Annotated in this window: 48 protein-coding genes, 6 pseudogenes and 1 riboswitch; of the genes and pseudogenes, 22 read left to right on the top strand and 32 right to left on the bottom strand. The window is 71.0% G+C overall.

Annotation, left to right across the window (positions count from 1 at the left end; all coding sequences use genetic code 11):
* Positions 1-230: 230 nt before the first annotated feature.
* The 3 genes from ACIRPU_RS24160 to gabT form a co-directional block, all read right to left on the bottom strand.
* Entirely contained in the window at positions 231-1,676 is a 1,446-nt protein-coding gene (locus tag ACIRPU_RS24160; RefSeq protein ID WP_403870625.1) for an aldehyde dehydrogenase family protein, read from the bottom strand.
* 39 nt (positions 1,677-1,715) lie between these two features.
* The gene (locus tag ACIRPU_RS24155; RefSeq protein WP_403870622.1) at positions 1,716-2,492 is read right to left on the bottom strand and encodes a phosphatase PAP2 family protein; all 777 of its coding nucleotides are present in this window, start codon (positions 2,490-2,492) and stop codon (positions 1,716-1,718) included.
* Between the two features lie 450 nt (positions 2,493-2,942).
* Positions 2,943-4,277, bottom strand: a complete 1,335-nt coding sequence (gabT, locus tag ACIRPU_RS24150) for a 4-aminobutyrate--2-oxoglutarate transaminase (RefSeq protein WP_384112714.1) — start codon at positions 4,275-4,277, stop codon at positions 2,943-2,945.
* A gap of 236 nt (positions 4,278-4,513) precedes the next feature.
* On the opposite strand from gabT, the gene ACIRPU_RS24145 reads away from it, so the two are divergent.
* Entirely contained in the window at positions 4,514-6,895 is a 2,382-nt protein-coding gene (locus tag ACIRPU_RS24145; protein ID WP_403870619.1) for an ATP/GTP-binding protein, read from the top strand.
* 104 nt (positions 6,896-6,999) lie between these two features.
* Positions 7,000-8,628, top strand: a complete 1,629-nt coding sequence (locus ACIRPU_RS24140) for a PucR family transcriptional regulator (protein ID WP_403870616.1) — start codon at positions 7,000-7,002, stop codon at positions 8,626-8,628.
* A gap of 303 nt (positions 8,629-8,931) precedes the next feature.
* Here the strand turns inward: ACIRPU_RS24140 and ACIRPU_RS24135 are convergent, their stop codons facing one another.
* The 7 genes from ACIRPU_RS24135 to ACIRPU_RS24105 all read right to left on the bottom strand — a co-directional run bounded on the left by ACIRPU_RS24135 (position 8,932) and on the right by ACIRPU_RS24105 (position 16,663).
* The gene (locus ACIRPU_RS24135; RefSeq protein WP_403870613.1) at positions 8,932-9,384 is read right to left on the bottom strand and encodes a hypothetical protein; all 453 of its coding nucleotides are present in this window, start codon (positions 9,382-9,384) and stop codon (positions 8,932-8,934) included.
* 124 nt (positions 9,385-9,508) lie between these two features.
* Positions 9,509-10,927, bottom strand: coding sequence for an NAD(P)/FAD-dependent oxidoreductase (locus tag ACIRPU_RS24130; RefSeq protein WP_403870610.1), 1,419 nt, complete (start codon positions 10,925-10,927; stop codon positions 9,509-9,511).
* A 30-nt stretch (positions 10,928-10,957) separates the two neighbouring features.
* A complete protein-coding gene (locus tag ACIRPU_RS24125; RefSeq protein WP_403870607.1) occupies positions 10,958-11,758 on the bottom strand; it encodes an ABC transporter permease in 801 nt (266 codons plus the stop codon).
* On the bottom strand, positions 11,759-12,688 hold the full coding sequence (locus tag ACIRPU_RS24120) for an ABC transporter permease (RefSeq protein ID WP_355705127.1): 930 nt from the start codon (positions 12,686-12,688) through the stop codon (positions 11,759-11,761). It abuts the gene before it with no gap.
* Positions 12,688-13,839: an ABC transporter ATP-binding protein gene (locus ACIRPU_RS24115; protein WP_403870703.1), complete on the bottom strand. Its 1,152-nt coding sequence runs from the start codon at positions 13,837-13,839 to the stop codon at positions 12,688-12,690. The genes ACIRPU_RS24120 and ACIRPU_RS24115 overlap by 1 nt, the downstream gene beginning before the upstream one ends.
* A gap of 5 nt (positions 13,840-13,844) precedes the next feature.
* Positions 13,845-15,092 carry a spermidine/putrescine ABC transporter substrate-binding protein gene (locus ACIRPU_RS24110; RefSeq protein ID WP_403870603.1) on the bottom strand — a complete coding sequence of 416 codons (1,248 nt, stop codon included), beginning with the start codon at positions 15,090-15,092 and terminating at the stop codon, positions 13,845-13,847.
* A gap of 56 nt (positions 15,093-15,148) precedes the next feature.
* Positions 15,149-16,663: a gamma-aminobutyraldehyde dehydrogenase gene (locus tag ACIRPU_RS24105; RefSeq protein WP_403870600.1), complete on the bottom strand. Its 1,515-nt coding sequence runs from the start codon at positions 16,661-16,663 to the stop codon at positions 15,149-15,151.
* Positions 16,664-16,885: 222 nt separating this feature from the next.
* Here ACIRPU_RS24105 and ACIRPU_RS24100 point away from each other — a divergent pair, with 222 nt between their 5' ends.
* Positions 16,886-17,446: an NADAR family protein gene (locus ACIRPU_RS24100; RefSeq protein ID WP_403870597.1), complete on the top strand. Its 561-nt coding sequence runs from the start codon at positions 16,886-16,888 to the stop codon at positions 17,444-17,446.
* Positions 17,447-17,631: 185 nt separating this feature from the next.
* On the opposite strand, the gene ACIRPU_RS24095 is transcribed toward ACIRPU_RS24100, so the two are convergent.
* Positions 17,632-18,657, bottom strand: coding sequence for a DUF4190 domain-containing protein (locus ACIRPU_RS24095; RefSeq protein ID WP_403870594.1), 1,026 nt, complete (start codon positions 18,655-18,657; stop codon positions 17,632-17,634).
* A 319-nt stretch (positions 18,658-18,976) separates the two neighbouring features.
* On the opposite strand from ACIRPU_RS24095, the gene ACIRPU_RS24090 reads away from it, so the two are divergent.
* Together ACIRPU_RS24090 and ACIRPU_RS24085 are read left to right on the top strand one after the other, a co-directional pair.
* Positions 18,977-20,128, top strand: coding sequence for an adenosine deaminase (locus ACIRPU_RS24090; RefSeq protein WP_403870591.1), 1,152 nt, complete (start codon positions 18,977-18,979; stop codon positions 20,126-20,128).
* 26 nt (positions 20,129-20,154) lie between these two features.
* On the top strand, positions 20,155-20,841 hold the full coding sequence (locus ACIRPU_RS24085) for a glycerophosphodiester phosphodiesterase (protein WP_403870589.1): 687 nt from the start codon (positions 20,155-20,157) through the stop codon (positions 20,839-20,841).
* Between the two features lie 14 nt (positions 20,842-20,855).
* On the opposite strand, the pseudogene ACIRPU_RS24080 reads toward ACIRPU_RS24085, so the two are convergent.
* Both ACIRPU_RS24080 and ACIRPU_RS24075 read right to left on the bottom strand, forming a co-directional pair.
* Positions 20,856-21,191 (bottom strand): annotated as a pseudogene (locus ACIRPU_RS24080) (integrase core domain-containing protein); the annotation flags it as partial.
* Entirely contained in the window at positions 21,158-22,534 is a 1,377-nt protein-coding gene (locus ACIRPU_RS24075) for an MFS transporter (protein ID WP_403870586.1), read from the bottom strand. The gene ACIRPU_RS24075 and the pseudogene ACIRPU_RS24080, both read right to left, overlap by 34 nt.
* A 126-nt stretch (positions 22,535-22,660) precedes the next feature.
* On the opposite strand from ACIRPU_RS24075, the gene ACIRPU_RS24070 reads away from it, so the two are divergent.
* Entirely contained in the window at positions 22,661-23,296 is a 636-nt protein-coding gene (locus ACIRPU_RS24070; RefSeq protein WP_403870583.1) for a helix-turn-helix domain-containing protein, read from the top strand.
* 10 nt (positions 23,297-23,306) lie between these two features.
* Here ACIRPU_RS24070 and ACIRPU_RS24065 read toward each other — a convergent pair whose 3' ends face one another.
* The gene (locus ACIRPU_RS24065; protein WP_403870580.1) at positions 23,307-23,909 is read right to left on the bottom strand and encodes an NADPH-dependent F420 reductase; all 603 of its coding nucleotides are present in this window, start codon (positions 23,907-23,909) and stop codon (positions 23,307-23,309) included.
* Between the two features lie 138 nt (positions 23,910-24,047).
* Between ACIRPU_RS24065 and ACIRPU_RS24060 the strand changes: the two genes are divergently transcribed.
* The 3 genes and pseudogenes from ACIRPU_RS24060 to ACIRPU_RS24050 form a co-directional block, all read left to right on the top strand.
* On the top strand, positions 24,048-24,434 hold the full coding sequence (locus ACIRPU_RS24060) for a winged helix-turn-helix transcriptional regulator (RefSeq protein ID WP_403870577.1): 387 nt from the start codon (positions 24,048-24,050) through the stop codon (positions 24,432-24,434).
* A gap of 594 nt (positions 24,435-25,028) precedes the next feature.
* Positions 25,029-25,118 (top strand): annotated as a pseudogene (locus tag ACIRPU_RS24055) (hypothetical protein); the annotation flags it as partial.
* A 91-nt stretch (positions 25,119-25,209) separates the two neighbouring features.
* Positions 25,210-25,368 (top strand): annotated as a pseudogene (locus ACIRPU_RS24050) (RNA-guided endonuclease TnpB family protein); the annotation flags it as partial.
* A gap of 56 nt (positions 25,369-25,424) precedes the next feature.
* Here the strand turns inward: ACIRPU_RS24050 and ACIRPU_RS24045 are convergent.
* Positions 25,425-27,119, bottom strand: coding sequence for an RNA polymerase sigma factor (locus ACIRPU_RS24045; protein ID WP_403870574.1), 1,695 nt, complete (start codon positions 27,117-27,119; stop codon positions 25,425-25,427).
* Positions 27,120-27,395: 276 nt separating this feature from the next.
* On the opposite strand from ACIRPU_RS24045, the gene ACIRPU_RS24040 reads away from it, so the two are divergent.
* Positions 27,396-28,595 (top strand): serine hydrolase domain-containing protein, encoded by a 1,200-nt coding sequence (locus tag ACIRPU_RS24040; protein WP_403870571.1) that lies wholly within the window; start codon positions 27,396-27,398, stop codon positions 28,593-28,595.
* Positions 28,596-28,608: 13 nt separating this feature from the next.
* Here the strand turns inward: ACIRPU_RS24040 and ACIRPU_RS24035 are convergent, their stop codons facing one another.
* From ACIRPU_RS24035 to ACIRPU_RS24015, 5 genes are all read right to left on the bottom strand, one after another.
* Positions 28,609-29,142, bottom strand: coding sequence for a hypothetical protein (locus ACIRPU_RS24035; protein ID WP_403870568.1), 534 nt, complete (start codon positions 29,140-29,142; stop codon positions 28,609-28,611).
* Positions 29,126-29,626 (bottom strand): RNA polymerase sigma factor, encoded by a 501-nt coding sequence (locus ACIRPU_RS24030; protein WP_403870565.1) that lies wholly within the window; start codon positions 29,624-29,626, stop codon positions 29,126-29,128. Before ACIRPU_RS24030 ends, ACIRPU_RS24035 begins: the two co-directional genes overlap by 17 nt.
* Positions 29,623-30,261, bottom strand: coding sequence for a class F sortase (locus ACIRPU_RS24025; RefSeq protein WP_403870562.1), 639 nt, complete (start codon positions 30,259-30,261; stop codon positions 29,623-29,625). Before ACIRPU_RS24025 ends, ACIRPU_RS24030 begins: the two co-directional genes overlap by 4 nt.
* Positions 30,258-30,623: a sortase-dependent protein gene (locus ACIRPU_RS24020; RefSeq protein WP_403870700.1), complete on the bottom strand. Its 366-nt coding sequence runs from the start codon at positions 30,621-30,623 to the stop codon at positions 30,258-30,260. Before ACIRPU_RS24020 ends, ACIRPU_RS24025 begins: the two co-directional genes overlap by 4 nt.
* A 193-nt stretch (positions 30,624-30,816) precedes the next feature.
* Entirely contained in the window at positions 30,817-31,716 is a 900-nt protein-coding gene (locus ACIRPU_RS24015) for an alpha/beta fold hydrolase (protein WP_403870559.1), read from the bottom strand.
* Positions 31,717-31,773: 57 nt separating this feature from the next.
* Between ACIRPU_RS24015 and ACIRPU_RS24010 the strand changes: the two genes are divergently transcribed.
* On the top strand, positions 31,774-32,340 hold the full coding sequence (locus ACIRPU_RS24010) for a TetR/AcrR family transcriptional regulator (RefSeq protein ID WP_403870556.1): 567 nt from the start codon (positions 31,774-31,776) through the stop codon (positions 32,338-32,340).
* A gap of 529 nt (positions 32,341-32,869) precedes the next feature.
* Here the strand turns inward: ACIRPU_RS24010 and ACIRPU_RS24005 are convergent.
* Positions 32,870-33,844: an NmrA family NAD(P)-binding protein gene (locus ACIRPU_RS24005; protein WP_403870553.1), complete on the bottom strand. Its 975-nt coding sequence runs from the start codon at positions 33,842-33,844 to the stop codon at positions 32,870-32,872.
* Between the two features lie 160 nt (positions 33,845-34,004).
* Positions 34,005-34,820, bottom strand: coding sequence for an oxidoreductase (locus tag ACIRPU_RS24000; RefSeq protein ID WP_403870697.1), 816 nt, complete (start codon positions 34,818-34,820; stop codon positions 34,005-34,007).
* A gap of 93 nt (positions 34,821-34,913) precedes the next feature.
* On the opposite strand from ACIRPU_RS24000, the pseudogene ACIRPU_RS23995 reads away from it, so the two are divergent.
* A pseudogene (locus ACIRPU_RS23995) lies at positions 34,914-35,033 on the top strand (TetR family transcriptional regulator); the annotation flags it as partial.
* A 173-nt stretch (positions 35,034-35,206) separates the two neighbouring features.
* On the opposite strand, the gene ACIRPU_RS23990 reads toward ACIRPU_RS23995, so the two are convergent.
* Positions 35,207-35,776 carry a TetR/AcrR family transcriptional regulator gene (locus tag ACIRPU_RS23990; protein WP_403870550.1) on the bottom strand — a complete coding sequence of 190 codons (570 nt, stop codon included), beginning with the start codon at positions 35,774-35,776 and terminating at the stop codon, positions 35,207-35,209.
* 321 nt (positions 35,777-36,097) lie between these two features.
* Here ACIRPU_RS23990 and ACIRPU_RS23985 point away from each other — a divergent pair.
* Positions 36,098-36,670 (top strand): annotated as a pseudogene (locus ACIRPU_RS23985) (MMPL family transporter); the annotation flags it as partial.
* 1 nt (position 36,671) lies between these two features.
* Positions 36,672-37,253 (top strand): annotated as a pseudogene (locus ACIRPU_RS23980) (response regulator); the annotation flags it as partial.
* A gap of 188 nt (positions 37,254-37,441) precedes the next feature.
* Here the strand turns inward: ACIRPU_RS23980 and ACIRPU_RS23975 are convergent.
* Both ACIRPU_RS23975 and ACIRPU_RS23970 read right to left on the bottom strand, forming a co-directional pair.
* Complete coding sequence (locus ACIRPU_RS23975) at positions 37,442-38,635, bottom strand: PotD/PotF family extracellular solute-binding protein (RefSeq protein ID WP_403870547.1); 1,194 nt, start codon at positions 38,633-38,635, stop codon at positions 37,442-37,444.
* Between the two features lie 295 nt (positions 38,636-38,930).
* A complete protein-coding gene (locus ACIRPU_RS23970) occupies positions 38,931-40,379 on the bottom strand; it encodes a gamma-aminobutyraldehyde dehydrogenase (protein ID WP_355705140.1) in 1,449 nt (482 codons plus the stop codon).
* Positions 40,380-40,543: 164 nt separating this feature from the next.
* Between ACIRPU_RS23970 and ACIRPU_RS23965 the strand changes: the two genes are divergently transcribed.
* The 7 genes from ACIRPU_RS23965 (at position 40,544) to ACIRPU_RS23935 (ending at position 47,528) form a co-directional block, all read left to right on the top strand.
* Positions 40,544-41,062, top strand: coding sequence for an Lrp/AsnC family transcriptional regulator (locus tag ACIRPU_RS23965; protein WP_020128673.1), 519 nt, complete (start codon positions 40,544-40,546; stop codon positions 41,060-41,062).
* A 19-nt stretch (positions 41,063-41,081) separates the two neighbouring features.
* Positions 41,082-42,446: an aspartate aminotransferase family protein gene (locus ACIRPU_RS23960; RefSeq protein WP_384112771.1), complete on the top strand. Its 1,365-nt coding sequence runs from the start codon at positions 41,082-41,084 to the stop codon at positions 42,444-42,446.
* A gap of 216 nt (positions 42,447-42,662) precedes the next feature.
* Entirely contained in the window at positions 42,663-43,406 is a 744-nt protein-coding gene (locus ACIRPU_RS23955; RefSeq protein WP_403870542.1) for an ABC transporter ATP-binding protein, read from the top strand.
* Positions 43,388-44,866: a hypothetical protein gene (locus tag ACIRPU_RS23950; protein ID WP_403870539.1), complete on the top strand. Its 1,479-nt coding sequence runs from the start codon at positions 43,388-43,390 to the stop codon at positions 44,864-44,866. Before ACIRPU_RS23955 ends, ACIRPU_RS23950 begins: the two co-directional genes overlap by 19 nt.
* A 193-nt stretch (positions 44,867-45,059) precedes the next feature.
* Positions 45,060-45,479: a VOC family protein gene (locus tag ACIRPU_RS23945; RefSeq protein ID WP_355705144.1), complete on the top strand. Its 420-nt coding sequence runs from the start codon at positions 45,060-45,062 to the stop codon at positions 45,477-45,479.
* A 35-nt stretch (positions 45,480-45,514) separates the two neighbouring features.
* Entirely contained in the window at positions 45,515-46,642 is a 1,128-nt protein-coding gene (locus ACIRPU_RS23940; protein ID WP_403870536.1) for an LOG family protein, read from the top strand.
* A gap of 163 nt (positions 46,643-46,805) precedes the next feature.
* Positions 46,806-47,528 carry an LAETG motif-containing sortase-dependent surface protein gene (locus tag ACIRPU_RS23935; RefSeq protein WP_403870533.1) on the top strand — a complete coding sequence of 241 codons (723 nt, stop codon included), beginning with the start codon at positions 46,806-46,808 and terminating at the stop codon, positions 47,526-47,528.
* 109 nt (positions 47,529-47,637) lie between these two features.
* Here ACIRPU_RS23935 and ACIRPU_RS23930 read toward each other — a convergent pair whose 3' ends face one another.
* The 4 genes from ACIRPU_RS23930 to rlmN all read right to left on the bottom strand — a co-directional run bounded on the left by ACIRPU_RS23930 (position 47,638) and on the right by rlmN (position 52,737).
* Complete coding sequence (locus tag ACIRPU_RS23930; RefSeq protein ID WP_403870530.1) at positions 47,638-48,657, bottom strand: ABC transporter ATP-binding protein; 1,020 nt, start codon at positions 48,655-48,657, stop codon at positions 47,638-47,640.
* The gene (locus tag ACIRPU_RS23925; RefSeq protein ID WP_403870527.1) at positions 48,658-50,328 is read right to left on the bottom strand and encodes an ABC transporter permease; all 1,671 of its coding nucleotides are present in this window, start codon (positions 50,326-50,328) and stop codon (positions 48,658-48,660) included.
* On the bottom strand, positions 50,304-51,380 hold the full coding sequence (locus ACIRPU_RS23920) for a thiamine ABC transporter substrate binding subunit (RefSeq protein WP_403870523.1): 1,077 nt from the start codon (positions 51,378-51,380) through the stop codon (positions 50,304-50,306). The genes ACIRPU_RS23925 and ACIRPU_RS23920 overlap by 25 nt, the downstream gene beginning before the upstream one ends.
* 90 nt (positions 51,381-51,470) lie before the next feature.
* Positions 51,471-51,576: riboswitch (TPP riboswitch) on the bottom strand.
* Between the two features lie 54 nt (positions 51,577-51,630).
* A complete protein-coding gene (rlmN, locus tag ACIRPU_RS23915; RefSeq protein ID WP_355705150.1) occupies positions 51,631-52,737 on the bottom strand; it encodes a 23S rRNA (adenine(2503)-C(2))-methyltransferase RlmN in 1,107 nt (368 codons plus the stop codon).
* Positions 52,738-53,993: 1,256 nt separating this feature from the next.
* Here rlmN and ACIRPU_RS23910 point away from each other — a divergent pair.
* Complete coding sequence (locus tag ACIRPU_RS23910; protein ID WP_403870519.1) at positions 53,994-54,254, top strand: hypothetical protein; 261 nt, start codon at positions 53,994-53,996, stop codon at positions 54,252-54,254.
* A 95-nt stretch (positions 54,255-54,349) separates the two neighbouring features.
* Here ACIRPU_RS23910 and ACIRPU_RS23905 read toward each other — a convergent pair whose 3' ends face one another.
* Genes ACIRPU_RS23905 through ACIRPU_RS23895 form a run of 3 tightly spaced genes read right to left on the bottom strand, consistent with a single transcriptional unit; the run spans position 54,350 to position 56,439 of the window.
* Entirely contained in the window at positions 54,350-54,826 is a 477-nt protein-coding gene (locus tag ACIRPU_RS23905; RefSeq protein ID WP_403870516.1) for a DUF4265 domain-containing protein, read from the bottom strand.
* 57 nt (positions 54,827-54,883) lie between these two features.
* Entirely contained in the window at positions 54,884-55,345 is a 462-nt protein-coding gene (locus tag ACIRPU_RS23900; protein WP_403870513.1) for a hypothetical protein, read from the bottom strand.
* A complete protein-coding gene (locus tag ACIRPU_RS23895) occupies positions 55,270-56,439 on the bottom strand; it encodes a pyridoxal phosphate-dependent decarboxylase family protein (protein WP_403870510.1) in 1,170 nt (389 codons plus the stop codon). Before ACIRPU_RS23895 ends, ACIRPU_RS23900 begins: the two co-directional genes overlap by 76 nt.
* Positions 56,440-56,452: the final 13 nt, after the last annotated feature.

Here is a 56,452-nt window from a genome sequence, read left to right as displayed (position 1 = left end):
TAGACAGACCCACTGACATCCGGAGCAGCGCGCGTCTCCCTGGTGGGAAGGCACGCATCGGTTCGCCCAGCACTTCGGTCGGCTCCTCGCTCCTTTCCGTTCCTCCTACGGCACTCGCCCCGTCCGCCCCACCTCGCAGAGACCGAGAGGGCGACAACATCCGGGCACAGAAACGGCCGCAGCCCGCACAGCGGGCTGCGGCCGTTCTGTCAGGGCCTGTCGGTGTCAGGTCAGAGCGCGAGCCCCGTGAGGACCAGCACCCGCTCGTACGTGTAGTCCTCCATCGCGAACCGCACGCCCTCGCGCCCCACGCCCGACTGCTTGGCGCCGCCGTACGGCATCTGGTCGGCGCGGTAGGAGGGCACGTCGCCGACGATGACACCGCCGACCTCCAGCGCGCGGTGGGCGCGGAAGGCGACCTGGACGTCGTGCGTGAACACGCCCGCCTGGAGGCCGTACTTGGAGGAGTTGACGGCGGCGAAGGCCTCGGCCTCGCCGTCCACCTTCGTCACGGTGAGGACCGGTCCGAAGACCTCCTCGCAGGCGAGGGTGGTGTCCGCCGGCACGTCGGTGAGGACGGTCGGCGCGTAGGAGGCCCCGTCGCGCTTGCCGCCCGCGAGGAGGGAGGCGCCCGCCGCGACGGCCTCGTCCACCCAGGTCTCGACGCGCTTGGCCGCGTCCTCGCTGACCAGCGGGCCCACGTCGGTCTTGTCGTCCGAGGGGTCGCCGGTGACCTGCGCCTCGACGGCGGCGACGATGCGCGGCAGCAGCCGGTCGTACACGGAGGCGTCCGCGATGACCCGCTGCACGGAGATGCAGGACTGGCCGCCCTGGTAGTTGGAGAAGGTCGCGATGCGGGTGGCGGCCCAGTCGAGGTCGGCGTCGCTCGCGAAGTCGTCGAGGACGACGGCCGCGCCGTTGCCGCCCAGCTCCAGGGTGCAGTGCTTGCGCGGCACCGCGTCCATGATCGCGTAGCCGACCTTCTCGGAGCCGGTGAAGGAGATGACCGGCAGGCGCTCGTCCTGGACGAGGGCGGGCATGCGGTCGTTGGCGACCGGCAGGATGCTCCAGGAGCCGGCCGGCAGCTCGGTCTCGGCCAGCAGGTCACCGATGACCAGGCCGGACAGCGGGGTCGCCGGAGCCGGCTTGAGGATGATCGGCACACCGGCCGCGATCGCCGGGGCGATCTTGTGGGCGCACAGGTTCAGCGGGAAGTTGAACGGCGCGATGCCGAGCACGACGCCCTTCGGGAAGCGCCGGGTGAGCGCCAGCCGACCCTGGCCGCCGGCGTCGGTGTCGAGCCGCTGGGCCTCGCCGCCGTTGAACCGCCGGGCCTCCTCGGCCGCGAACCGGAACACGGAGACGGCCCGGCCGACCTCTCCCCGCGCCCACTTGATCGGCTTGCCGTTCTCGGCGGAGATCAGCTGAGCGATCTCCTCGGTGCGCTCGACGAGCCGCTTGCTGACGTGGTCGAGGGCCGCGGCGCGCACATGCGCCGGGGTGGCGGCGAACTCGTCCCGCACGGCGTACGCGGCGGCCACGGCCTCCTCGACCTGCGCGTCCGTCGGCACGCCGACCTTGCCGACGAGCCGGCCGTCCCACGGGGAGGTGACGTCGAAGCTGTCCTCGCCGGTGACCTGGCGGCCGGCCAGCCAGAAGGCGTGGGTGGCCCCCACATTCTTTTCCTGGGGCATTGCGAGTCCCGGCCCTTCCGCTTAGGGGGTGTCCTGTGGCTTTCGTGCTCCACGGTAGGGGCGGGAGGCCGAAGGGTCGCTTGTCCGAGTCGTACGGGTGGACGGCCGGGGTGCGCCGGTTTGGCACGGTCGCCCCGCCGCCGTCCGGAGCCGCTCCCGCGCCCGCCGCTCGCGCTCCAGGAAAAGCCACAGCGCGCCGAGCAGCACCGTGCACAGACACCAGCTCGCCACGACGTCCAGCGGCCAGTGATAGCCGCGCCGGACCAGCCCGAACGACACGGCCAGGACGAGGAGGGCACTCGTCGCGAGGGCCAGCCACCGGGCGAACGCGGTGCGCAGCCACGGCAGCAGGATCAGCGCCGCCGCACCGTAGGCGACGGCCGCCGTCGCCGTGTGCCCGGAGGGGTAGTAGCCGGTGGCCGGGGGAACGGCGGGCGTACCCGGCCGGTCGGTCCACACCTTCAGGGGGACGACGACCAGCGGCACCAGCACCATCACGGCCGGCGCGGCGAGGGACGGCGCCCACCACCGCGCCCCGCCCGCCGCTCTCCCCCGCCACGCCACGTACCCGGCGACCAGCACCAGGACGGGCACCGCGACCTGCACCTCACCCAGATCGGCCAGCAGCTCGGAGGCCCGGTCGGGATGGACGAGGGCGCGGCTGAGACGCTCGTCCGGGCGCAGCAGCGGGCCGTCGGCGGCGACCTGCCAGGTGATCAGCGCGAAGAGCAGGGCGGGCGGCAGGAGGCCGAGGACGGCGCGGGTGGCGCGGGCCGGGCGGGTGGGGCGGGACGGCATGGGCCCCAGCTTGTCAGGAGTGGCCGGACGGCGGAAAAGGCGCCCGGACCGAAAAAAGACCCCGGATCGAATCCGGGGTCCGCTTTTCGTGGTCCGCACCTGAGAAGGAGGTCGGCCACCCCGGAACAGGGGGGGTGGTTCCGGGGTGGCCGTCCGGACCGGAGTGCCGGCCGCCCCGGGGGGTTTGGGGCGGGCGGCCGTCCGATCGGTGTGGAGATCCGAAGCCGGAAGCTCCGGTTGTGTGCGCGAGGGCACGACCAGGTCGAAGCTGGGGAGGCCCCGGCCTGGATCCGCCCGCAGTCCCCTGCGGGCGGGGTGTATCTCTCATCTGCTGAGAACCTACGGCAGAGGCGGGCGGTACGACAGCCTGTATCCCGTCCCGCCATCCTCCTCGCACACCTTCTTCACACCCTCTGTGGCCGATGGGAATCAGCTGTGCGGCGCCCTGGCTCAGATGCGCGCGAAAGCCTGCTCGATGAGGTCGAGGCCCTCGTTCAGCAGGTCCTCGCCGATGACCAGCGGCGGCAGGAAGCGCAGCACGTTGCCGTAGGTGCCACAGGTGAGGACCAGCAGGCCCTCCTGGTGGCAGGCCTTGGCGAGCGCGGCGGTCGCCTCGGGGTTCGGCTCCTTCGTCGTACGGTCCTTGACCAGCTCGATCGCGATCATCGCGCCACGGCCGCGGACATCGCCGATGATCTCGAACTTCTCCGCCATGGCGGTGAGGCGGCCCTTCATGACGGCCTCGATGTGCTTCGCCCTGGCGTTGAGGTCGAGCTCCTTCATCGTCTCGATCGCGCCGAGCGCGCCCGCGCAGGCGACCGGGTTGCCGCCGTAGGTGCCGCCGAGGCCGCCCGCGTGCGCGGCGTCCATGATCTCGGCGCGGCCGGTCACCGCGGCGAGCGGCAGACCGCCCGCGATGCCCTTGGCCGTCGTGATCAGGTCCGGGACGATGCCTTCGTCCTCGCAGGCGAACCACTGGCCGGTGCGGCAGAAGCCGGACTGGATCTCGTCGGCGACGAAGACGATGCCGTTGTCGGAGGCGAACTCGCTGATGGCCGGCAGGAAGCCCTTGGCCGGCTCGATGAAGCCGCCCTCGCCGAGCAGCGGCTCGATGATGATCGCGGCGACGTTCTCCGCGCCGATCTGCTTGTTGATCATGTCGATGGCCTGGGCGGAGGCCTCGGCGCCGGCGTTCTCCGCGCCGGTGAGCCAGCGGTAGCCGTAGGCGACCGGGACGCGGTAGACCTCGGGCGCGAACGGGCCGAAGCCGTGCTTGTACGGCATGTTCTTCGCCGTCAGCGCCATGGTGAGGTTGGTGCGGCCGTGGTAGCCGTGGTCGAAGACGACGACCGCCTGCCGCTTGGTGTACGCGCGGGCGATCTTGACGGCGTTCTCGACGGCCTCGGCACCGCTGTTGAACAGCGCGGACTTCTTGGCGTGGTCACCCGGGGTGAGCTCGGCGAGGGCCTCGGCCACCGCCACATAGCCCTCGTAGGGGGTGACCATGAAACAGGTGTGGGTGAAGTCGGCGAGCTGGGCGGTGGCCCGGCGCACGACGGCCTCGGCGGAGGCGCCGACGGAGGTCACGGCGATGCCGGAGCCGAAGTCGATCAGGCGGTTGCCGTCGACGTCCTCGATGATGCCGCCGCCCGCGCGCTTGGTGAAGACGGGGAGCACCGAACCGACACCGGCCGCGACCGCGGCGGTACGGCGGGCCTGGAGTTCCTGCGACTTCGGGCCGGGGATGGCGGTGACGACGCGGCGCTCCTGCGGAAGGGCGGTCATGAGGGGCTCCTGGGGTTTTGCGGACACTTTCGTTCTTTTCTCGCAGGCTAGGACGGGGAGTGGGGGGTGGGCATGCTCCATGTGGGCGGTGTCGGCGGAGCGGCTTGTCCGTCATGGACAGTGCCGCCGGACGGTGATCGTCACAGGCCCGGCCGCGTAAGCGGTGAACTCCCCTTGCGGGCGCGTTAGATTGACTCGCTGATGGTGGACGGAACGGCTGGTCAGGGGGCAGGGCGATGGACAGCGACGGGACGCGGGACGCACGGGGTACGCACGCGAATCCTGTGCCGCGCCCGGCGGGGCCGCCGCGGCCGCCGTCGACGCCCCCGCGGCCGGACCGGGCGCCGGGCGTCCCACCTGCCTCCGAGCACTCCCCGCGGGCCGCGTCCGCCGTCGCCGACTGGCTCGACGAGGAGCGGCCCACGGCCGGTACGGGGATCTGGCGCTTCGGCTACCGGCCGCCCAAGGCGGCCCGGGCCACGGAGCGGCTCGCGCCGGTGACGGTGGTCGGGATGCTGGTCCCGCTGGTGGTCGCGCTGGTCCTGTGGTCGCTGTGGCGCCGGGGCGGCCTGCCGTACCAGTTCACCCTGCTGCGGCTGTTCACCCCGGACGACTGGTGGTGGGGCGGCACGATCGCGTCCCCGAAGTCCATGGAGGGCGCCGAGGCGCGCGTGGTCTACGACGGCGTGTTCTTCGCCGTCCTCGTCTACGCCATGGGCCGGCTGGGCAGCTGGGCCCACGCCGTACGGCACTTCGTGGGCCGCCGGCCACAGCCCGCGCGGGCTCTCGTCGCCCTGCTGGGCGCGCTCGCCACCCTCAGCTTCGTCTTCCCCGGCGCCTTCGGGGTCGGCTGGGACGCCCTGCCCGTCGTCGACCCGCTGTTCTCGCTGATCGTGCTGATCTCCGGCAGCTACGAGCTGTTCGCCTCCCCCCTCTTCACCAACGCGCTGTACACGGTCATCACGCTGCTCGTGGTGTGGCCGTTCGCGAAGGTCGGCGGCTGGTGGCCGTACGTGCAGGAACGACTCGCCGCCCGACGCTCCGGGCCCGGCCAGGCCGCGCCCGCGGTCGAGCGGCCGCGCGCCCAGTGGCCCGAGCTGCGGGACGCGGGACAGTACGAGGCGGCCGAGCTGCTGACCGCCGAGGTGGCCGCCGGCCGGATGAACGACGTGGACTGCGTGCGCGTACGGCGGGCCTGGACGGCGGGGCTCGCGGACTTCCGGGAGACCGTGCTGCGGCAGGGCGGGGCCTCCTGGACCCATCCCTCCGGCGCTCGCGACCTGCCCCGGCGCACCGCGCGCCACGATCTGCTCACCGGGCAGGTGCGCGTCGGCCGCTGGGTCGCCGCCGAACGCACCCCGGTCAGCTACCACGACGCGGGCGCCGCGCTCGGCCCGGAGGTGCTGGGCACCTCGCTGCTCGCGGTCGGACCGTCCGGGTCGGGCAAGACCCGGACCCTGGTCGAGCCGCTCACCGAGGCGCTCGCCCTCCAGGCGCTCACCGGGGCGTGCGCCGTCGTCGCGGTGTCGTCGCCCGGAGGCGACCGGCTCGGCTCCGACTCCGCGTTCGACGTGATCGTCGGGATCGGTGACCCCTCGTCCGTGCACGACCTGGACCCGTACGCGGAGTCCGACGACCCGGACGAGGCGGCCGCGATCCTCGCCGAGGCGCTGGTCGGCGACCTCGACATGGTGAGCGGGCAGAGCGCGACCACGGCGCTCGCCCAGGTGCTGGGCCCCTACCGGAGCGCGCACGGATGCTTCCCCACCCTGCCCGAGCTGCGCGAGCTCCTGGAGGGCGAACCGGCCGCGCTGTCCGCGCTGCGGGAGGCCGTGGCCGGCGACGAGGTGATGCGCCGTGAGCTGGAGGCGCGCGTCCGGCAGACCGGGACCCCGGGCGACGCGGGCCGGGCCCTCGCGGACCGGCTGGCGCTGCTGAACCGCCCGGTGTTCGCCGAGTTCTTCGGCGGCGGCGGCAACGCGCACCGGGCGTTCTCGCTGCGCGCCGTCGCCCACCACCCGCTGCGGGTCCGCGTCGACCTGCCCGAGCGGGGGCACGAGGAGGCTGCCCGGCTGATCACCCGGCTGGTCCTCGCCCAGTTCCACACCGTCGTACGGGAGCGGCGCGACCACTTCGCCTGTCTGGTCCTGGACGACGCGACGGGCACGGTCACCGAGGGCTCGGTGCGCAGGCTCCAGCGGCTGCGCTCGCAGAACGCGGGCGTGGTGCTCGCCCTGCGCTCGGTCGGCGACGTCCCGGAGGCGCTGCACGGGCCGCTGTACGGGGCCGTCGGCTGCCGGATGGCGTTCTCCGGGATCACCACCTGGGACGGCAGCAGGTTCGCGCAGACCTGGGGCACCGAGTGGGTGGAGACCACGGAGGTCGCCAAGCACACCGTCTTCGCCGACCAGCCGATGACCCGCGCCATCCACGCCCTGCGCAAGCTGGTGACCGGCAAGGCGGTGACCACGGACGCGGTGACCGTGCGCGAGGTCGAGCGGGAGCGGTGGTCGGCGTCCCGGCTGGCGCACGAGGTGCCGCCCGGCCACGCGGTGCTGTCCCTGACGAACGTGCGGGGGGAGCACGCGCCACCGCTGCTGGTGGATCTGCGGGGGTGAAGGCGCGTCCGCGGTCCGTACAGTGAGGCAGAATCGGGGAAGACCGTTCATACGCGGCGGCCAAAAGATCACGCCGCCGGACACTCCCCCGATCTGAAGGCCCCATGCCTCCCACGCTCGCCTCGCTCGTCCACCACTCCGCGCTGAAACTGACCGTGCGGGCGGGCGGGGACCGGCTGGACGTGCCGGTGCGCTGGGCGCACGTCAGCGAGCTCGCGGACCCCGTGCCGTACATGGAGGGCGGGGAGCTGCTGCTGATCACCGCGCTCAAGCTGGACGCGGAGGAGCCGGAGGCCATGCGGCGCTATGTGCGGCGGCTGGCCAAGGCCGGGGTGGTGGGGCTGGGCTTCGCCGTCGGCGTCAACTACGACGACATCCCGAAGGCCCTCGTGGACGCGGCCGAGGAGGAGGGCCTGCCCCTGCTGGAGGTCCCGCGCCGCACGCCCTTCATCGCCATCAGCAAGGCGGTGTCGGCGGCGATCGCGGCCGACCAGTACCGGGCGGTCACGGCCGGGTTCGCGGCCCAGCGCGAGCTGACGAAGCAGGCGCTGACCGACGGCCCGCAGGGGCTGCTCCGCGCGCTCGCGGCCCAGGTCGACGGGTGGGCGGCCCTGTACGACGCCTCGGGCGCCGTCGTGGGAGCCGCGCCGGAGTGGGCGGGCCGACGGGCGGCGCGGCTCACGGCGGAGGTGGAACGGCTGCGGGAACGGCCGGCCCCGGCCTCGGCGGTGGTGGGCGGCGGCGGGGGTCCGGAGCGCTCCGGATCCGACGACCGGCACGACGACCGGATCGAGCTGCACTCCCTGGGCACCGGCCGGCGCCCGCGCGCCGCGCTCGCGGTCGGCACCGCCTCGGCTCCCGGCACCGCCGAGCGGTACGCCGTCCATTCGGCCATCGCGCTGCTCACCCTGACCACGGAACGCTCCCGCTCGCTGCACGCGGCACAGCAGCGGATCGGTGCGGCGGTGCTGTGCATGCTGCTGGCCGGCGAGCCCGACCACGCGCGGGCCGTCGCCGGGGACCTGTACGGCGGCCTGCTCGACGCCCCGTTCCGGGTGATCGTCGCCGACACGGCGACGGCTTCGGCCACGGGCGACGCGGGCGGTGACCCCTTCGACGGTCTCACCGAGGCCGTCGAGTCGGCGGCCGCCCGGTCCGGGGAGGCCGTGCTGGTGGTGCCCGAGGGCGACCGGCTGGTGGCCCTGGTCGCGGACGGCGGCGCGGCCGCGGCGGCGTGTGCGCAGTACACGTCGGCGCTGGAGGAGACCCGGGCGGCCGGAGGCGCCGGGCCCGAGTTCGGCGACGAGGACGGACTCGTCGTGGGCCTGTCCGCGCCGGCCGGGCCGATCGCCGCGGCGGCCGCGTACAAGCAGGCCGAGCAGGCCCTGTCGGTGGCGCGGCGCCGGGGACGGGTCCTCGTGGAGCACGAGCAGCTCGCGGCGGGCTCCGTGCTGCCCCTTCTCGCGGACGACGCGGTGAAGGCGTTCGCGGACGGTCTGCTGCGCGCCCTGCACGAACACGACGCGACCGGCCGCGGCGACCTGGTCGCCTCGCTGCGGGCCTGGCTCTCCCGCCACGGCCAGTGGGACGCGGCGGCGGCCGACCTGGGCGTCCACCGGCACACCCTGCGCTACCGGATGCGGCGGGTGGAGGAGATCCTCGGACGTTCACTGGACGACCCGGACGTCCGGATGGAGCTGTGGCTGGCCCTGAAGGCCACCTCGACGGAGTAACACGACACAACGCCGATGCGAGACCCCGTCACCGACGACAGACACAGGCACACTCGCAGACGCAGGCGCAGAACAAAGGCGGCAGACGCAGGCGATAGCGCAGCCGCAGGCAGCAGGCACAGCCGCAGGCACAGGCGGCAAGCGGCAGGCGCAGCCGCAGGCACAGGCGGCGGGCGCAGGCACAGGCGGCGGGCGGCGGGCAGCAGACAGCCGACGGCAGGCGGTCGTGGCCTTCGCCGGAGGCGTCCGTGTCGGCCCCGACCGGGTCGGTGGCCGGGTACCGCGGCGGCGAGGTGCGGTCGGTCAGCCGCTCTCTCCGCCGGCCAGTCCCGCCGCCGCCTCGTGCATCGCCAGTTCGAGCAGCGCCGCATCGGTCAGGGTGCCGGAGCCGTCCGGCGGGACCAGCCAGCGGACGCCCCGGGTCGAGCGGCCCGGATACGGCACGACGATCCAGGTGCCGGCCCCGGCCGTGCGGATGCCGGTGCCGAGCCAGCGGGCGGCCGTGCCGGGCGCCACGAAGAAACCCATGCGGTTGTCTCCGAAGTCGACCAGCACGGGACCCGGTCGGTGCAGGATCCGGGTGAGCACGTCGAGGGTGGGATAGCCGAGCTCGCCCGGCAGGATGAGTACGTCCCAGGCCCTGCCCGCGGGCAGCAGCGCCACTCCCAGGGGGTTGCGTTCCCACTCCCAGCGGCATGCCTCGGGATCCGGTGCGACGGATGCCAGCCATTCGACGGCCGTCTTCGCCCCAGCCATGAGAAGACCTCCCTTTCCTTCGTGGACGCGGTCGCGTCACGACGGAGAGGGAGGTTCCCGCCGGGCATTACGCGGGTCGGGGCCACCCGTTGGAGTGAACCGGGTCACAGCGCACCGGGATCGGTCAGCTGTCGAAGCCCAGCCCCAGCCGGTCCATCGTCCTCAGCCACAGGTTGCGCCGCCCGCCGTGCGCGTCGGCGCGGGCCAGCGACCACTTGGTGAGGGCGATGCCGGTCCAGGCGAAGGGTTCGGGCGGGAAGGGCAGCGGCTTCTTGCGGACCATCTCGAGCGAGGTCCGCTCGGTGCTCTCCCCCGCCAGCAGGTCCAGCATCACCTCGGCCCCGAAGCGGGTGGCCCCTACGCCCAAGCCCGTGTACCCGGCGGCGTAGGCCACCTTCCCCTGATGGGCCGTGCCGAAGAACGCCGAGAAGCGCGAGCAGGTGTCGATCGCCCCGCCCCACGCGTGGGTGAAGCGCACGCCCTCCAGCTGCGGGAAGCAGCCGAAGAAATGGTCGGCGAGCTTGGCGTACGTCTCCGGCCGGTCGTCGTACTCGGCGCGCACCCGGCCCCCGTAGGGGTAGACCGCGTCGTATCCGCCCCACAGGATCCGGTTGTCGGCCGACAGCCGGAAGTAGTGGAACTGGTTGGCCGAGTCGCCGAGGCCCTGCCGGTTCTTCCATCCGATCGAGTCGAGCCGGTCGGCGCTCAGCGGCTCGGTCATCAGCGCGTAGTCGTAGACCGGGACGGTGTACGCCCGCACCCGCTTGACCAGGTTGGGGAAGATGTTGGTGCCGAGCGCGACCTGCCGGGCCCGCACCTGCCCGTAGGGGGTGCCCACGGCCATTCCGGCGCCGTAGGGCTTCAGCGCCAGGGCGGGGGTGTGCTCGTAGACACGGACGCCGAGGCGCAGGCAGGCCTGCTTCAGACCCCAGGCGAGCTTGGCGGGATGGAGCATGGCCACGCCCCGGCGGTCGTACAGACCCGCCTGGAAGGTGGGCGAGGCGACCTGTTCGCGCACGGCGTCCGCGTCGAGGAACTCGATGCCGTCGGCGAGGCCCTTGGCTTCGAGCTCCTCGTACCAGTCGCGCAGCTCCCGCGCCTGGTACGGCTCGGTGGCGACGTCGATCTCGCCGGTGCGCTCGAAGTCGCAGTCGATGCCGTGCCGGGCGATCGCCGCCTCGATCTCGTCGAGGTTGCGCCTGCCCAGCTCCTCCAGCCGGTGGATCTCGTCCGGCCAGCGGGCGAGCCCGTTGGGCAGCCCGTGGGTGAGGGAGGCCGCGCAGAAGCCTCCGTTGCGGCCCGAGGCGGCCCAGCCCACCTCGCGGCCCTCCAGCAGCACCACGTCCCGCTGCGGCTCGCGCTCCTTGGCGACGAGCGCGGTCCACAGTCCGCTGTAGCCGCCGCCGACGACCAGCAGATCGCAGGTCTCGGGGCCGGTGAGCGCGGGTTCGGGGTGCGGCTTGCCGGGATCTTCCAGCCAGTACGGCACCGGCTGTGCGTCGGAAAGAGAAGTGATCCACCGGTTCATGGCGCTTGGGGCCATGATTTCAACTCCCTACAGGGGCTTTTCCGATTACGCCTTTTGCTTGTTGCGGCGATTTCCGATGACCATCGAGGTCAGGACGAACAGTACGGCGATCAGGAACATGGCCGTGCCGATGACATTGATCTGAACGGGCGTTCCGCGCTGTGCCGATCCCCAGACGAACATGGGGAAGGTGACGGTCGAACCCGCGTTGAAATTGGTGATGATGAAATCGTCGAAGGAGAGCGCGAAGGCGAGCAGCGCGCCCGCGGCGATTCCGGGGGCGGCGATGGGCAGCGTGACGCGCAGGAACGTCTGCGCCGGCCCGGCGTAGAGGTCCTGGGCGGCCTGCTCCAGGCGCGGGTCCATCGACATGACGCGCGCCTTCACCGCCGTCACGACGAAGCTGAGGCAGAACATGATGTGCGCGATGAGGATGGTCCAGAACCCCAGCTGGGCGCCCAGGTTGAGGAACAGGGTCAGCAGCGAGGCGGCCATGACGACCTCGGGCATCGCCATGGGCAGGAAGATCAGCGAGTTGACGGCGCCCCGCGCGCGGAACCGGTAGCGGACGAGCGCGAAGGCGATCATCGTGCCGAGCGCGGTCGCCCCGATGGTCGCCCAGACCGCGATCTGAAGGCTGAGCGACAGCGACCCGCACAGCCCGGCGACCCCGCACGGGTCCTGCCAGGCCTCGGTGGAGAACTGCTGCCACTGGTAGTTGAAACGCCCCTTCGGTTTATTGAAGGAGAACACCGTGACGACGATGTTCGGCAGCAGGAGATAAGCGAGCGTGAGAAGTCCCGCGATGACCACGAAATGGCGCTTGAGCCAGTTGACGAAGGGCATTTAGACCAGATCCTCCGTCCCGGACCTGCGGATGTAGAGAGTGACCATGAGCAAGATCGCGGCCATCAGGATGAAGGAGAGGGCCGCTGCCGTCGGATAGTCCAGCACCCGCAGGAACTGCGTCTGGATCACGTTTCCGATCATGCGGGTGTCCGTGGAGCCGAGGAGTTCCGCGTTGACGTAGTCGCCGGCCGCCGGGATGAAGGTCAGCAGCGTCCCGGAGACCACGCCCGGCATCGACAGCGGGAAGGTGACCTTGCGGAACGTGGTGACCGGCCTGGCGTACAGGTCCCCGGCCGCCTCGTGCAGCCGCCCGTCGATGCGCTCGAGCGAGGTGTAGAGCGGCAGGACCATGAAGGGCAGGAAGTTGTACGTCAGACCGCAGACCACCGCGAGCGGGGTGGCCAGGACCCGGTCGCCCGCGGTCCAGCCGAGCCAGCTGGTGACGTCGAGGACGTGCAGGGTGTTGAGGGCGCCGACGACCGGGCCGCCGTCCGCGAGGATCGTCTTCCAGGCGAGGGTGCGGATCAGGAAGCTGGTGAAGAAGGGCGCGATCACCAGGATCATGATCAGGTTCCGCCAGCGGCCGGCCCGGAAGGCGATCAGATAGGCCAGCGGGTAGCCGAGCACCAGGCACAGGACCGTCGCCGCGGCCGCGTAGAGGACCGAGCGCAGGAACTGCGGCCAGTACTCGCTCAACGCGTCCCAGTAGGTCGCGAGGTGCCAGGTGACCTTGTAGCCCTCCTCCAGGGAGCCCGTCTGCACGGACGTGGAGGCCTGGTAGATCATCGGCAGCGCGAAGAACACGAACAGCCAGAGCAGACCGGGCAGCAGCAGCCAGTACGGCGTCCAGCGCCCGCGCTTGCGGGGCGGCTTCGTCGTCGGCGCCGTCGGGGAGAGAGGCGGGGGCGCCTCGGTGAGCGTCGCCATCAGAGGGCCGCCTCTTCCTGGATGCCCGCGTCGATGTCCTGGGCCGCGTCCAGGCCGAAGGTGTGGGCGGGGCTCCAGTGCAGGACGACCTCGGCGCCGGGGGCGAGCCGGGCGTCCCGGTCGATGTTCTGGGCGTAGACCTCGAACTCGGGGCAGACCGAGCTGTCGATGACGTACTGGGTGGAGACGCCGATGAACGACGAGTTGGCGATCCGCCCGGTGATGCGGTTGCGGCCCTCGGGTATCTCACCGGCGTCGTCGGCGTGGGTGAGGGAGATCTTCTCCGGGCGGACGCCGACCAGCACCTTGCCGCCGGTCGTCGTGGGCGCGGCGCAACGCGACCCGGGCAGGACGAGTTTGCCGCCGCCCGCCTTCAACACGATGTCGTCGCCGCTCTTGGTGTCGACCTCGGCCTCGATGAGGTTCGAGGTGCCGAGGAAGTTGGCGACGAAGGTGGTGTTCGGGTTCTCGTAGAGGTCGCTCGGCGAGCCGAGCTGCTCGACCCGGCCCGCGTTCATCACGGCGACCGTGTCGGCCATCGTCATGGCCTCCTCCTGGTCGTGCGTGACGTGCACGAAGGTGATGCCGACCTCGGTCTGGATGCGCTTGAGCTCCAGCTGCATCTGGCGGCGCAGCTTGAGGTCGAGGGCGCCGAGGGGCTCGTCGAGCAGCAGCACCTTGGGGGTGTTGATCAGGGCGCGGGCCACGGCGACGCGCTGCTGCTGGCCGCCGGAGAGCTGGTGCGGCTTCTTACGGGCCTGCTCGCCGAGCTGGACGAGCTCCAGCATGTCCTCGACCTGCTTCTTCACGCTCTTGATGCCGCGCCGGCGCAGACCGAAGGCGACGTTCTCGAAGATGTCGAGGTGCGGGAAGAGGGCGTAGGACTGGAAGACGGTGTTCACCGGCCGCTTGTACGGCGGGAGTGCCGTCACGTCCTGGTCGCCGAGGTGGACGGTCCCGGAGGAAGGTTCCTCCAGACCGGCGATCATCCGCAGGGTGGTGGTCTTGCCGCAGCCGGAGGCGCCGAGCAGGGCGAAGAACGAGCCCTGCGGGACGGTCAGGTCGAGCGGGTGGACGGCGGCGAAGGAGCCGTAGGTCTTGCTGATGCCGGTCAGGCGGACGTCGCCGCTGCCGCTGTTGGTCGTCTTCATCGTCGTCACGCCCCAGTGAGCTTCGCGAACTTCGCCTCATAGGCGGTCTCTTCCTTCGAGCTCAGCGAGCGGAAGGAGTGCGACTTCGCCTGCATGGCCTTGTCAGGGATGATCAGCGGGTTGTTCGCCGCATCCTCGTCGATCTTCGCCAGTGCGTCCTTCACGCCGTCCACCGGACAGACGTAGTTGATGTACGCGGCGAGTTCGGCGGCCGGCTCCGGCTCGTAGTAGTAGTCCATGAGCCGTTCGGCGTTCGTCTTGTGACGTGCCTTGTTGGGGATCAGCATGTTGTCGCTGGACGTCAGATAGCCGCTGTCCGGGATGACGAAGTCGACGTCGGGACTGTCCGCCTTCAGCTGTACGACGTCACCGGCCCAGGCGATACAGGCCGCGAAGTCGCCGCTGGTGATGTCGGAGGTGTAGTCGTTGCCGGTGAAGCGGCGGATCTGACCGCTGTCGACGCCCTTCTGGAGGCGGGCGATGGCGGCGTCGTAGTCGTCGTCGGTGAACTTCGCCGGGTCCTTGCCCATGTCCAGCAGCGTCATGCCCATGCTGTCGCGCATCTCGGTGAGGAAGCCGACGCGGCCCTTGAGCTTGGGGTTGTCGAGCAGGTCGGAGACCGACTTCACCTCGACGCCGTCGAGCGCCTTCTTGTTGTAGGCGATCACCGTGGAGATGCCCTGCCAGGGATACGAGTACGCCCGGCCCGGGTCCCAGTCGGGGCTGCGGAACTGGCCCGACAGATTGGCGTAGGCGTGCGGCAGGTTGGACGGGTCCAGTTTCTGGACCCACCCGAGGCGGATGAGGCGGGCGGCCAGCCAGTCGGTGAGGACGATGATGTCGCGGCCGGTGTCCTGGCCCGCGGCGAGCTGTGGCTTGATCTTGCCGAAGAACTCGTTGTTGTCGTTGATGTCCTCCGTGTACTTGACCTTGATGCCGGTGCGCCGGGTGAAGGCGGCGAGCGTCGGGTGGTGCTTTCCGCTGTCGTCGACGTCCATGTACTCGGTCCAGTTGGAGAAGCTGACGGTCTTCTCCTTGGCCGAGTGGTCGTCGGCGGACGTGCCGCCCTCGGTCTTGCCGGCCGCGGGGATCCCGCAGGCGCTGAGCGCGCCGAGGCCGCCCAGCGCCAGGGCGCCTCCCGTGGAGGCGCGCAGCAGCGACCGGCGGGTCATGGCCGCCCTGCCGTTGCGGAGACTGCGCCGCATGGCGGCCACTTGGGCCGGGCTCAGGCGGTCGGGCTCGTACTGCTCCATGCGCGTGGTGCCCTTTCGGGAGGGTCGGCCGTGGTCGGCGGCCGGTCGTCGTCGCTCTAACAGTCCCCGAAGATGGTGCGGTGCCAGGATTTGCGGGCCACCGCGGTGTTATCGAACATAACGTGCTTTACCTGCGTGTACTCCTCGAACGAGTACGCTGACATGTCCTTGCCGTAGCCGGAGGCCTTATAGCCGCCGTGGGGCATCTCGCTGATGATCGGGATGTGGTCGTTGACCCACACGCACCCGGCCTTGATCTCGCGCGTCGCCCGGTTCGCCCGGAAGACGTCCCGGCTCCACGCGGAGGCGGCCAGCCCGTACGAGGTGTCGTTGGCGAGCGCGATGCCCTCGTCGTCGCCGTCGAAGGGCAGCACCACCAGGACCGGGCCGAAGATCTCGGACTGGACGACCTCGCTGTCCTGGGCGGCGTCCGCGATCAGGGTGGGGAGATAGTACGCACCGTTCTTGAGGTCCCCCTGCGGAACCTCACCGCCGGTCACCACGCGCGCGTAGGCACGCGCCCGGTCGACGAAGGCGGCGACCCGGTCGCGCTGGACGTGCGAGACCAGCGGGCCGAGGTCGGTTTTGGGGGCGAAGGGATCGCCGAGCCGGACGGTCTCCATCAGGGCGGCCGTCCGTTCGACGAACGCCTCGTAGAGGGGTCGTTGCACGTACGCGCGCGTGGCGGCCGTGCAGTCCTGCCCGGTGTTGATGAGCGCGCCCGCGACCGCGCCGTTGGCCGCGGCCTCCAGGTCGGCGTCGTCGAAGACGACGAAGGGCGCCTTGCCGCCCAGCTCCAGATGGAGCCGCTTGACGGTCGCGGTGGCGACCTCGGCGACGCGCTTGCCCACGGCGGTGGAGCCGGTGAAGGAGGTCATGGCGACGTCGGGATGCCCGACGAGGCGCTCGCCGGCCTCCCGTCCGGTCCCGCTGACGATGTTGATCACGCCGTCGGGGATCCCGGCCTCCGTCGCCGCCTGGGCGAAGAGGAGCGAGGTGAGCGGGGTGAGCTCGGCGGGCTTGAGCACGATGGTGTTGCCCGCCGCGATCGCCGGGAGGATCTTCCAGGCGGCCATCTGGAGGGGGTAGTTCCAGGGCGCGATGGAGCCCACGACGCCGATGGGTTCACGGCGGACGTAGGAGGTGTGGTCACCGGAGTACTCCCCGGCGGACTGGCCCGCGAGGTGGCGGGCCGCGCCGGCGAAGAACGCGGTGTTGTCGACGGTGCCCGGCACGTCGAACTCGCGGGTCAGCTTCAGCGGCTTGCCGCACTGGAGGGACTCGGCACGGGCGAGTTCCTCGGCGCGGTCGGCGAGGACGGCGGCGAACCGGTGCAGGGCGTCGGAACGCTCGCCCGGTGTGATGCCGGCCCAGCCCGGGAAGGCGGCGCGGGCGGCGGCGACGGCCGCGTCGACGTCGTCGGCGCCGGCCAGCTCGTAGGTGAGGACGTCCTCGCCGGTGGCGGGGTCGACCACCGAGTGGGTCTGGCCGGACGTGCCGTGTCGGAGATGGCCCCCGATGTACTGAGCGCCGTCCGCGAAACGTTCCTGTGCGGGGAACCGGTCCTGCATGTCGCTCTCCTCCGCCTTCGCCCCGCTGTGCGCGGCGGCGGCTGGCGTAGCTCCAGCTTGATTTGATTGCCGATCCTGACAGAGCAAGGGCACTCCAACAAGTGATTCCGTTGTTGCCTTTTGGTTACGCGACGAAATCTGTCGGAGGCGGGTCGACCAGGTGTCGAGTCGGAACGGAAAAGGCGGGACGCAGTGTCAGTGGCGCGTGCCAGACTCGCGTGCATGGAGAAGATCGATTGCCTGGAGGCCCTGGTCAGGCAGGTCCGGGCAGGGGCGAGGATCACGTACCTGCATTTCTGGGGGCACCGCCCGCGACCCGACGGCAAGCTGGGCTCGAGCTGTCTGAGCCAGTGGTGGCCGTCACCCTTCGTGGTCGACGGCGTCACCTACCCGACGGCCGAGCACTGGATGATGGCCGGGAAGGCCCGCCTGTTCGAGGACGCGGAAGCGGAGAAGCGGGCGCTGGCCGCGAAGTCTCCCGCCCAGGCCAAGAAGGAGGGGCGTCTGGTGCGCGGCTTCGACGAGGAGACCTGGCAGCGGGAGCGGTTCCGGATCGTGGTCGAGGGCAGCGTCCACAAGTTCGCCTCGGAACCCGGACTGCGGTCGTTCCTGCTGAACACGGGCGAGCGGGTGCTGGTGGAGGCGAGCCCCATGGACCGCGTGTGGGGCATCGGCCTGGCGGCGGACGACGAGGCGGCGATGGACCCGCAGCGCTGGCGAGGACCGAACCTGCTGGGGTTCGCGCTGATGGAAGCCCGAGAGAGAGTACGAGCCGCGTCCTGATTCCCGGCGGCGGCCGGAGTCGGCGGCGGCGGCCGGAGTCGGCGGCGGCGGCCGGAGTGGGCGGCGGGGCTGGGGTGGCGGCCCGAGTCACGGCCACGGGCCGGAATCACGACAGCGGACCGAGGTCGCGGCAGCGGGCCGGAGTCACGGCGGCGGACCGAGTCGTGGTCGCGCCTGCGGGGGCCTCAGGGCTGCACGATCATCAGCACGCCCAGTCCGATCGCGAGCACGATGCCCACGCTTCCGCAGATGATCCCGGCCAGTGCCTGGCCGGGGTTCGATGCCTCGCCCCGCCTGGCCTTCCCGCGCCCGACCGCGCCGAAGGTGATGCCGAGGATGCCGAGCACGACGGCCAGCGGCCACATGCAGAAACCGACGGCCGAGACGATCCCGAGCACGAGTCCGGCGATGCCCATGCCGTTGCTGTCCCCCGCCCCGCCGGGCCAGCCGTAGGGGCCTGGAGCGCCGCCCCCGTAGTGGGGCTGGGACGGGTAGCCGTAGCCGCCGGGGTAGCCGCCCGGGTATCCGTACGGGATCTGGCCGGGCCCGTGGGGCGCGAGGGGCGGCGGCGGGACCGGCCCGCCCGGGCCTGCGGGAGCGAAGGGATTGACGGGGTGGACCGGCGGGCCTCCGCCCGTCACCGCTCCCGGGGGAGCGAAGGGGTTGACCGGCGGGCCGCCGGTCGTCGCCATGCCGGGGTGGGGCGGCGGGAAGGACCCGAACGGGCCGTTCGCGGGCGGAGTCCCGTAGGGCGTGGCCCAGGGCTGCGGGGTGCCGTCCGCGGGCGGCGGGGGCACGCTGGGCAGCGCGGTGACCGTCCGCTGGTCATGGACGGCCGACGGCGTCCGGTCCGCGGGGACGGGGGCAGAGCCGGGGACGGGGGCAGAGCCGGGGGCGGGGGCGGCGGTCAGCGGTTCGTTCGCGGCGACGGTGTAGCCGGCCCCGCTCTGCTCGCTGTCGCCCGGCGCGGCCCAGGGGTTGGGCGCGGCCGGGGAGCCGATGGAGCCGGCACCGTTTCCCGTCATGCCCGTGCCCGTCGCACCCGTACTCGTCGCACCCGTGCCCGTCGTGCCCGTGCCCGTGTCCGCCCCGCGCTTGTCCAACGGCACCTTGGGAACCGCGTCCTGCGGACCGTCCGCCCCGTCGGAAGCGGGCGCGGACCACGGGTCTCGGGCGGCGTCACCGGCCGGAGTCGGCGCGTCGTCGGACATGCGTGGATCCCCTCTGTCGCCCTCCGCCCCGCGTTCCGCCAGGCGTTCCGTCCCACGCGCACGCGCTCACGCTCGCGCGTTCCCGCTCGCGTTCCGTCATCCGTACGCCGTTCCGCCCTGCGTACGTTCCGTCATGCTACGGCCCACGGCCGGTGCCATGGGCGGCGACCGGTGCGGTGGGCGGCGGCCGATGCCGTGAGCGAGGCCGCCGACCGTCGCCGGCCGGCTCCGCCTACGATGATCCCGACTCATCGATCAGCCGATCACCCGCGTCCCGTCCGGCCCGCTCGGCCCGGGGCGCCGTCCCGGGGAGGACCCCATGACCGACCGCTTCGACGCATCCGCGGCAGCCCCCGGCTCCCCCGGCCCAGGCACCTCAGGCACCGGCTCCCCCGTCTCCGGCGCACCCGCCGGTCCCACCGCCGCCGCCGCGGCCGGCGCCCGTGACGTGCACGCCTTCATCGCCGGGCTGCCCAAGGCCGAACTGCACGTCCACCACGTCGGCTCCGCCTCCCCCCGCATCGTCTCCGAGCTGGCCGCCCGGCACCCCGACTCCAAGGTGCCCACCGACCCCGAGGCGCTGGTCGACTACTTCACGTTCACCGACTTCGCCCACTTCATCGACGTGTACCTGTCCGTCGTGGACCTCATCCGCACCCCGGAGGACGTCCGGCTGCTGACGTACGAGGTCGCCCGCGATCTGGCCCGCCAGCAGGTGCGGTACGCCGAGCTGACCATCACCCCGTTCTCCTCGACCCGGCGCGGCATCGACGAACTCGCCTTCATGGACGCCATCGAGGACGCCCGCAAGGCGGCCGAGGCGGAGTTCGGGACCGTGCTGCGCTGGTGCTTCGACATCCCCGGCGAGGCCGGCCTCGAGGCCGCCGAGGAGACGACGCGGCTCGCCACCGACGACCGGATCCGCCCCGAGGGGCTGGTCTCCTTCGGGCTCGGCGGGCCCGAGGTCGGCGTACCGCGTCCGCAGTTCAAGCCCTACTTCGACCGGGCCATCGCCGCCGGGCTGCGGTCGGTGCCGCACGCCGGCGAGACCACGGGACCGCAGACGGTGTGGGACGCGCTGACCCACCTGCGCGCCGAGCGCATCGGCCACGGCACCAGTTCCGCGCAGGACGAGAAGCTGCTCGCGCACCTCGCCGAGCACCGGATCGCCCTGGAGGTGTGCCCGACCTCGAACATCGCCACGCGCGCGGTCCGCACCCTGGACGAGCACCCGATCAAGGAGTTCGTGCGGGCCGGCGTCCTGGTCACGATCAACTCCGACGACCCGCCCATGTTCGGCACCGACCTCGACAACGAGTACGCGGTGGCCGCCCGCCTCCTCGACCTGGACGAGCGGGGCCTCGCCGCCCTCGCCGGGAACGCGGTCGACGCGTCCTTCCTGGACGAGGCGGGCAAGGCGCGCCTGAGGGCCGAGATCGACGCCTACACGACGGGCTGGCTCGCCCCCTGAGCACCGGCGGCCGCCACAATGGGCCCATGCGCAACGTGACTGCCGTGGCCCATCGCGGCGACCCCTACCGCTTCCGTGAGAACACCCTCGCTTCGCTGCGTTCCGCGCTCGACCAGGGCGCGGACGCCGTCGAGTTCGACGTACGGCTCACCCGGGACGGCGTGCCCGTCCTGCTGCACGACGAGACGTTGAAGCGGCTGTGGGAGCAGGACCGGCCCCTGCGGTCGCTCTCCGCCGCCGAGGTGCGCGGGCTGACGGCCGGCGCGGTCCCGACCCTCGCGGAGGCGCTGGCGGCGACCGCGGGCAGCCGGCTGATGCTCGACCTGCCGGGCACGCGGGAGGTGCGCACGGCACGGCGGATCGTGGACGTCGTCCACGAGGCGGGGGCGGCGGACCGGGTCTACTACTGCGCCGACGCCATGGCGATGCTGGCCGTGCGCGCCGCCGATCCGTCCGCCGAGATCGCCCTGACCTGCACCAGCCTGGCGCCTCCCCGGCCGGCCCTGCTCGACGCGGTCAAGCCGCGCTGGCTCAACTACCGCTTCTCCCTGGTGGACCGGGACCTGGCCGCCCGCGTCCACCACGGCGGTCACCTGCTCTCCGTCTGGACCCCCGACACCCGGCGTTCCATGCGCCGGCTCATCGACCTGGGCGTCGACTCCATCACCACCAACCGGATCGAGGTGCTGACGGCTCTGCGCAAGCAGGGCTGACCGCTCCGGCAGGCCTAGGTGCACGAGGCCATGACGTTGGTGACACCCGGGCGTAGTTGCGCTGCCGGCGGCCTGTTCTCAACGGCCGTATGGGGTCGGTGGTAGTTGTAGTGGACGTTCCACACTTCAAGGGCCTCTGTGCGCTGCTGTTCTGAGGTCCATGTCCGGGCATACAGGAATTCTTCGGCCAGGATCCGGTTGTAGCGCTCGACCTTGCCGTTGTGCCGTGGGGTGTACGGCGTGATCCGCTGGTGCCGGGCCTCAAGGAGGGCTGTGGCGAAGGCGTCGGCGCGGTAACAGGAGCCGTTGTCCGTCACTATCCGTTCGATTCGAGTGATTCCGTGAGCGGCCGCGATACGTGGGCGACGAGCAAGAGCAGCACGCCACAGGTGGAGACCAGGATCCAGCCCGGGCGGGACGCGTGTGCGAGCTCCCTCGGGCTCGTGGCCGTGACCAGGCCGCCGGCGAGAGCGATGCCGAGGGCGGAGCCGAGTTGCCGTGCGGTGGAGGTGATCGCCCCGGCCACGCCGGCACGCGCGAGTGGCAGTCCATTGACCGCGGTGTTGGTGATCGGGGCGTTGGCGAAGCCGAACCCGATGCCGGTGAGCGAGTATGCGGCCAGCAGCAGGAGCACGCTCGTGTGCGGGGTGAGCCGGACCAGGCAGAGCCCGCCGACCGTGATGAAGCCGCCGGCAAGGAGCAGCGGCAGCCGTGGTCCCGTGCGGCCGACCATGCGGCCGGACCAGGGGGCGCAGACGGCCGCTCCGACGGCCAAGGGCAAGGTCGCCACGCCGGCGGCCAGCGGCGTCCATTCCCGCGTGTGCTGCAGGTATAGGGTGTTCAGCAGCAGTGTCATGTTCAGGGCGACGAAGACCGCCACCGCGCCCACGACGGCACCGCTGAAGACCGGGCGCCGGAAGAGCCGCAGATCCATCAGCGGCTCACATCGGCGGGACTCGACCCACACGAATCCGGCTGTCGCCACGGCAGCCCATGCGTATCCCGCCAGCGCCGCAGGCGACGTCCAGCCGATGCGCGGCCCTTCGATGAGAACGCCGACCACGACTGCGAGGACCATGGTCAGCAGGACCTGGCCGGGCAGGTCGAGCGGCCGGGCCCGCTGTGCCCGGGACTCCGGCACGAACACCGCACTGAGCAGCAGAGCGGCCGCGATGACGGGTGCGTTGATCCAGAACAGGGCCCTCCAGTCGAGCCCTGCGAGCAGCGCGCCGCCCGTGACAGGTCCGGCGGCCATGCTCAGTCCGAACACTGACGCCCAGATGCCGATCGCCTGCGCCCGTTCCTTCGGGTCCGGCATCGCGTTCACCACGATCGCGAGCGCCACGGGGCTGAGCATCGAGGCGCCGATGCCCTGCAGGGCGCGGGCCGCGATGAGTACGCCCGCCGACGGGGCGAGCGCGCAGAGGAGTGACGCCGCGCCGAACACGGCCAGCCCGCACTGGAACACCCGGCGGCGTCCGAAGCGATCTGCCAGTGCGCCGGAGGAGATCAGGAGACTGGCCAGGACGAGGGTGTAGGCGTCCACGATCCATTCGAGACCGCGCGTGTCGACATCCAGGCCGCGCCCGATGGCCGGCAGACCCACATTGACGATGGTGGTGTCCAGGCCCACCAGGAACATGCTCAGGCAGCAGACGGCCAGTACCGTCCAGCGTCTGCGCGCACTCAGCATGGGTTGAACAGGGTGTGTCGTCGCGGTCACGGTCTACCTCTGATGTCCGGGAACAATGCCCGGCAAGGCTCGGCCAGGGCGACGGCCACAGCCCATCGATTTTGCGAACACTGCAAAACTGGATCCATGAACACAGGAACCAGGGACGCGGAGCTGGAGCAGATTCTCGATGGCATCGGGCCCCGGCTGCGCAGGCTGCGCCAGGAACGGGGACTGACACTCGAGGCACTCGCGGCCACGACCGGGATCTCGGTCAGCACACTGTCCCGGGTGGAATCGGGCAATCGGCGTCCGACTCTGGACCTGCTCATCCCGCTGGCACGGGCACACCACGTCGCACTCGACCAGCTGGTGGCGGCGCCGGCCAGCGGTGACCCTCGGGTACACCTCCGGCCCCTGCACAAGGAACCCGGGAGCGTCCTCGTGCCCCTGACGCAGTACCCGGGCCGAGTGCAGGTCTTCAAGCAGGTACTGGCACCCCGCCAGCCGGAACTGGTCACCCACGAGGGCTACGAATGGCTCTACGTCCTCGCCGGTCGGCTACGCCTCATCCTCGGGGCACAGGACTTCACGCTACGGCCCGGCGAAGTGGCCGAGTTCGACACCACCGAGCCCCACTGGTTCGGCCCCGCGGACACGAGTGCCGTGGAGATCCTGCACCTGTTCGGTCCACGAGGAGACCAAGCCATCGTCCGCGCCAGACCGTCCACAACCGATCCCTCCCCGCCGACCACCCCAAACCCACCGTCAACAACGTCATGACCCGCAACACCTACGTGTATTGACCCGCCGCGTACGCCAACGGCGGCGCGATCGCCTGGGCGTCCACGCCCTCCCCCAGCCACAGCCGGATCAGCAGGGCCGCCGTCGCCTCCAGCAGACCGGCCCTGTCGAGTCCCCCCGCGTTCAGCGGCTCGCAACCCAGGTCGCGCACGAGCCGGCGTACGACGGACAGGGCCGCTTCGTCGTCCCCGCACAGCGGGACCGCCAGGGGGCGGCCGTCGAAGACGGGCGGGTTCAGGCGCCAGACGTCGACGTGGCACAGGTTGAAGGCCTTGACGACCTGCGCGGTGGGCGCGGCGGCGGCGATGCGTTCGGCCGCCGCCGGGCCGCCCGCCGTGAGCAGGCCGAAATCCGGGCCCACCGGATTGGTGCAGTCGATCAACACCCGTCCGCGCAGGGCTTCCTCCAGGCCACCGACCAGCTCGACCACGGCCTCGTACGGCACCGCCAGCAGCACCGCGTCCGTTCCGGCCTCCGCCGCCTCCCGCAGCCCTCCCGAGCGGCCGCCGGTGACCACCTCGTGTCCGGCCCGCCGCCACCGGGTGCCCAGCGCATCCGCCATCCCGCCCGTACCGAGAATTCCCACGCGCATGATTCCTCCTCCTGTGCCACGGCTCCGCGTTCCACGGATCTGCGTCCACGGATCTACGTCCACGGATCTGCGTTCCATGGGCCCGCGTTCCGTGGATCTCCCATGACAGTAGGAAGCCGTTCGGGCACCATTCGGTACGTGACCACCGACCTCGCGTTCCTCGCCGACTGCCGGACCCGGCTCGCCTTCGACCTCGTCTCCCACACCTGGAACCCGGTGGTGATCTGGGCCCTCAAGGACGGGCCCGGACGCCCCGGCGAGCTGCGGGCACGCATCGGCGGAATCAGCCAGAAGGTGCTGACGCAGACGCTGCGCAGGCTGGAGTCCAACGGGCTCGTCACGCGGCAGGCGTACGCCGGGTCGCCGCCGCGGGTGGAGTACGGACTCACCGACCTGGGGCGGACGTTGCTCCCGCCGATCGAGGCCTTCGGCGCCTGGGCGCACGACCACGGGGACGAGGTGACCCAGGCCCAGGACCGCTACCGGGCTTCATCGGCAGTGCATCGGCGTTCACGCCGGTGGTGAAGCCGATCTCGTGACTGTGGGGCGGAGCGCCGCAGTGTCGTTCCGGCGGAGCCGGACGCTGCGGGTCACGGGGGTGAAGTGGGGAACGGGTGTTCCCGGCGACAGAGGGTGTCGTGTGTTCGTACGATCGGCGGTTGATCACCCGGGCCAAGACCACTCCTGAGCGGTCCTGGCTGGGCGAGGTGTCCTCGGTCGTCCTGCAGCAGGCTTTACGGGACGTTGAGGCCGCGTACCGGAACTTCTTCGCCTCGCTGAAGGGGGAGCGCAAGGGGAAGCGGGTGGGTGCACCGCGTTTCAGGTCCCGCAAAGACACCCGGCAGGCGATCCGGTTCACCGCGAACGCCCGCTGGAAGATCACCGAGGGTGGGCGGCTGTCGCTGCCGAAGATCGGCAACGTGAAGGTGAAGTGGTCGCGGGTCCTGCCCGCCGTGCCCTCCAGCGTGACGGTGATCCTGGACGCGGCGGGGCGGTACTTCGCCAGCTTCGTCATCGACACCGACGACGAGACGGACCGGGCCCGCTGGGGCGATCCAGACCCCGGGACCGCGATCGGTATCGACCTGGGCCTGACCCTCCCCCAGAGGGGGTACCCCCATCGCGGTCCTCTCCGACGGAACGAAGATCGACAGCCCGCGGTTTCTGCGCCGCGCGGAGAAGAAGCTGAAGAAGGCCCAGCGGGAGCTGTCCCGCAAGAAGAAGGGTTCGAGGAACCGGGCCAAGGCCCGGTTGAAGGTCGCCCGCGCACGTACGGGAATGGACCTGTCCCCCCTGCGGCACTGTCCACGACCGCGACCACGACGCCGCGATCAACGTCAAACAGGCCGCCGGACTGGCGGTATCAGCCTGCGGAGCGCCGGTAAGACCGGGACTTGTACCGGCACAGCGCGAAGAAACAGGAAGCCACGGAATCCCGCTCCGAGCACGTGTCGCGTAGCGCCACAGCAGCGAACGGGATGGCCGGAATCCCCCTCCTTCAGGAGGGGGTACAAGTCAAACGCGTGAGGCCTGAGGGACCGTCGCCGGGTCGGCCGGGGTCTCGCGGGTGACGTACTGCGGGACCGGTGTGTCGTCCTCGCCGGTGTCACGGACCAGGCCGTAGCGCCCGACGCCCTGGCCGGGGCCGCTCGTGACGTCCTTCTCCACGGCGTCCCAGGTCGTCGGGAAGACGTTGAGGCCGTAGTCGGCGCCCCGCTCGTTCACGGTGAGGGTGACGCTGCCGGCCAGGTAGAAGTACTCGTTCTGCCACATCTGCTGGGTGCCGGACGGCAGGACGACGTAGCCGGTGGTCGTGCTGCCCATGCCGGTGGCGGTGGTGTCCGTGGCGCTGACGGGGTCGTCCATGCGGCGGCCGCCGCCGGAGGCGACGTGGAAGAGCTTGCCCTTCAGCCCCGTCCAGCTCGGCATGACCAGTCCGCCGGACCGGTACTGCGGCGATATCTGCCAGCGCACCAGGACGTAACCCTGGCCGCTGAGCGTCACGCCGTCCCCGCGGTGGTTCATGGTGGCGTGCGCGCCGCCGCTGCTGGTGACGCCCGCGGCGGGCCGCCGCGGCAGGGCGGCGGGCGGGGTGTCCGGGTCGGGCGCGCTGTCGACGGCGTCGACGGCGCTCCCGTACCGGGCCGTGCTCGGCTCGCTCGCCGACGCCGAGGGGGACGGCGACGGCGGGGCCGAGCGGGACGGGGCGGGGCCGGGCGAGAACGGGGCGCCGGCGGGTGTGCTCGCCGCCGTGGGGACCACGGCCGCGCGTGCGGGCGGATCGTCGGGGGTCTGTACGACGACATAGGCGCCGCCCGCGGCGAGTGTCGCGCCGGCCGTGACCGCGACGGCCGGTTTGGTGAGCGCGGTCAGCACCTTCGCGGACCAGCCGGCGGAGGCCGCGCCGGTGGCCGCGGCGGCCGTCTTGCCGCCCAGCGCCACGGAGATCGCGAAGCCGGCCGGCACCGGGACCAGCGCGATCCCGACGAGCAGCCGTTCCGCCGGTACGACGGACTCACGGGTGTCGCCGCAGTAGCCGCAGCCGCGGATGTGCCGGGCCAGCCGCTTGCGCCACACGGAGTCCGGCCGGCCGTTCCAGCGGCTGGTCAGTTCGCGCAGGTCGGGGCAGGCGCCTTCGAGGGCGCGCACGATGCCCCGGGAGACCTCCAGGCGCTCCTTCACCCGCTGGACGCGTACGGCGGCGTGTTGCCTGCTGATGCCGACGGCCGCGGCCAGCTCGCGGCGGGTGAGCTCGCCCCCGACCTCCAGCCACCACAGGGACAGCAGTTGCCGGTCCTCGTCGTCGAGCCAGCGCGCCGCCTCCGCGACCTCGCGCCGCTGGCCCTCCAACTGGAGCCGCAGGACGGTGAGTTCGGCGAAGTCGGCGGTTTCGCCGGGCGGCACGCCCTCGTCGAGGCGCTGCGGGGTCCTACGGCGCGCGCGGTCCCGGATCTGCCGCATGGCGATCGCGACCAGCCAGGAGCGGAAGCTGTCGGGGTCACGCAGCGAGCCGAGGTTGTCGACGGCGCGCAGCATGGTCTCCTGCACGACGTCGTCGACGTCGGCGTGTCCGTTCAGGGCGCGGCCGACGATGTTGTAGACCAGCGGCAGCCAGCCCGCCACCAACTCGTCCAGCGCCCGCCGGTCGCCGGCCTGGGCGTCGGCGATGGTGGCACTCCAGTGCCGGCCGGCCTCGGCGTACGTCCTCATGCCCGCACCCTCTCAGCCGGGACCCCGCTGTTGGCAAGGTCGGAGATCACACCAGGGAGACGGCCGGGGCGGCTCTCGGATAACACTTTTCGGCACCCGGTCCGGCAGCCGGTCCGCCACCCGTAGGGGGCACCCTGAGCAACTCCCCTATGCGGCATGGCAGTTGCTCAGGGTTGGACCAGGGTCGGGCACCCTCCTCGGCGACGATCCGCGAGGGACGCACCTCGTCGGAAGATCATGGCGAATCCTCCGGCCCCCTTCCTCTGGAGCCCCCGTATGCACGCTCGCCGTCGCACCACCGTGCTCGCCGCCTCCCTGGTGGCGGCCCTCGCCGCGGGCCCGCTGGCCGCGCCCGCCTTCGCGACGCCCGCGCCGACCTCGGCCTCGAACTCGGCCTCGGCCCCTCCCTCGACCCCGACCTCGGCCCCGGCGCACCCTGCGAACGGCCTCGACGTCGACGCCCTGACCACCGCGCTCGCCGGACTCCCCGACCAGGACGCGACCGCCGCCCTCGTCCGGGTCGGCGGCACCGACGGCGCCTGGCGGGGCAGCGCGGGCGTGCACGACCTGACGAGCGCCGCGCCGGCCGACCCCGACGCCCGCTTCCGGGCCGGTTCGACGACGAAGGTCGTGACGGCGGCGGCCGTCCTGCGCCTGGCGGCCGAGCGGAGGATCGACCTGAACAAGCCGGTCCAGCGCTACCTGCCCGGCCTGCTCGACGGGAGGTTCCAGCCGATCACCGTGCGGCAGCTGCTCAACCACACCAGCGGCATCCAGCCGGGCGACGGCCTCGGGGACTCCTTCGAGGAGGTGTACGCGCACCGCTTCGACACGCTGACCCCGCAACAGGTGGCCGCGTCGGCGGCGGCGAAGGGCCCGGAGTTCGACCCCGGCGAGAAGCAGCACTACCTCAACATCAACTACACGATCCTGGGTCTGCTGGTCGAGAAGGTGACCGGCCGCTCGTACGCCTCCGAGGCCACGCGGCTCGTCCTGCGGCCCGCCGGCATGCGGGACACGTACTTCCCCGGCGCCGACCCGCGCATCATCGGCCCGCACAACCACGGTTACCAGGCGGTGCGCAAGGCCGACGGGACGACGGAGTTCGTGGACGTCACCGAGTGGAACCAGGCGGACCGGTTCGCGGCCGGTGACATGATCTCCACGACCGCCGATCTGGAACGGCTACTTACGTCCCTGTTCCGGGGCAGGATCGTCCCTGGGCCGCAACTGCGCGAGATGTTCACCGTCCCGGCCGGAATCGACGGCGCCTCCTACAGCGCGGGCCTCCAGCGCTTCGCGTACGAGGGGAAGGTCTACTGGCTCAAGTCGGGTGCCCGGTACGGCTACAGCGCACTGATCGCCGGCACCCGCGACCTCAGCCGCACCCTCGTCTACTCGGTCAACTCCACCGACGCGAAGAGCGAGGCCATGAACCCGGTCGCCCAGCGCATCGCCATGGCAGCGCTGAAGTGACGGCCCGGCGGCCTCACTCCAGCGAGCCCTCCGACGGCGCGACCGACGGCGTGGGCTGCGCCGTGGGGGACCTGCTCTGTTCACTCGCCGTGGTCGGTTCCGGCGACTCGCCGCGATCGCTGCCGATGGTCGGGACAGCGGTGTCGACGGGGGCAGTCGACGGCCTCGGATCCTGGCCCGGGGTCGCGCCCCCCTCGGTAGGGTTCTCGGTGCCCGGCACCGCCGACGGCGACGGAGACGGAGACGGCGGTGGCACGGTCGACGGGCCGCTCACCGACGGCGGGGCGAGCGGGACCGCCGGACGCGCGGGTGCGTCGGACGCCGTCAGGCGCAACGGCAGCAGGACGGCGAGCGCGGCGATCCCGCAGGTCGCGCCGACCCCGGCCGCGGTGCGCAGCAGCCGGCGGCGGATCGCGCCGCGGCGGATCTCCTCGTAGCGGCCCGGCGGCGGGCCGAGGTGGCCGGGGACGGGCCCCAGGATGACGGTGAGGGGGTCGTCGGGGTCGAGGTGCGGGCCGTCGTCGAAGTCGTCAGCGGGTGTGATCAAGGCTTCTCCTCAGGTGGGCGCGGAGCAGTTCGCGGGCCGCGTGCAGGTCGGCCTTGACGGTTCCCTCCTTGCGCCCGGTCAGCACGGCCACCTCCCGGATCGGCATGTCAGCGTAGTAGTGCAGCAGGATCGGGACGCGCAGCCGGTCGGGCAGGGACTGCACGAGCAGCCGCACCGAGGGGTCGACGGGCTCGGCGGGCGGGGCGACGGCGGCCTCGACGGTGACCCGGCGCAGGGCCCGGCGCTCGCGTTCGAGCTTGCGCCAGTGGTCGCGGACCAGGTTGGCGGCGGTGACGAAGAGAAAGCCCTGGGGCTCCGCCACGGCCGTCCAGCGGGCCCAGAGCCGGGTGAACGCCTCCGAGGCGATCTCGTGCGCCGTCTCGTCGTCGTCGACGAGACGGCGGCACCAGCCGGCGAGGCGCGGGTAGAGGGCGGCGAACAGCTCGGACGCCGCCCTCTCACGGGACCGTGCGGGCCGTTTCAACGTTCTCCCGCGGGAGTCAGGGCGGCGAAGACGATCACGTTGTCGCGGTATCCGTCGCCGGTACGCGGGCCGCCGCACGTGATGAGACGCAGTTCGGGCCGGTCCACGTTCCCGTAGACCTTCTCGGTCGGGAACTCCGCCTTGTCGACGGTCGTCACCTCGGTGACGGCGAACTCCGCCGTCGTGCCGTTCTCCAGACGCGCCGCGATCAGGTCGCCCCGGCTCAACCGGTCGAGGTGGCGGAAGACGCCGTCCCCGTACGTGCCGACCGTGACATGGGCGAGGATCACCGACGGCCCGGTCTGTCCCGGTGTCGGCGAGTTCTCGTACCATCCCGCGCGGTCGTGCTCCTCGACCGGAGGCACCTGCACGCTGCCGTCGGCGGCCAGCCCCAGCCGCATGACCGGGGCGTCGACCCCGATGGCCGCGATCCGCAGCCCGACCGGCACCGAGCGCGCGAGGGGCTGCGCCGCCCGGACGGAGGGCGACGGGGAGGTGCCCGACGCACGTGCGGCCCCGCCCGGGGTGCCCGGGGCTGCCGGGGTGCCCGGGACGGCCGGGTCGCCGGCGCAGCCCGCGACCAGCGGCGCCGCCAGGGCCGAGAGGATCAGGGCGCGTCTGGAGAGCGGGCTCATGCGCCGGTCGCCCTCCGGCGCCGTACGACGTAGAAGCCCGTGCCGGCCGCCGCGAACGCCGCGGCCGCGCCGCCGCCGATCAGCCCGCCGTGTCCCTCGGAGGGCTCCCCGACACCGGTGTCGGCCCCGCCCCGCGGCACGACGCCGACCTGGCTCGGAAGGGCGGACGGAGCCGTGGTGGCATCAGCCGGGGCGGGGACCGTGCTCGCGTCCCCGCCCGCCTCGGTGGGGGCCGGCGTGGCGCTCTGGTCCGCAATGGTGGCGCCGGGCGACGGCGTTCCGCCGTCGGCCAGTGCGGGCGCCGCGCCCACCAACAGGGCGGTGCCCGCAACTACCAGGGCGGCGAGGCCCGTTCGCGGCATGAGTCGCATGAATCGCTCTCTTTCATCGTTCCGTTGACGGATCGAGCGAAGAGACGAGACAGCCAGGAGACAGGTTGCAAAGAGATGGCAAAGTAATGTGGCCAGGATCAGTAGTTGGCACGGTGCGCGAGGGCGATGGTGGAGGAGGACGAAGGCCTGCTCTACGACGTAGCGGAGTTTGTGCAGCTGCCTGCTACCGGTTGGCCACGAGGAAGTCCTCCAGAATCTCGACAAACCGTGCCGGCTGCTCCTCGGCCGGGTAGTGGCCGCAGTCGTCGAGGACGACCTCCGTGACGTCGTCGGCCGCCAGCCGCATCGTCCGGGCGGCGTTCGCGCCACTCCACAGCGCGCCGCCGACGGCGAGCACCGGCAGCGTCAGCCGGGTCTTGCTGCGCCGCTCGTTCTGCGCGATCGTCTCGTCCAGCGCCCGGTAGTACGCGAAGCTCGCCCGCAGCGCGCGTGGATCCGCGGCGATCGCATCGACGTAGACATCCACGGCATATGCGGGAATCGCGGCCGGGGTGGCGGCCTTGGTGGCGAACTGCCAGCCGAAGAAGAGCCGCTCCCGCCCCCGGACCAGGTCCTCGTTGAGGCCGGTGAGCCGGTTGAAGCCGAACTGCCAGAGCTTCAGGTTGACCGCGTCCGGGCCGAAGAACGGCGGGGACGGCGTGAGACCGGGGATCACTGCTTCCACGACGGCGAGCCGGCCCACCCGCTCGCGGTGATCGGCGGCGAGGGCGTATCCGGTCCACGTACCGATGTCGTGGCCGACCACGTCGAACCGGTCGTGCCCGAGCGCGGCCATCAAGGCGACCAGATCGGCGGCCAGCGCGCCGGCGTCGTACCCGTCGTCGGGCTTGTCGGAGAGCCCGGCCCCGCGCGAGTCGACGGCGACGACGGTGTGCCGGCGGGCGAGCGCGGGCATCACTTCCCGCCAGGCGTACCAGGTCTGGGGCCATCCGCCGACCAGCAGCAGCGCCGGGCCGTCCCCACCGGTGACCGCGTGCAGCCGCAGCCCGTTCACCTCCACGAGCCGGCTGGTGAAGACGTCAAGGAATCCGTCAGGCAGTCGCAGCGAACTCAAGCTTGTCATGCCGGCGACCCTACCCATCTTTGAACGATCGGTACAAGATGTGTAGGCTGACGAACCATGGCAGGCCGCAAGCAATTCGACGTGGACGAGGCGCTACGACGGGCGATGCACGTCTTCTGGCGCTGGGGTTATTCGGAGGCCTCGATCGATCGCCTGACCGAGGGCACGGGCCTGGGCCGGGGCTCGCTCTACGGCACCTTCGGCGACAAGAGCGCCCTCTTCCGCAAAAGCCTCCAACGGTACGAGCAGACCTACCGCCCGCTGTACGAGCGGGCACTGGCCGGCTCCCACCCGAGCCCGAGCGCCGTTGTGGCCGCCTTCCTTCAGGTCGCCCTGAACCGTATCGCCGACCCGACGGTCCCGGACGGCTGCCTGCTCACGGTGTCGGCCACACAGTTCCCGGCGCTCGACGCGCAGGGCCAGGCGCTGGTCCGCGCCACGATCGACGGTTTGCGGGCGAGGCTGGAGCAGGCGTTGCTGGCGGCGGGGGCCGGTGAACAGGAGGCGGCAGAGCTGGCGTTGTGCACGCTGGCGACGAACAAATCCCTGGCCGTGCTGAGCCGCGCCGGCTTTTCGGGCGAAGACCTGGCAACCGTCGCGGCAGCCGCCGCCAAGAATGCCTAGGCTCTGCCGGATCGACCGGCCGAACCGTCGGGGCCGCGATAGCGGGGAACGACTCCGTCGCCGACGGATCCGCAGAGACCTGGGGCAGCCGGGGGTTCGGCGAGAAGTGACTCGGCCCAGCCCTCATGGGGGCTGAGCCGACCCGGGCGACGAAATCGTCTCACCGGGGGAAGAAGCCGACCTGGGCCGCCTCGGCCCTCGGGCCCCTGGAGCTCGTAAAAGGACCACGAGTGGGCCTTCTTGAGGCATCGCCGGGACGCCCGGCCACCGGCGGGACGCCGTCGACGAGGGCGAGAGTCCGCAATGATGTCGTTGACGTTCGCCGCAGTCGTGATGACGTGGAGCGCAGTGCCCTTCCCGTCGCAGATCGGATGGTGTTTGCTGCCAGTCTTCCGTCGGTCGACCGGCGACGGACCGGTCGCGTCTCCCCTTTAGCGTGGACGTGGGAGCCGTCCACGCACGCGTGGGTCCAGTCGAGTTCGCCGACCGCGTTCGGCGCCGCGGGTTCGGCTGCAAACCGCTCAGCGGCTCAGGCAGCCGCCAGCTTCCGGATGCGCGGGTGGTTCTCCAGCGCCCAGCGCACGGTCTTCGGGGGGCGTCCGAGCAGGGTTTCCAGCTGGTCGGTGGTGCCTCGGTACCCGCCGCCGCCCATCAGCCGGGTCAGGGTCTTCAGGTGCTCCGCGGTGTGCGGGATCGCGGCCAGGGCGGGGTCGATGTAGGTCCTGTTCCAGGTTTCGACGTCCTCGGGGACGTAGGTGACCGGGCGTCCCAGCACGGCCGCGTAGTCCTGCGCGAAGGCGTGCATGTCCTTCAGTTCCGGGCCGTTGAGGTCGTAGGACTTGCCGATGTGCGGTGCCGGGTCGGTCAGGATCTTCACGCACAGTTCCGCCACGTCGTAGCCGGCGATGGGCGCGAGCCGGTGGTCGCCGAAGGGCAGGCGCAGTTCACCCCTGCTCAGGGGCTCCAGCGCCAGCCAGGTCATCAGGGGGTTCTCGACGAACATGGCACCCCGGATGTTGACGGTCGGCAGGCCGGACCACTCCAGCACCTGCTCGGCGACCCAGTGGGCCCGCTGCTGCGGCGACCAGTTCGCGACGAGTCCGCCGAGATGCGCCCGCCTTTCCTCCTCCGGCGCGGTCATCTTGTCGAAGGTCATGAACGACTGCTCGTACTCGGAGATGTTGACGAAGGCCTCGATGTCGCCCTGGGCCCGCGCCGCCGCGGCCATCAGGCTCACGGCGTCGGTGTAGTACGGCGACAGGCTCATGCTGAAGTAGATGCGCCGGACACCCTTCAAGGCGGCGGTCACGTCGGCGATGGTGAGCAGGTCACCGACGAAGACCTCGGCCCCGGCCTGGCGGAGCGACGTGGCGCGCTCATCGTCCTGTCGCACGAACGCGCGTACCGGATGCCCTTGTTCAAGCAGCATGTCGACCATCGTCCGGCTCACACCGCCGATTTCACCGGCGGCGCCGGTGACCAGGATGAGATTGCGCTCCGACATCAAAATGTCCTTCGTCGATTTGGAGTGATCAGCTGTTCAGAAAGCCCGTGAGCTGTTCGGGATTCAAGGACGGGGCAGCACGGGGTACGACGGTTCGCCGCCTGGCGTCTGGTGAGGCGAAGTCGTTGAGCCGGCCGGCCGTCTCCGCGTGAGGCTGCTGTCAGCCGGCCAGACGGTTGATCTTACGGATCTGCTTGTCGAAGGCCCTCGCGGGAACAACGCGACGCAGTGTGCTCACGCGTCCGGCCGTGGAGCCGGCGGTGTAGCGCAGCTTCGGCTTGGCGTCGGTCGCCGCCGCGACGATCGCCTTGGCGACGACGTCGGGGGCGTCACCGTCCCTGACCGCCTCCGCCATCACGCGGTCGACGGTGAGGCGCTGCCTGGCGTAGGCGTGCAGGGGCGTGTCGGGCTTCGCGCTGTTGGCCTCGAACCCGGTCCTGGTGTAGGCGGGTTGGACGAGAAGCGACCGAATGCCGTGCTCACGGACCTCGTGGTCCAGGGACTCGGAGTAGCCCTCGATCGCGTGCTTGGAGGCCGCATAGACGGCCATGTAGGGCTGAGGCATGAAGCCGAGGACGGACGAGATGTTGATGATGCGCCCGTGCCGCTGGGCGCGCATGTGCGGCAGGACCGCGTTCACCATGCGCATGACTCCGAACACGTTGGTGTCGAAGACCGCTTGAGCCTGCGCGACGGAGGTCTCCTCGGCCGCACCGATCGAGCCGACGCCGGCGTTGTTGACCAGGACGTCGATCCGCCCGAACCGCTCGATCGCCTCCTGGACCGCAGCGGTGACCGAGGCATCACTTACGACGTCGAGGTCGACGAACGTCACACCGTCGACCGGGGTGACGCGTGCGGCGTCCCGGCTTGTGCCGACCACGTCGAAACCCGCCGCGACCAGCGCGAGCGCGGTTTCCCTGCCGATTCCGGATGACGCACCCGTCACGAGTGCCACCGGCCGATTCGTCGTCATCATGACTCCCACACCTCTTGAAAACCGATCGGTTTCCCTCCACCGTAAACCGATCGGTTTCCGCATGCAAGCTCAAGCAGGGAGAAAGAAGACATGGACAGGATCAGTGCGCAGGACAGGCGCGAGAGCGTCATCCGCGCCGCGATCGCCGAGTTCGCGATCACCGGCTACCACGGCACCCCTACCGCGGCGATCGCCAAGCGGGTCGGCCTTGACGCGCAGCGTGGAAGACAATCTGGGAAACCGTGCGCCTGGCCCTGGGCGCCGACGCCGACCGGACCGGACCGCAGGTTTCTTCGCTTGCTGCATGCTCGGAAACACCCTTACGGCCATCGGGCTGCCCGCGAGCGCCCGGACGTGAGGGAGCGCCCCGGAAGGGCGATGCGTCAGCGCATGCCTGCCGCGTCGAGCAGGGTGGTCGCCGTGGGCGTGATGAGCCCCGTCAGTGTGTCGGCTCCGATTCCCGCGCGGGCACTGGCCCCGTCGAAGACCAGGCTGAGCTGACGGGCCAGCAGGTCGGGATCGCTCGCCCCGCCCTGCTCGGCCTCAGAACGGAAGAAGGCGGTCAGGTTCGCCTTGACCTGGTGGGCAACCCTGCTCGCGGGATGACCCTGGTCCTTGAGCTCGATCTGCACGGCCAGATACCGGCAGCCCCGGAACTCGGGTGCACCCGCCTGGGATTCCACCTGCTCGAAGACGTGCAGGATCCGCTCGCGGGGTGAACGCCCGTCATCCACCGCGGGCAGGAGTGTCGCCACATAGGCGGCGGCGCGCTCCTCCAGACTCGCTGCCAGCAGTTCGTCCTTGCTCTCGAACAGCTGGTACATGGAGCGCTTCGACACTCCCGCAGCCTTGCACAGGGCCTCGACGCCGATGCCGACACCGTCTCGATACGTGAGCGTGGCCGCCGCCTCCAGCAGCCGCTCCCGGGGGCTTGGTTTCACTTCGGTAGTCATACCGCGAGATTAACGCGAAAGGACCCAGAAGAAAACCGATCGGTTTCCATGGTGGGCCTCTGGGCAGAGGCCCGGCCGAACACTTCCGCGTCCTCGTCCCGCTGATCTGGCCCCGGAGTCCTGGCCCGGACACCAGGGAACGCGGCGAAGGCCGCCGCCCTACCGAGGTGGTACGCACAGCTCCTCCCGGAGGATGAGAGGAGCGAGTTGCCTTGGTGCCCTCGTACCAAGGGAGAGTGCGGGCACCGGCACGATGCCCCGACGCGTCTCCTCGCGCCAATCTGGTGACATCCCGACACCAGACCTGGAGATCGCATTCCCGTGGCTACCTTGCTCTATCGGCTCGGCCAGACCGCCTTCCGGCGCCGCTGGCTCGTGGCAATGTTGTGGGCGGTGATCCTCGGCGCCGTCGGCTTCGGCGCCGCCAAGGCTCCAGCCGCGTCCGACAGCGGCACGTCCTTCATGCCCGGCATCGAGGCCCAGAAGGCGTTCGACTTGATCGGAGAGCGTTTCCCCGGCGCCTCGGCCAACGGCGCCACCGCGCGGATCGTGTTCGTCGCCCCCCACGGCGAGAAAGTGACCGCGTCCGACAACCGCGCCTCCATCGACGCCTTCGTCGAGGAGGCCGACGGCGAGCCCCAGGTCACGTCCGCCGTGAACCCCTTCACCGCGCAGGCGGTGAGCAAGGACGGCTCCACCGCGTACGCCACCGTGAACTACAAGGTGAAGGCCTCCGACCTCACCGACGCCGACAAGACCGCGTTGGAGAAGGCCATCAACGAGGCCCGTGCCTCCGGGCTCGCGGTCGAGGTCGGCGGCACGGCGCTCGCCGAGCAGCCTGCGGCGGGCGGCTCGTCCGAGGCGATCGGCATCGTCCTGGCCGCGGTCGTCCTGCGCCGAAGCCGCCGACGGGCAGGAAGCCGTCGCCCTCGCGGCGAGGCATCACCCCGACGTGGTCATCATGGACATCCGCATGCCGCACCTCGACGGGGTGGCCGCCACAGCCGCCATCTGCGCCCGGCCGGAACTCGCCGGGACGCACATCCTCGTCCTCACCACCTTCGAGAACGACGCGAACGTCGCCAGGGCCCTACGCGCGGGCGCGAGCGGCTTCCTCGGCAAGGGCGTCAGCCCCGAGGTCCTCCTGGCCGGCATCCGCACGGTCGCGGCCGGCGAAGCTCTCCTCTCACCCACCGCCACCCAAACTCTCATCAGCCGCTTCCTGGCCACACCCGACACCGACGACTTCCTCACCCTCCCCGACGCCGTCAAGGCCCTCACCGACCGCGAACGCGAAGTGGTCGCCCTGGCCGCCCACGGCAGGTCCAACGCCGAGATCGCCGACAAGCTGGTGGTGCCGCTGACCGTACGCAGCCACATCCATCGCGCCATGACCAAACTGAACGCCCGCAATCGCGCCCAACTCGTCGTCATCGCATATCAGAGTGGGCTGGTGAAGCCGCGCCCTCATAGCTGAGCCGGATACCGGAACGCATCTGGCGCACTGCCGGGGGCTCGAAGTAAGCGCCGACGGGGAGGTCTCCACATGCCCTTGCGGCGGCCCGATGACGGCCGGTGCATGCCGCCCGCTCGGTTTGGTCCGGTGAGCCGGGCGAGGATCTTCGTGCCTAAAAATCCCCCTCACGAAAGTAAGGGAAGTCGCCGTCACAGCCCGGCGATCGCGTTCCACCGCTTGGCGAACTCCAGCCGCTCCGTGGAGGTGATGTCACGCGCGATGGCGAGGCGTTCGCGCATTTCGGCGTTCGGGAAGATGAGCGGGTTCTCCGCGAGGGCCGCCGTCTCCTCGTCGTCGGAGTCGGCGAGGACCGCCTGTGCGGCGGGGACCGGGCAGACGTAGTTCACCCAGGCCGCGAGCTCGGCGGCGACCTCGGGCCGGTAGTAGTGGTCGATCAGCTTCTCGGCGTTCGCCTTGTGCCGGGCGAGGTTGGGGATCATCAGGGACTCCGCCCACAGCTCGGCGCCCTCCTCGGGCACGACGAAGCGGATGTCGGGGTTGTCGGCCTGGAGCTGGATGACATCGCCCGAGTACGCCTGACAGGCCAGGACATCACCGCTGACCAGGTCCTTTGTGTAGTCGTTCCCGGTGAATCGGCGTATCTGGCCGCGGTCGACCTGCTTCTCCACCTGGTCGCAGACCTGATGGAAGTCGTCGGCGGTCCACTTCGTGACGTCCACGCCGTTTCCCTGCATCAGCAGCGCGAACGCCTCGTCCAGGCCGGACAGAAGCGTCACGCGCCCCTTGAGGTCGTCGGCCCACAGCTCCGAGACGCCGCGTATCTCACGGCCCAGTTTCCGCCGGTTGTAGGCGATGCCGGTGATGCCGGACTGCCACGGCACGGTGTACGCGCGTCCGGGGTCGAAGGCGGGCGAACGCAGCAGCGGGTCGAGGTACTCGGTGACGTGGGGCTGCGCGGCCCGGTCCATCTCCTGCACCCAGCCGAGCCGTACGAACCGGGCGCACATCCAGTCGCTGATGACGATCAGGTCGCGGCCGGTCTGCTGATGGTTCATCAGCGCGGGGCTGATCTTGCCGAAGAACTCGTCGTTGTCGTTGATCTCCTCGACGTAGTCGACGGAGATGCCCGTGCTCTTGCGGAAGGCGTCGAGCGTGGGCCGCCGGTCGGGATCGTCGTCGTCCGTGTCGATGTACAACGGCCAGTTCGCCCAGGTCAGTCGCTTCTCGCCGGCGGAGAGGTCGGCCCCTGCGCGGTCCCCTGGCCGCACATAGGCGGCGGGCACCCCGCAGCCGGCGAGCCCGCCGAGCGCGGCGGCGCCCCCGAGCGCGTGCAGCAGGGAACGGCGGGACACGACGCGAGAGAGCGAGGGAGTCTGGGGCACGCCGTCAGCATGCCGTGGGGCCGACTCCCGGACAATCGACGCAGCGTCGAGCACACCGCGCGCAACCCGACACCCTGTCGATCACCGGTCCGGCAAACGGCGAACGGAACGGCCCCCGGTCCAAGAACCGAGGGCCGAACCCCCCAAGGGGCCGCGCGAAACCACACGCCCACTCAAACCCCTTAGGGGCGCGGGGAACTGCGCGACCAGCCACAGCGCACCCGCACCCGCACCGCACCGCACCGCACCTACAGCGCGGACCCCGCAGACCGAACCCGCCCCACCCCGCGGAGCGTCACGCGTCGAGGGACGTCATGACGTGCTTGATGCGCGTGTAGTCGTCGAAGCCGTAACCCGACAGGTCCTTGCCGTAGCCGGACTTCTTGAAGCCGCCGTGGGGCATCTCGGCGACCAGCGGGATGTGGGTGTTGATCCACACACAGCCGAAGTCGAGCTTCTTGGACATCCGCATCGCGCGGCCGTGGTCCTTGGTCCACACCGAGGAGGCCAGGGCGTAGTCGACGCCGTTGGCCCACTCGACCGCCTGGTCCTCGTCCGTGAACGACTGGACGGTGATGACCGGCCCGAAGACCTCGTTCTGGATGATCTCGTCGTCCTGCTTCAGCCCGGAGACGACGGTCGCGGCGTAGAAGTAACCCTTGTCGCCGACCCGCTGTCCGCCCGCCTCGACCTTGGCGTGGGCGGGCAGCCGCTCGATGAAGCCGGTGACCTGCTGGAGCTGGTTGGGGTTGTTCAGCGGGCCGAAGAGCACGTCCTCGTCGTCCGGCTGCCCGGTCTTCGCCTCCGCCGCGGCCTTCGCGAGCGCGGCCACGAACTCGTCGTGGATGCCCTCTTGGACGAGGACGCGGGTGGCCGCCGTACAGTCCTGGCCGGCGTTGAAGAAGCCCGCCACGGAGATGTCCTCGACGGCCTTGGCGATGTCGGTGTCCTCGAACACGACGACCGGCGCCTTGCCGCCCAGCTCCAGGTGGACGCGCTTGAGGTCCTTCGACGCCGACTCGGCGACCGACATGCCCGCGCGCACGGAGCCGGTGATGGAGGCCATCGCCGGGGTCGGGTGCTCGACCATCAGCCGGCCGGTGTCACGGTCGCCGGTGACGACGTTGAAGACGCCCTTGGGCAGGATCGCACCGATGATCTCGGCGATCAGGACGGTGGAGGCCGGCGTGGTGTCCGACGGCTTGAGCACCACGGTGTTGCCGGCCGCGATCGCCGGGGCGAACTTCCACACGGCCATCATCATCGGGTAGTTCCACGGCGCGACCTGCGCGCAGACGCCCACCGGCTCACGGCGGACGATGGAGGTGAGGCCCTCCATGTACTCGCCCGCGCTGCGCCCCTCCAGCATCCGGGCCGCGCCCGCGAAGAAGCGGATCTGGTCGACCATGGGAGGGATCTCCTCGGAGCGGGTCAGCCCGATCGGCTTGCCCGTGTTCTCCACCTCGGCCGCGATGAGTTCCTCGGCCCGCTCCTCGAACGCGTCCGCGATCTTCAGCAGGGCCTTCTGACGCTCGGCGGGCGTCGTGTCGCGCCAGCCCGGGAACGCCTCGGCGGCGGCGGCCATCGCGGCGTCGACGTCCGCGGGGCCGGACAGCGGCGCGGTCGCGTACGCCTCGCCGGTCGCGGGGTTGACCACCTCGGTGGTCCGTCCGTCGGCGGCGTCCCGGAACTCGCCGGCGATGTAGTTGCGTAGCTTGCGCAGCCGTCCCAGCTCGGTGCTCACTGCCGGCCCTCCAGGTTCGGTGTCCATTGACTGAGACACCCACACTAATCCTTGCCCCGACGTTTTCAACACCCCTGATCCCACCAAGGCTGCGGAATCCGCAGATCTCCCTCACGTAAACAACGAATTTCATCGCCGCGGCCTTGCGGAACTGTCGAGACGTCGTGCACAGTGAGGCCGTGGCCAGTCGAAGCGCAGAGCACAGGGACTCCCGCGAGTCCAGGAACGGCAGCACCCCTCACCTGGATGCCGTCAGCCTCGCCATCATCCAGCAGCTCCAGGAGGACGGCCGGCGGCCGTACGCCGCGATCGGCAAGGCCGTCGGCCTCTCCGAGGCGGCCGTGCGCCAGCGCGTCCAGAAGCTGCTCGACCAGGGCGTGATGCAGATCGTCGCCGTCACGGACCCGCTCACCGTGGGCTTCCGCCGGCAGGCGATGGTCGGGATCAACGTCGAGGGCGATGTCGAGTCCATCGCGGAAGCGCTGACCGACATGGCGGAGGTCGAGTACGTGGTGATGACCGCCGGCTCGTACGACATCCTCGCCGAGATCGTCTGCGAGGACGACGACCACCTGCTGGACGTCATCAACAAACGCATCCGTGCCCTGCCGGGCGTGCGCTCGACCGAGAGCTTCGTCTACCTGAAGCTGAAGAAGCAGACCTACATGTGGGGAACCCGATAATCGTGAGGACCCGATAACCGTGAGCACCAAGGACCTCAGCCGCACCGCGTACGACCACCTGTGGATGCACTTCACCCGCATGTCCTCGTACGAGAACTCGCCCGTCCCGACCATCGTCCGGGGCGAGGGCACCTACATCTACGACGACAAGGGCAAGCGCTACCTCGACGGTCTCGCGGGCCTGTTCGTGGTCCAGGCAGGCCACGGCCGCGTGGAGCTCGCGGAGGCGGCGTTCAAGCAGGCTCAGGAGCTGGCGTTCTTCCCGGTGTGGTCCTACGCCCACCCGAAGGCCGTGGAGCTCGCCGAGCGCCTCGCGGACCACGCGCCCGGCGACCTGAACAAGGTCTTCTTCACCACCGGCGGCGGCGAGGCCGTCGAGACCGCCTGGAAGCTCGCCAAGCAGTACTTCAAGCTCACCGGCAAGCCGACCAAGTACAAGGTCATCTCCCGCGCGGTCGCCTACCACGGCACCCCGCAGGGCGCCCTGTCCATCACCGGCCTGCCGGCCCTCAAGGCCCCCTTCGAGCCGCTCGTCCCGGGCGCGCACAAGGTGCCGAACACCAACATCTACCGTGCCCCGATCCACGGCGACGACCCGGAGGCCTACGGCCGCTGGGCCGCCGACCAGATCGAGCAGGAGATCCTCTTCGAGGGCCCGGACACGGTCGCCGCGGTCTTCCTGGAGCCGGTCCAGAACGCGGGCGGCTGCTTCCCGCCCCCGCCCGGCTACTTCCAGCGCGTCCGCGAGATCTGCGACAAGTACGACGTCCTGCTGGTCTCGGACGAGGTCATCTGCGCCTTCGGCCGCCTGGGCACGATGTTCGCCTGCGACAAGTTCGACTACGTCCCGGACATGATCACCTGCGCCAAGGGCATGACCTCGGGCTACTCCCCGATCGGCGCCTGCATCATCTCCGACCGCCTGGCCGAGCCGTTCTACAAGGGCGACAACACCTTCCTGCACGGCTACACCTTCGGCGGCCACCCGGTCTCCGCGGCGGTCGGCCTCGCCAACCTCGACCTGTTCGAGCGCGAGAACCTCACCCAGCACGTGCTCGACAACGAGGGCGCGTTCCGCTCGACCCTGGAGAAGCTGTACGACCTGCCGATCGTCGGCGACGTCCGCGGCAACGGCTTCTTCTACGGCATCGAGCTCGTGAAGGACAAGCACACCAAGGAGTCCTTCAACGACGAGGAGACCGAGCGCGTCCTGTACGGCTTCCTCTCCAAGGCGCTGTACGACAACGGCCTGTACTGCCGTGCCGACGACCGCGGCGACCCGGTCGTCCAGCTCGCCCCGCCGCTGATCTCCAACCAGGAGACGTTCGACGAGATCGAGCAGATCCTGCGCGCGACCCTGGCGGAGGCGTGGACGAAGCTCTGATCGGCAGCGACCGCAGAGTGACCGTCAGCCTGATCAGCTGATCAACACCGGCCCCGGTGTCGACCGTTCGAGTGAGAAACGGCGACCCGGGGCCGTGTGCTGTCCGGGCTTCCCCTCCCGGCTGCCTAGCGTGCGAGTGACCGATCGGCCCTGTCTTCGTTCCCCCGCACGGGGGATTGGCACGGGAACCACAGATCTGAACCGAGGTGTACGCCCATGGAGGCCCCGCCGGACAACGACGTGCTGTGGGCACGCTCCCTGTACTTCACGCACCGCGACGGCTCACCGGCGCTCGGCGGTGTCTCGCTGGGCGTGCGGGAGGGCGAGATCCTCGCCGTCAGCGGCCCGCGCGGCAGCGGCAAGACGACCCTGCTGCACTGTCTGTCCGGCCTGGTGCCCGCCCAGCGCGGCGAGGTCTGGTTCAACAGCGTCCCCGTCCACACGATGGGCCCGATGGCCCGCGAACGGCTGCGCCGCAACCGCTTCGGCTGGATCGACCCGGCACCGGTCCTCGTCCCCGAACTCAACGTCTGGGAGAACGCGGCCCTTCCGCTGATGCTGCGCGGCACCAGCCGCCGCCGGGCCAAGGTCGCCGCGCTGGAGTGGCTGGACCGCCTGGACATCGGCGACAGGTCCCGGAGCCGCCCGCACGAGCTCACCCAGGCCGAGCGCCAGCGGGTCTGCATCACGCGCGCGCTGGCCCCGGCCCCCTCGGTCCTCTTCGCGGACGAGCCGACGGCCCCCCTGCACCGCGCGGACCGGGCCCATGTCCTGCGCACGCTGACCTCGGCGGCCCGCTCCCACGGCATCACCGTGGTGCTGGCCACCCACGACCCGGAGACCGCCGCCCTCGCCGACCGCACGGTGACGCTGATGGACGGCCGCCGGGTGAAGACGGTCCATCTGCCGCCGGTCACGGAGCCGGAAGGCCGGGGGGCCGCGTGCTCGCTCTCCGTCTGACGCGCAGCGCCCACCCCGCCGTCCAGCTCCGCCGTCTCCTGGTGGCGACGGCCTCGGCGGGCACCGGCTTCCTCCTCCTGTGCACCCTCGGCCGCGCCCTGACCCACCCCGAGGCGCCGGCCGCGTCCGTGCTCCGCCTCGCCTGGTGCTCGGTCCCGCTGGCCGCGACGGTCTACTTCGCCCTGGCGGTGGCCCGCACCGACCCCGGCACCCGTCCGCGCCCCGGCCTGGCGGCGATCGGCCTGGGCCCGGCCCGCCTGATGGCCGTCTCGGCGATGACGACGGCCCTGTCGACGCTGCTCGGCTCCATGCTGGCCCTGCTGCTCTTCCTGCATCTGCGGGGCGACCTCACGGGCATGCCGTTCGACGGAGCGGCCGACGACTTCCTGGCCGCGGGCCAGCCCCTCCCGCTGCCCGCGTCCCTGACCCTGCTGGCACTGGTCCCGGTGATCTCGTCGGTCGCGGTGGCCCTGATGCTCCGCCCGAGGGACACGCGCGTGGCGGCCCAGGCGGCCCCGACGATGTTCGGCCGGTTCGGCGCGCACGGCAGGACGGGGCCGGGCGACAGGTTCGGCGAGTACGGCCGCTTCGGGGCGAGGACGAGGAGCGCCCGCCCGACGCGTCCGGCTGCGGACGCCCCCCTCGCCGAGACGGCTCCCGAGACGGCTCCCGACCTCACGGCGAACGGCATCCCGTCAGCACCGCGCACCACGACCCTGCCCGCAGCCGCAGCCGCAGCCGCAGCCCTGGTCGACGGTACGGCGGAGACCTCCGCCGACGGCCTCCCCGAAGCACAGGCACCGACACAGGCACAGAGGCAGGCACAGACACCGACGCAGGTACGGACGCGCCCGCCCCACCCCACCGCCCTCCCCTGGGGCATGGCCCTCCTCGCCGCCGGACTGGCCGTGGAGGCGTACGCGAACCGCACCGCGAACCCCAGCACCCTCCCCCTGCCCGGCGGCCTCCCCACCGGCCCCGCCGCGGTCCTCCTCGGCTGGACCCTGACCGCCGTGGGCCTCGCCCTCGCGGGCCCCGGCCTCACCCACCTCTGCGGCCGTCTGCTGCAATCGGCGCGCCCCGGCGCCCTCCGTCTGCTCGCGGGCCGCGGCCTGATGCAGGAGGCGGACCGTATCGGACGGCCGCTGGGCGTGGTCTGCGCGGTGGCGTCCGGCGCGTTCACGATGGCCGCGCTGTACGACCCGGCCGACCCGGCCTTCGGCCCGCTCACCACCCTCGGCGCCCTGGTCGTGGCGGGCTGCACGGTCGCCACGCTCCTGACCGCGGCCGTGGAGGCGCGGCAGGTCCGCGCCGACACCACCGCCGCGCTGCTCCGCCTCGGCGCCCCGGCGAAGACGCTGCGCAGCGCCGCCGCCCTGCGCACCGGCGCCCTGCTCGCCCTCTTCGTCCCGCTCACCCTGATCGTGGCCGAACTGGCGGCCCTCCCGCTGACCCGCTGATCCACTGCCCCGTCGGGCGTCGGCCCGCTGACCAGCCGGCCCACTGACCAGCCGGCCCACTGACCCGTCGGCCCCCTGAAGCCCGCCGGCGCACAAAAAAAGATCCCCGCCCCGCGATGAGTTCCGCAGGGCCCCCCGGTCTACCCCACCGAACGCCCCACACCAGCAGAGCGAATCCCCTGGGAGAGACCCGATGACCACCCCGGCCTATCAGCAGATGATCTTCGTGAACCTGCCCGTGAACGACCTCGACGCCTCGAAGAAGTTCTTCACGGAGCTCGGCTACACGATCAACCCGCAGTTCAGCGACGACAACGCGGCATCCGTGGTGATCAGCGAGACGATCGTGGCGATGCTGCTCACCAAGCCGTTCTACTCGACCTTCACCAAGAAGGAGATCGCGGACGCCTCGAAGACCAGCGAGGTCCTGATCGCCCTGAGCGCGCAGAGCCGCGAGAAGGTCGACGAACTCGTCGAGAGGGCGCTCGCGCTGGGCGGTTCGCCGAGCGGCGAGACCCAGGACATGGGCTTCATGTACGGCCGTTCCTTCGACGACCTCGACGGCCACACCTGGGAGGTCGTCTGGATGGACCCCTCGGCCATCGAGAGCTGACCCACCGCTCGTTCGGCGCTGCCTAGCATGGGCGGGTGCATCCGACGACACCCGCCCAGCCGTTCGACGGCTCCCACGACCGTGAGATCGAGTCCCTCGCCGAGTTCGACGAGGTGGTCGCCGCCCACGGCACGCTCTCCCACTTCCGCGTCCAGTCCGTCGACCTGACGGCCCGTACGGACGCCCTCCTCGCCCTGGACACCTCCGGCGCCGTCTTCCTCGGCTGCCCGATGGACCCGGCGGCGGCCACGAAGTCCCGCGCGAGCGGCGCCCTGGTCTTCCCGCCCGTACCGGGTCTGTCCTTCGACCCGTACCGCGGTTTCGTCTACTCCCCCGACGAGTTGTTCGCGTCCCTGGACGAGGGCTACGAGGCGACCCCGGACGCCCTCACGTACGCGTGGTTCCAGCGCACGAAGGCGGACGGCGACATATTCGGCTCGATGCTCCGCTCGATCCACGACGACGCCGTCTCCGACGCGCTCGACGAACTCCTCGTCGGGGAGCGCGTGGTGGGCGTCATGGGCGGCCACGCCATGGCGCGCGGTACGGAGGCGTACGCCGGCGCGGCCCGGCTCGGCCGTGAACTCACCCGGGCCGGGCTCATGGTGGCGTCCGGGGGCGGACCCGGCGCGATGGAGGCGGCGAACCTCGGCGCGTACGCGGCCCCCTTCGACGACGAGATGCTCACCGGCGCCCTGCGGATCCTGGCCAAGACACCGAAGTTCACGCCCTCGATCACCGAGTGGGCGAAGGCCGCCTTCGAGGTGCGTGCCGGTTGGCCGGGCGGCGGCCCCTCGGTGGGCATCCCCACGTGGTTCTACGGCCATGAGCCGCCGAACCCGTTCGCCGCGCATCTCGCCAAGTACTTCTCCAACGCCACCCGTGAGGACGGTCTGTTGGCCCGCTGCACCGCGGGTGTGGTGTTCCTGCCGGGCGCCGCCGGGACCGTACAGGAGATCTTCGACAACGCGACGCCCAACTACTACGGGTCGCGGGGCGAGCCGACGCCGATGGTGCTCGTGGACCGGGAGCACTGGACGCAACGGCTGCCCGCCTGGCCGCTCTTGCGGTCACTCGCCCGGGAGCGGTCCATGGAGTCCCGTATCGCCCTCGTTGACCGGATCGAGGAGGCTCCGGAGGCGTTGAAACGTCTCGGTGGTTAATAAGCGGGCAAAGCCAGCCGCTCAGAGGGGTCCCCGCATTGACACTTCTTATGGAACGCTTATAGACCTGTGATTCTGATGGGGATGGTGACGCACTCGGCTCACCCGGGGGCGCCATCTCCCCCTCCACCCCCCGCAGTTGCGCTTCCCGTAAAGGACAAACGTGTCCCTTTCCCGCCGTACCGCCGCCCGTTCGGTGCGCATGCTCGGTGTCACCGCCGCCTCCGCCGCCCTCGCGCTCAGCGCCGCCGGCACCGCGCTGGCCTGCGACATCAGCGAGTTCTCCGCCTCTGCCGCCTGTGACGGCGCGAAGGGCGTCATCACCGTCACCGACAAGGACCCGACGGGCGTCCCGGCCGAGATCACCGTCTTCCTCGAGAACAACGGCGCCGACCTGAGGCAGGTCGGCGCGGCCCAGACGGTCGAGGGCTCGAACAAGGGCGTCACCATCTCCTTCGCCGAGGACTGGGAGCCGGGCGCCATCTACCGGATCCACGTGAAGGCCGTCAAGAACAAGAAGGTCCTCGTCGACAAGGACATCGCCGGCAACCTGACCACGCCGTCCGCGGCCTGCAAGGCCGACGACACGTCCGCCCCGAGCACCACCCCGTCCTCTTCACCGTCGGACACCACGACCACTCCGCCGCCGGCCGAGACGATCACCCCGTCCGCGTCCGCGTCCCCGTCCGACTCGGCGAGCGACAGCGCCGCGCCCGCGCCGTCCGCGAGCAACGCCCCGTCGGCCGCCGCCCAGGAGTCCAACCTGGCCGAGACCGGCGCGAGTTCCAACACCGGTCTGATCGTCGGCATCGCGGCCGTCCTGGTCGCCGTGGGCGGTGGCGCGGTGTTCTTCGGAATGCGGCGCCGCGGGTCCAGCCAGCGCTGACCCGCACGACCGACCGGCCCGACCGACGCATGTGTGCGGCCCGCCCCTCTCCGGGGCGGGCCTTCCGCATGTCCCGCGCCCCCGGCCCGAGTTCGCCCTGTGCCGGCGGTCAGTCCAGTACGACGGTCTCGGTCGCGTCGAAGGACACTCCCACCATGCTCCCGACCTCCGGCGCTTCCCGCAGCGTGCACGCCGCCTCCAGCCTCGGGGCGCCCTCCGGCTGGAGGTGTACGGCGACATGGGTGCCCCGGAAGGTACGGGCGGCCACCGTGCAGCGCAGTCCCTCGTCCGCGCCCACCAGGCGCACACCGGCGGGCCGGACGAGCAGCGTGCGCGCCCCCTGTCCCGACCCGGCCGGCACCGGCACCTTGCCCCACGGCGTGACCGCGGCCTCCTCCGTGACGGTCGCCTCCACCACGTTGTCGAAGCCGAGGAAACGCGCCACGAACGCGTCCGCCGGCCGCTGCCACACCTCGAGGGGCGTGCCGGACTGGGCGATCCGCCCGTCCCGCATCACCACGACCCGGTCGGCGAGCGCGAACGCCTCGCCCTGATCGTGGGTGACGGCGAGCACGGTCGTCCCCAACCGGCCGAACAACTCCCGGAGTTCGACGACCAGGCGCTCCCGCAGCGACCGGTCGAGCTGACCGAGCGGCTCGTCGAGCATCAGCAGCCGGGGCCGCGGCGCGAGGGCCCGGGCCAGCGCCACCCGCTGCTGCTCCCCACCGGAGAGCGCGGCCACCGCACGGCCGGCGGCGCCCGGCAGGCCGACCAGTTCGAGCAACTCCGCCACCCGCTCGCCCTGCCGGGCTCTGGGCATGCCGTGCATCCGCAGCCCGAAGGCCACATTGCCGCCCACGTCCCGCTGCGGGAACAGCTGATGATCCTGGAACATCAGCCCGAGCTCCCGCTTGTGCGCGGCCACGCCCGCCTGGTCGCGCCCGTCGAGCAGCACCCGCCCGGCGTCCAGCGGCTGGAGCCCGGCCACCGCCCGCAACAGCGTGGACTTGCCGCTGCCGCTCGGCCCCAGCACACACACCACCTGGTGCTCGGCGACGGCGAGATCGACGGCGTCGAGCACGGGCCGCCCACCGAACCGCACGGTCGCGCGCTCCAGTTCCAGCAGCATCTACAACTCCCCCGTCCGGTCGGTCCGCAGTCGCTCCAGCACCAGCAGGGCCACCACGCACACCACCATCAGAATCGTCGAAAGGGCCATCGCCTGGCCGTAGTTGAGCTCGCCTGCCCGCCCCAGCAACCGCGCTACGGCGACCGGCAGCGTCGGGTTGTCGGGCCGCGCGATGAACACCGTCGCCCCGAACTCCCCCAGCGACACCGCGAAGGCGAACCCGGCCGCGACGAGCAGCGCCCGCCACACCATCGGCAGGTCGACCTCCCGCCACACCCGCCAGGGCGACGCCCCGAGCACGGCCGCCGCCTCACGCAGCCGTTGGTCCACCGCCCGCAGCACCGGCAGCATGGTCCGTACGACGAAGGGGACGCCGACGAGCGCCTGCGCCAGCGGCACCAGGATCCACGTACCGCGCAGGTCCAGCGGCGGCTCGTCGAGCGCGATCAGGAAGCCGAAGCCGACGGTCACCGCGGAGACGCCCAGCGGCAGCATCAGCAGCGCGTCGAAGCCGCGGACCAGCCGTCCGGCGTCCCGTCGGGTGAGCGCCGCCGCGGCGAGCCCGCCGACGGCCACGGCGATCGCGGTCGCGGTCGCGGCGTACTCGAGCGAGTTGCCGATCGCCTCGATCGGCGGGACCAGGAAGACATTGCCGTCGTCACTGGTCAGCGCCTTGTAGTAGGCGAAGTCGGGCGCGTCCAGCGAGCGCTGCGCCAACACCGCCAGCGGCAGCACCAACAGCACGGCGATCGTGCCGAGCACCCCGGCGAGCAGCGCCCACTGCCCGGCCCCGCGCGGTCGCCGCGCCGTCACCGACGGGTCGACCAGCCGCAACGCGGTCTCCCGCCGCCGTACGGTCCGGGCGTGCACGGCGAGGATCGCGCCGACGGCCGCGAACTGGACGATCGTGAGGACGGCGGCCGTGGACAGGTCGAAGATCTCGGAGGTCTGCCGGTAGATCTCCACCTCGAGGGTGGAGAAGGTGGGGCCGCCGAGGATCTGCACCACTCCGAAGGAGGTGAAGGTGAAGAGGAAGACCATCAGCGCGGCGGCCGCGACGGCGGGCCCCAGGGCGGGCAGGGTGACCGTGCGCCACGCCGTCGGGCGGGACGCGCCGAGCATCCGCGCCGCCTCCTCCTGCCGGGGGTCGAGCTGCGACCACAGCCCGCCCACCGTGCGTACGACGACCGCGTAGTTGAAGAAGACGTGCGCCAGCAGGATCGCCCACACCGTGGTGTCCAGCCGTACGCCCCACAGGTCGTCGAGCAGTCCGCCGCGTCCGACGAGCGCCAGGAACGCCGTGCCGACGACGACCGTCGGCAGCACGAACGGGACGGTGACGACGGCGCGCAGCACCTGCTTGCCCGGGAACTCCAGACGGGCGAAGACATACGCGGCGGGCAGCGCCACCAGGAGCGTGAGCGCGGTGGAGGCCAGCGCCTGCCAGGTGGTGAACCACAGGACGTGCCGGATGTCGGACTGCGCGAGCACGTCCCACAGCCGCCCGAAGCGCAGGCCCCCGTCGGCGCCGAGTCCCCGGGCGATGATCGCGGCGACCGGGTAGGCGAAGAAGACCGCGAAGAACGCGACGGGCACGGCCATGAGCCCGAGCCGCGCCGCGTTCCCCGCGCGGGCCGCGCGCCGGGTCACTTCAGTACGAGCGAGGTCCATGACTTGACCCAGTCGTCACGGTTGTCGGCGATCTTCGCCGGGTCCAGGGTCTCGGGGTCCTTGGCCTGCGGCCCGAACCGCGTGAACTCCGCCGGGACCGCGGCCCCCTTCCGGACCGGGTAGACGAACATGTTCAGCGGCATGTCCTGCTGGAACTCCGCGGTGAGCAGGAAGTCGAGGAGCGCCTTGCCACCCTCGGGGTTGGCGGCGTTGCTCAGCAGACCCGCGTACTCGACCTGGCGGAAGCAGGTGCCGGTGGAGACGCCGGTCGGGGCGGTGGTCGGCTTCGGGTCGCCGTAGATCACCTCGGCGGGTGGCGAGGAGGCGTACGAGACGACGAGCGGCCGGTCGGCCCCCGCCTTCTTGCCGCCCGCGGACCCGGAGAACTCCTCGTTGTAGGCCTGCTCCCAGCCGTCGACGACCTTCACGCCGTTGGCCTTCAGCTTCTTCCAGTAGTCCGCCCAGCCATCGTCGCCGTACTTCACGGCGGTCCCGAGGAGGAATCCCAGGCCCGGCGAGGAGGTGGCGGCGTTCTCGGTGACCAGCAGGTTCTTGTACGCGGGCTTCAGCAGGTCGTCGAAGGAGGCGGGCGGGGTCAGCTTGTGCTCGCTGAAGTACGCCTTGTCGTAGTTGACGCAGATGTCGCCGGTGTCGACGGGCGTGACCCGGTGCTTGCCCTGATCGGTCCGGTACGCGGGCAGGACCTGGTCGGCGCCCTTCGCCTCGTACGACTGGAACAGCCCGTTGTCGAGGGCGCGCGACAGGAGCGTGTTGTCGACGCCGAAGAAGACGTCGCCCTGCGGGTTGTCCTTGGTGAGGATGGCCTTGTTGACGGCCTGACCTGCGTCGCCGTCCTTGAGGACCTTCACCCGGTAGCCGGAGCTCTTCTCGAAGTCCGCGAGCACGCTCTTGGAGACGGCCCACGAGTCGTGGCTGACGAGGGTGACGGTCTTGGAGCCCGCCGCGGAACCGTCGTCGTCCGACGATCCGCAGGCGGACAGCGTGACGAGGCCGAGGCCGACGGCCGCGGCCACGAACGTCCTGGTGTGCACTGGATTCCTCCTGGGGTTGACCAGGAAGAGACGCGGCCCTGCCCGGACGCCCGCGGAAGGTTCCGCCGGTGCCCGGGCAGGGCGCAACAGCTTGAGTGATGACCGAACTTCCTACCCAGAATGACCTGGGCAAGGTTCAGAGGGTCTGCGGACTCTCCCGCACTCTCAGCGCTGTGGCGCTCCCCTGTCGGAATATGAAGATGTATCGATACGGATGTACTGATACCCGATAGCTGATATCGGGGTCAGACTACCGCTCGGTGGCCGCGAGCTGACCGCACGCCCCGTCGATCTCCTGACCACGGGTGTCCCGGACCGTGACGGGCACCCCGTGCGCGGCGATCGCCTCGACGAACGCCTTCTCGTCCTCGGGCCGCGAGGCCGTCCACTTCGAGCCCGGCGTCGGGTTCAGCGGGATGAGGTTGACGTGCACGGGCTTGCCGCGCAGCAGCCGGCCGAGCCGGTCACCACGCCAGGCCTGGTCGTTGATGTCGCGGATCAGCGCGTACTCGATGGACAGCCGGCGCCCGGACCGCTCGGTGTACTCGAACCCGGCGTCCAGCACCTCGCGCACCTTCCACCGCGTGTTCACGGGGACGAGGGTGTCACGCAGCTCGTCGTCCGGCGCGTGCAGGGAGATCGCGAGCCGGCACTTGAAGCCCTCGTCGGAGAACCGGTGGATGGCCGGCACAAGCCCGACCGTCGACACGGTGATGCCCCGCTGCGAGAGCCCCAGCCCGTCCGGAGCCGGGTCGGTGAGCGCGCGGATGGAGCCCACGACCCGCTTGTAGTTGGCGAGAGGCTCGCCCATCCCCATGAAGACGATGTTGGAGAGCCTGGCAGGACCCCCGGGCACCTCCCCGTCCCGCAGCGCCCGCATCCCGTCGACGATCTGATGCACGATCTCGGCGGTGGACAGATTGCGGTCCAGCCCCGCCTGTCCGGTCGCGCAGAACGGGCAGTTCATCCCGCACCCGGCCTGCGAACTGATGCACATCGTCACCCGGTCCGGGTAGCGCATCAGCACCGATTCCACGAGCGTGCCGTCGAACAGCCGCCACAGGGTCTTGCGGGTGGTCCCCTGGTCCGTCGACAGATGCCGTACGACCGACATCAGGTCCGGCAGCAGCGCCTCACGCAGCTTCTCGCGCGCACCGGCGGGGATGTCGGTCCACTCCGCCGGGTCGTGCGCGTAACGCGCGAAGTAGTGCTGCGAGAGCTGCTTGGCACGGAACGGCTTCTCACCGATCTCCGCCACGACCTCCTTCCGCTCGGCGGGCGAGAGGTCGGCGAGGTGCCGCGGCGGCTTCTTGGCTGCGCGGGGGGCGACGAAAGTAAGTTCTCCGGGTGCAGGCATAACACGTCCAGTGTGGCAGATCATCTCCGGGGCCCCAGGCCAGAGCAGCGTGGGGGTGGTCACCCATGGGCACCGCCCGTCAGCGTTGGCCGACCTCGCACGGCCCAGGGACGGCCCAGGGGCGGCCCACCCGATGGCACCATGCGCCTACTGGACACCGGCGGCTTCCTATAGGTCAAGGAAGTCCCATTTACTTCCCAAAACCCATCACAGGGCTGCAAGCTTGCCGTTCCAGAAGCCGAACTCCCAGTCATTCTCTGGCAGCAAATCCTCCCTTCCGTACTTCTTTTCCAGCCGCTCGCGACCTTTTTTCCTACGTCCGGATCGTCGGGCTTCTCGGTTATGCGAGCGATATCGCGCGTATACCAGATGCGATCAAAGTATCCCTCGTCAGCATCCAAGATTTCGAGGAGCTTCCCACCGCTCACCGACCGATCGGGCACGTGGGGCTCGCTAAGGACTCCCCACCCCTTCGGCGTCCCGAGGTCCCCCTTGGGCCTTGGTCGGCTCCCCCAAAGCCTGTGAGGCCTTGGCTCCGGCGTCCGCTCATGGGCCCGTCGCCGCTTCGGCGGACGGTGGAAGTGATCGGTGACCGCGCCTGTAAGTATCGCCGCACCCATGATCAACAAGAGAATGGAGAGGAACCGTAGCCCCCCCTCGCCGTATAGGGCCTGGTAGCCGAACCAAGCTACGCCGATACAGTTCATCAGGCCGTTGCCGAGTCTCCTAAAGCCGGATCCATGCGCACTCCCGAGTCAGATATGCCCGAAACCGAGCCTCCTGAGTTTGGCACAGGCGGCTGGACCGGACCGCGGTGGCCGCCGTCAATAGTTGGCCTGCGAAATCTTGCGGTGCCGATGTCGTCACGGCCGTCTCATGCCCGATGGGCCGTCTCCGCGCCGCCAGGGCATCAGGTGGGGTGTGTACGCGCACCTGATGCCATCGAGTCAGGAGCGGACACGGAAGGCAGTGGACAGCGTTCTGTTCCAAGGCAAGCGCGTCCCACCTCAGTAGAGCGCGCCCTTGCCGATTCGGCATGCAGCGAGCGGCAGCCAGGAAACAATGCCCCTATGGGCATATGGGGGACGTTGTTCGCAACTGTTGTCGGTGCTGCGATCGCTCTGCTGGGGCAGCACCTCGTGAAGCGCGCTGAACACCGGGCTCGCGTCTCGGAGCTGCTCTTGGAGCAATGCGCTTACCTAGCCGCCTCATCCTCAGACTTCCATAACCGTGTCTGGGAGGAGCGGGTCCTCGACATGGATGACCGCGTCAGTAGCTGGGATGTATCAGCTCACGGGCTGGCGTCAGCTCGGCTGCAAATCCTCTCGAAGGATCGGGCCCTGCTCTCAGCGCTGCAGGAACTGAACAGCGCCGGTCAGCAACTCGGCAGCTACTGGAGGCGAGGCATCGTGGAGGAAGCCGAGTTCACCAGCCGTTGGAACCGGCACCGTACGGCCACTGAACGATTCATCGCCACAAGCGGCGAGGTGGTCCATCGGCGCCTCGCACAGGCCTGAGAAGTAGAGTCCCACTCCCAGCGACGGCCCAATGACGGCCCAGCGACCCGCAAGAGGTCGAAGGGGGGGCGCGAAGGCTTCGGCTCTCGTGGGCGTCAGGCGTTCCACCACTCGTCGGTGCCGCAGCCGACTTCGTAGTGCCACCACCCTTCCTCCTGCCCTTGCTGCAGGAGGGCCTTGATCCCGGCGAAGTCCGCGCCGGCCGGTGCGGTGAACGCCACCATGGGGAACTCCTCACTGAACACCTCGCCGCCGAGACGGAACTCCGCAAGGCGCTGATGCACTGCCTGGGCACTGCGCCCCAGGGGGCCGGTGGCGACGGGCAGGACGCGGATCGTGCAGTTACCGGCCGAGCTGACCCGCCCGACGGCCCAGTGCACCCCTTCGGAGTCGGTCCGGAAGCGCACGACGTCGCCCTCGGCCACCCCGTCCTGAAGGAACGGGATGTTCTGGACGCCGGCCGTGTCGGCGCTGTGTCTCGTCGCCCACAGGCCCTCCGTGTCCATCGGCAACCACCCTTCGCGCGGGACGAACCGGAACCAGACCTTGATCTTCTCGACCGCGTTCTCCATGGCGCTCATCATGCGCCGGACGCCGTCAGCGTCCGGCGCCAGCCCTGAACTGGGCGATCAGCCTTCGCTGTGCGTGCTGGGACGGACAAGGCCGGAGCCGGGGCCGGGCAGGTGAGCCGACGGCCGGCTCTCGTGGTGGCGGACGGCGCGGGTCACCTCGTCGAGGAGGGTGTCGAGGACGGCGGAGGTCGTCCGGTGGTTGCAGATGCAGGCGCGCAGGATCGTCTCGCCGTGGTGGGTGACGGAGGCCAGGTAGGCGCGGCCGGCCTCCTGGACGTACTGAGCGATGTCGGCGTGCAAGGCGTCCGGATCGGGCGCGTCGGTGCGCACACGGAAGCAGGCCACCGGCAGCGGGCCGCCGGCGCGCAGCTCCAGCAGCGGGTGGGCGGCGATCCTGGAGCGTAGCTCGGCGGCCAACGCCAGGTAGTGCTCCAGCAGTTCCGTCACTCCGGTGCGTCCCAGGTGGTGCAGGGTGGCCCACAGGGTGAGGGCACGCGTGCCGGGGCGGGTGAGTTCCACGGTGGCGTGGGAGAGCCATGGCCAGGGGGTGCGGTCGTCGGACGTGAGGTAGGAGGCGCGGTGGGCGAAGGCGGTGTGCAGGTGTTTGGGTCGGGGAGCAGCAGCGCTCCGCAGCCCACCGGGACGCTGAGGGTCTTGTGGGGGTCGACGGTCAGTGAGTCGAGCCGGGCCACGCCGGCGTAGTGCGGCGCGAGTGCGGGGACCGCGGCGCCGAGTCCGCCCCAGGCGCCGTCGGCGTGGTGCCACATCCCGTGGTCGCGGCAGGCCGCGGCGATGGGCTCCAGCGGGTCGACGGCTCCGGTGGCGGTGGTGCCGAGCGTGCTGATGGTGCAGAACGGCAGCAGCCCGGCCGCCGTGTCGGCCTCGACCGCGGCACGCAGGGCGGCCGGGTCCAGTCGGTCGTCGGCATCGGTGGCGATCGGGCGCAGTCGGTGCGCGGGCAGTCCGATGGTGGCGGCGGCCTTGGCGACGGACATGTGGGCCTGGTCGCTGTAGTAGAGGGTGAGCCGGGAGTGGTCGCGGTCGTACGCCGGTCCGTCGGCGGCGTCCCGTCGGGTGAGGAACCAGGTGCGGGCGCAGGCCAGGGCCAGCAGGTTGGCCATGGAGCCACCGCTGGTCAGGACGCCACCGCTGCCGTCCGGCAGCCCGGCCAGCGCCGCCAGGTCGCGGACCGTACCGCGTTCGAGGTCCATCAGGGCGTGCTCGCCCATGCCGCAGGTGGCGTTGACCGCCGTGGCGAGCAGTTCGGCGATCACTCCGGGTGCGGAGGGCGGTGAGTTGATCCAGGCGAAGAAGGCGGGGTGCCCGTTGCCGGTCGGGTAGGGGGCGATCGCCTCCTCGACGAACGTCAGCAGCCCGCCGAGCGCCATGCCCTGTTCGGGCAGCGAGGGACCGGCGAGCCGTACCCGGTGGGCGGCGGACATCCGCTGGGAGACCGGCCGGTCTCGCACGTCGGCCAGATAGCGCGCCACCCATTCGGCGGCGGCCATCAGCTCGTCGCGCAGCACCTTGGGCGCGACCGCGAGCAGCTCGGGGTCGCCGGTCGTCCTGGATGCGTGCGCCGGCAACGAGGAGAGTGAGTCGTGGTCAAGCATGGGCCGGCAGGTG

The organism is Streptomyces sp. NPDC102259, assembly GCF_044766465.1.
In the GTDB taxonomy this organism is placed as follows: Bacteria; Actinomycetota; Actinomycetes; order Streptomycetales; family Streptomycetaceae; genus Streptomyces.
The sequence above is the reverse complement of the archived record's forward strand: the minus strand, read 5'-3'. Positions and strand labels throughout refer to the sequence as shown.

Bases quoted from the DNA above. Each gene is read 5' to 3' on its own strand.
- ACIRPU_RS24145 (WP_403870619.1), top strand. From the start codon at position 4,514: ATGGACAGCGACGGGACGCGGGACGCACGGGGTACGCACGCGAATCCT.
- ACIRPU_RS24015 (WP_403870559.1), bottom strand. From the start codon at position 31,716: ATGACAAGCTTGAGTTCGCTGCGACTGCCTGACGGATTCCTTGACGTC.
- ACIRPU_RS24095 (WP_403870594.1), bottom strand. From the start codon at position 18,657: ATGTCCGACGACGCGCCGACTCCGGCCGGTGACGCCGCCCGAGACCCG.
- ACIRPU_RS23945 (WP_355705144.1), top strand. From the start codon at position 45,060: ATGACCACCCCGGCCTATCAGCAGATGATCTTCGTGAACCTGCCCGTG.
- ACIRPU_RS24105 (WP_403870600.1), bottom strand. From the start codon at position 16,663: ATGCAGGACCGGTTCCCCGCACAGGAACGTTTCGCGGACGGCGCTCAG.
- ACIRPU_RS24120 (WP_355705127.1), bottom strand. From the start codon at position 12,688: ATGGCGACGCTCACCGAGGCGCCCCCGCCTCTCTCCCCGACGGCGCCG.
- gabT (WP_384112714.1), bottom strand. From the start codon at position 4,277: ATGACCGCCCTTCCGCAGGAGCGCCGCGTCGTCACCGCCATCCCCGGC.
- ACIRPU_RS24045 (WP_403870574.1), bottom strand. From the start codon at position 27,119: ATGAGGACGTACGCCGAGGCCGGCCGGCACTGGAGTGCCACCATCGCC.
- ACIRPU_RS24020 (WP_403870700.1), bottom strand. From the start codon at position 30,623: ATGCCGCGAACGGGCCTCGCCGCCCTGGTAGTTGCGGGCACCGCCCTG.
- ACIRPU_RS24090 (WP_403870591.1), top strand. From the start codon at position 18,977: ATGACCGACCGCTTCGACGCATCCGCGGCAGCCCCCGGCTCCCCCGGC.
- ACIRPU_RS24135 (WP_403870613.1), bottom strand. From the start codon at position 9,384: ATGGCTGGGGCGAAGACGGCCGTCGAATGGCTGGCATCCGTCGCACCG.
- ACIRPU_RS23930 (WP_403870530.1), bottom strand. From the start codon at position 48,657: ATGCTGCTGGAACTGGAGCGCGCGACCGTGCGGTTCGGTGGGCGGCCC.
- ACIRPU_RS24075 (WP_403870586.1), bottom strand. From the start codon at position 22,534: ATGCTGAGTGCGCGCAGACGCTGGACGGTACTGGCCGTCTGCTGCCTG.
- ACIRPU_RS23925 (WP_403870527.1), bottom strand. From the start codon at position 50,328: ATGGACCTCGCTCGTACTGAAGTGACCCGGCGCGCGGCCCGCGCGGGG.
- ACIRPU_RS24010 (WP_403870556.1), top strand. From the start codon at position 31,774: ATGGCAGGCCGCAAGCAATTCGACGTGGACGAGGCGCTACGACGGGCG.
- ACIRPU_RS23910 (WP_403870519.1), top strand. From the start codon at position 53,994: ATGGATGACCGCGTCAGTAGCTGGGATGTATCAGCTCACGGGCTGGCG.
- ACIRPU_RS24005 (WP_403870553.1), bottom strand. From the start codon at position 33,844: ATGTCGGAGCGCAATCTCATCCTGGTCACCGGCGCCGCCGGTGAAATC.
- ACIRPU_RS24115 (WP_403870703.1), bottom strand. From the start codon at position 13,839: ATGAAGACGACCAACAGCGGCAGCGGCGACGTCCGCCTGACCGGCATC.
- ACIRPU_RS24025 (WP_403870562.1), bottom strand. From the start codon at position 30,261: ATGAGCCCGCTCTCCAGACGCGCCCTGATCCTCTCGGCCCTGGCGGCG.
- ACIRPU_RS23990 (WP_403870550.1), bottom strand. From the start codon at position 35,776: ATGACTACCGAAGTGAAACCAAGCCCCCGGGAGCGGCTGCTGGAGGCG.
- ACIRPU_RS24085 (WP_403870589.1), top strand. From the start codon at position 20,155: ATGCGCAACGTGACTGCCGTGGCCCATCGCGGCGACCCCTACCGCTTC.
- ACIRPU_RS23905 (WP_403870516.1), bottom strand. From the start codon at position 54,826: ATGGAGAACGCGGTCGAGAAGATCAAGGTCTGGTTCCGGTTCGTCCCG.
- rlmN (WP_355705150.1), bottom strand. From the start codon at position 52,737: ATGCCTGCACCCGGAGAACTTACTTTCGTCGCCCCCCGCGCAGCCAAG.
- ACIRPU_RS24130 (WP_403870610.1), bottom strand. From the start codon at position 10,927: ATGGCCCCAAGCGCCATGAACCGGTGGATCACTTCTCTTTCCGACGCA.
- ACIRPU_RS24125 (WP_403870607.1), bottom strand. From the start codon at position 11,758: ATGCCCTTCGTCAACTGGCTCAAGCGCCATTTCGTGGTCATCGCGGGA.
- ACIRPU_RS24155 (WP_403870622.1), bottom strand. From the start codon at position 2,492: ATGCCGTCCCGCCCCACCCGCCCGGCCCGCGCCACCCGCGCCGTCCTC.
- ACIRPU_RS24140 (WP_403870616.1), top strand. From the start codon at position 7,000: ATGCCTCCCACGCTCGCCTCGCTCGTCCACCACTCCGCGCTGAAACTG.
- ACIRPU_RS24065 (WP_403870580.1), bottom strand. From the start codon at position 23,909: ATGCGCGTGGGAATTCTCGGTACGGGCGGGATGGCGGATGCGCTGGGC.
- ACIRPU_RS23895 (WP_403870510.1), bottom strand. From the start codon at position 56,439: ATGCTTGACCACGACTCACTCTCCTCGTTGCCGGCGCACGCATCCAGG.
- ACIRPU_RS23955 (WP_403870542.1), top strand. From the start codon at position 42,663: ATGGAGGCCCCGCCGGACAACGACGTGCTGTGGGCACGCTCCCTGTAC.
- ACIRPU_RS24110 (WP_403870603.1), bottom strand. From the start codon at position 15,092: ATGGAGCAGTACGAGCCCGACCGCCTGAGCCCGGCCCAAGTGGCCGCC.
- ACIRPU_RS24040 (WP_403870571.1), top strand. From the start codon at position 27,396: ATGCACGCTCGCCGTCGCACCACCGTGCTCGCCGCCTCCCTGGTGGCG.
- ACIRPU_RS24070 (WP_403870583.1), top strand. From the start codon at position 22,661: ATGAACACAGGAACCAGGGACGCGGAGCTGGAGCAGATTCTCGATGGC.
- ACIRPU_RS24000 (WP_403870697.1), bottom strand. From the start codon at position 34,820: ATGACGACGAATCGGCCGGTGGCACTCGTGACGGGTGCGTCATCCGGA.
- ACIRPU_RS24100 (WP_403870597.1), top strand. From the start codon at position 16,886: ATGGAGAAGATCGATTGCCTGGAGGCCCTGGTCAGGCAGGTCCGGGCA.